Raw genomic sequence first — 52943 nt, forward strand, 5'->3', positions numbered from 1 at the left:
CAGCGTCACAACCGTAAGTATTAGCTCTACCTCTAACTGCCAAGCGCAATAACAACTCATCGGCCGCTTTACTAAAGTGCCAACGTTCTCCTGGCTCAGCCCAATAAGCTAAGGCTTGTAACAAACTTGCACTCTGCTTGTTTTGATAAAGCTGAGTTAGACTCTTAAATACCAAATTAAAATCGTAACTAGCATTCATAGCTGGCAGCAATTTCGGATAAAGTTCAGCTATCTCAGTAACGCTAACTTCGCCACCTGGTACTAAAGCTGAAACAAGCTCGTTTGCTGTCATATGGGCACTCAAGGCACGCATGACTGTCTGCAAATTAGCAGCATCAGCTTGTAAAGCCAAATAGTCTAAAATATATTCCCGCTCTGACTTGGTGTTAGCCGACTTTGCCAGCTCAGCTAAATAGATAAAGTACAGCTGATCAATTCTGCGTGTGACTATACCTATCTCATGTGCATTGTAATAGACCTGCAAAATTGAGATTAATTCACAAGCTAACTTTTTGGGTAAAACTTGGCAATTACTGTTCTTGTTGATTAGCCTCAACACATCTTGCCAAAGTTTCTGCACATCCCAATTACCTGCTGTCAACAAATTAGCTTGCAAGCGAGTTGGAATAGTCTGTTCCTGCAAAATATTAGCTATATTGTTATTCTGCTGTTGCTGTTCAGCTTGATAGAGCAAAACGTTTTTCAGCAACCACTTCAGGTTGTGAAAATCATTGGGTAACGCCATTGCCACTGGCAAGGTGTTGCGATTTGTGACTCGTTTGAGCATCTCTAAATCAGTTGTTCGCTTCAATTCCAGGCGCTCTTCTAATGTATCAGCAGCTGGATAACCTGCATGGTCTAAAGCTTCATGCAAACGTTTCAGCTCAACATGTGGATCAGCAAAGCTCAGCAATGTTTCTTTAGGCAAGCGTAGATTAGCTTTTGCGCGCAAACGACCAGTAGCATGCGCAAAACTTATTTCATTCTTCGCCTTACGCTGCCATGTCTGTCGCAAATTTAAGCCTGTACTTGCTAATAGCTGCTCGACATCTGCTCGACATTTTGCACTTGTCATTTTTCTCCACCTTCCAGCTTATTTAAGCAATTCCTGCTTAATAATTTGCAAAAGATCATATTGGTTAGCACGAACTAACTCTTCGAAGCTATAATCTTCGCAAATCTCAGCCTCCTGTAACATCACGCCACCAACTAATTTATCGCTATGTTCAACCGTTACATTAGCGTAACTAGCTGACCGTTTCTCTAAAGCAGATAATAACTTGGGTGCTAATTCTTTATCATTTTGCGCTAGAATCAACTTGCTATCAGCTTCAGTCGTTTCAGGCAAAACGCTTAGATAGTAATCTAACTTTTCATTCTCAGGCATAGCTGCCAATTTATTAAGCAAGGCAGCCAACAATTCATCAATTATTTCCTGATTTGCTTCAAGTTGAATACGCTTACGCTCCAAATTAACTTTAGCTTGTAGGCGTTGTTCTTCCTGTGCTGCATATTGTTCTTGCCACTTAGCTTCCTTAGTCTGCTCTTTCAAGATTTGTTGAGCATAACTATCTTGTAGCTTCACAATTTCAGCTTGGGTTGCAGCGTTGAGCTCAGCAAGTTCAGCTTGTAAGTCGCTGTCTAAGCGCTGCTTAATTTTGTCAATTCCTTGTATCATTACAAACCTCTTTCACTTTGCTTTAGCATGAACTCAAACTTCTTGTTTGAGCTAACCAACGAGCAAACAAAGGCTTAAATCATAAACATTGTAAAGACGCTGACGAGCAAAGCGAAGATGGCGTATGTTTCAACCATAGCTGCCAAGACGATAGCTTTGGACTGTGTTTCAGGGCGAGCAGAAACGAGTGTAACACCATCAGCAGCAACATTTGCCTGAGAAATAGCTGAATAGTAACCAACAAAGGCTGTTGGCAAGCAAGCTACTAGCATCAAAGCGCCACGCTCTAAGCTAACATTCATACCGCCTGTGAAAACACCGGCTCTAAACAAAGAGATGAACCAAACGATCAAGCCGTAAATACCCTGAGAACCTGGGATAGCTTGCAGAATGATCAACTTACCATAACGGCTAGGATCTTCAGCTAATGAACCGCTTGCGACGGAACCTACAATACCAACACCTTTAGCTGAACCGATACCAGCACCTAAGGCTGCTAATGCACCACCCAAAATAGCTAAAGTATTACCGTTGAGAAGTGTGCTCAAATACTCTGTGAATGTATTCATTTTTTCCTCCTATTTAAGCCTTCGCTTAAAAATTCTATTCCGATTAGGCTTTACCTAATCTGTTTACTTAATTAACTGTTCCTATGTTCATAAGTAAAAGTCGGAACGAAGCTTCTACTTAGAGGTCTTAAGCTCGGCGCAAACGCTCGATCAAAGACGGTTGTTGAATTTTTTCTTCCGTATACTTCGTATGAACTGATAACGGCTTAAACAGCTTACCACCGCCATCATAGAAGTGGCCAAAGAATTCGACGTAGTGCAAACGAGTTGTATGCACATAAGCAGACAGGCCTGACAGCATGATGTTCATCGTATGCCCCAAAAGCAAGATTACAATCGTAACAAAGCAATTTGGGAAGCCAAAGCCAATCATCTTAGCAAACATATTGACAACCATGGCAATAACGCTTGTTGATAAAACTAAGGCCGTGATACGTGTATAGGACAAAATATCACCGACAAAGCCTGTGATGTCATACAACTTCAAAATGCCTGAAATCAGCTGAGAAATAGGGTTCTTGCTGTTCTTCTTCGATAAGAAAACGATAACAAAGATTGCAGCGTAACAGAGCCACTTGCCCCAAGCCAACCCAGCTGCCATGCAACCAATACCGCCAAAGATAAAGAACCACGGTGCTATTTCGGTGAAAGCTGTACGCGGATCGCCATTTCTGCACAATTTGTAGATATTAAGAATCATACCAATTGCAATGTGAGCCATACCGAGTGCAACTGAAGTTGCCATGATCAGCATTGGATCTTTGAACGGGTCAGCAAATAGAGGTTGCAAAGTAAACTTGCCGTAGGTTAAAGCAGTTGGTAAATCGCCAAAGAATGAGCCATATGCCAAGCCCCAAAGGATAGCAAAGAAGCCGCCACCTGCAAATATCCACATAAAGCGGCGAGAATTGCCATGCACTTTGTTGGTCAAAATCAGATAGAGTGCCGCGCAGAAGAAGATCAAGCCATAGCCAATATCTGATAGCATTGCACCAAAGAAGAAGGCATAGCCTGGTGCCAAAATCCAAGTTGGATCAATATCCGTCTTGTAATCTGGCATTGAGAACTCTTCAATCACGCTCTCATAAGGGCGAACTTGTCGGTTGTTATTCAGCAAAACCGGTACATCTTCGTCCTCTGCAATAGCAATATCAGCACAAACAGCACTGTAATTTGCTTCAATTTCTCTATATAAGTCCTTGGTCAAATTCGTTGGCACAAAAGCTTCCAAGACAAAGATTTTATCAGCTGCACTGAGTTGGCAAATAGCTTCAAGGCGCTCTGCCTGAATGCGATAGAAGTCAGCCAAAACACGCCACTTAGCTGTATGTTTGGTTAAGTCTAAGCGCTTAGTGCGTAAATCAGTCAACTGTTGTTCAATAGCTTTAGCCTCAGCTTGAGCTGATTTGTAAGTAGCTAAGAAATCAATGCCTGTTTCAGGTACAACTGTGGTCAAAGTTGGTAGAGCCTTAAAAGCAAAAGTGTTCAATAAGCGCTCTACATCAGCTTGTTCACTACGTAAGCAAGCTAACAATACAAGCACTTCTTCTGTGCCGATATCTATTGTCTGGAACGCAATTATGCACGGGCTATCGTTAGCTACTTGGCAAAAGTCAGCCAACACTTCTTGGTTACGCAAAGTACCAACAAAGCATGCAAAACGGCTCTTAGCTTGTAGCTCTGGGATTTGCAAATTCTGATAAGTTGCAAGTTGTTTAACCAAACCAGTTTGTTTGTTGAGTTCTACTTGTAATTGGTCTATCTGCAAACTTAATTGAGCAAAATCAGAGGCTGTCTTCAGAACTTCTGTCTGCTCTTTGGTCATGCTAATGTATTCTTCGTGTTCAACCTGCTCTTTTTGTTTGAAGAGCGAAGATTTCTCAGGTTTAACCAAGCCTGAAAGGGTGATTTGCTTATCCAAAAAATCGATTCTGCGCTGACATTCAAGGGAAAGTGCGGCAAAATCGACATCTGCAAGCTTAAAAGCTGTTAATTTGTAAGCTTGTGGATTAGCTAAATGATTAATTTCATCTGCAAATACTCGCTCAAAATCAGCATTGTCATTGGCTTTGGCTGTCTTAGCAGCTTGTTCCGTTTGTTCAGTCAAGGCCTGTTCAAGTTCTTCATTGCGCCGAACTTCCAATACTCCCTGCTTACTTAAATAGTTGATAATGGCCGGCAATTCTGTTTTCAAGCCGATCAGCTGCATTTTGGACAGTTTAACGATCGCCATGCTCTAAGCACCTCCCGTAGAGTTTGCTCAATACAGTCGTAAACTCCTTGCGGGCTTGTTCTTGTTGTTGTCTGCAATCGAGCTGTGCCTGTTTGCGAACTTTATTAAGTTGTTCTTCACCTGTTAGCTTAAGCTGTTCTACGAATGCTTGCCGTTTATCACGCAATTCTTCGCGTGTCTTAGCTAGCTTGGACTCAGCTGCCTGTTTGGCAGCTTTGATTTTGGCTTGGGCAGCCTCAGTGGCAGCCTGCAACGATTGATCCATATTTGTTTCAATCTCAGTAATCTGCTTGACTAAATCAAGATTTCCCATGCTAAACCTCTTTCAACAAGTAAATTGTCTAAAGTTACAAATAGCTTTGTAAATTCGTCTTTACCTTGTCCATTTTAACAAAACTTATCATTTTATACAAAGATATGCTCATATTGGCAAGCTAGACAACAAATTTCACAAATTATGCCCTTTAGTTTGTACCATCAACTAAACAAACATCACAACAATTGAAGCAAGTTGAATTTTTGCGCTGTTTTATGCATTCAGGTATTACCCATACCGTAATTATGTCCAAGCAAAAGCCAGCATTGCTTAAATAAATCACATAAGGCTCTGCAAGCGTAATTATGCAGAGCCTCGAAAGATAGCACTAGATTGTTAATTTCCCATCGCATACGACCTATCAAGTCTATAAATAACTTGAAATTAAGCCCTAAATACTCCGTCACTTAACGTCTTCTGCAACCTTTTCACCTCTTTACCAACTTCTCACGCCTTTTAGCTTTTAACCGAAAGTAGCGCTTAGTTTTAAGAACATAACGTCCTATATCACCGAAATTGAAGCTTAGCCCAATTAAGTACAGCCATTTCAATGCAGCCATGTTTCTCTCCGCATTCACGTTATGCCATCTTACAAGCTGAAATGCCAAACCGATTGCGATATGTAAAAAAAGCAGCCTGTAAGCAAAGCCCTATATATGCGCACGCCTAAGCATTGGCCCATCAGCCAAGTTGCGAGCTTTACGACTAAAATAATAAGCTGTGCTAAGGTATAAGCTATGCAAAGCAAATATCAATATCACGGCATACGCCTTACCTTGCCAAACAGCAACATAAAATGCTATAGCTAACGCATTTACAATATTCAGCTCATACAGCGATTGTTTTGCTTCTTGATAATTCAGTTCCGGTTCATCCCAGTAACAAAGTATATGCATAACGTTTAGGCTCCTAAACTTCTCGGACGAATTGGGTCAAACCAATCGCCATCATAAGGACCACAAATTACCCTTTTCCCATTTTCATCAACTGCATAAAATGTTATTCCTAGATTTATTGCTTTATGGTAATAGGAATTAGAATAACTTGAATAATATTCACCTTTACTAGAATACTGCGTATATCCAACATATAATCTAGGACCATATGGGCTGTTAAAATTAAACACCGTACCCAAAGCAGCCATAATAGCCTTTAACGTGCCTGCTTCAATATACAAGCCGCCGAGCCAAAGAGCAACACCTCCAATTTGCTTCCAAGGGATTTCTATGTACTGACGTAATCCCGTTGAATAATCAATATCAGGTATTTCATACGGATTATCCGGTGTAACAGGTCCTCTTAAAGCAATTTCTTGTTGCAACTGTAATAAGCCTTCTCTAGCTTCTTCACTGACAGTAGCATAATTATTACATACAGCATCTGAATCAGCAGCAAAAATGCATTTACTAAAATTAGCAATCACAAAAAGTCCAACAAGACCCAACGATAAAAGTTTTTCATAAAATTATCTCCTTAAGTGATAAAAAGTAAATATCGACAACGTGCACAGGAATTTCACTTAAATTCCTGCCTATATAATGGTCCTGTCTTATATTTCATAGGATAGATCCGTTCCATATGATCTCCCTCCGCATATCTCATTTTCATTATAACACAAGCAAAATCAATGACATTAGATTTTTCTATATGAATAATTCATCCTATGGATTAACAGCCTTCAGCCTAACATCATCTATAAGAACAGTTGTACCTCCAAATTATCAAGTAAACTGCTTACCAATTGCAAGTAACCTCTATTACTTCATCGCTTATGCTACCTATGAACAACTTATGGTTGTTTCCATTTTGCCATATAATATTTTGATTAGCACGTTTCAGTGCTTTCCATACAATATTTTCTCCACCAGGCAAATCCAAGCTCAACTCCCAATTGGGGTAATTAGGACATAACGCTGGACCTGCTGCATAATTAGCTTGCCATTCGCCAAGTTCAGCAATATTGCCAGATATATACACAGACTCTCCCCATATAGTATCAACACCCAAAACGTTAAACCTAACCTTTTGCAATTCCTGTATATCCTCTTTCGACCATACACACTTAAACGCACAATCTCTGTCTTTAATTTGCATAATATGATTATTACAAGTTTCCCAATCAGCCTCTCCATTAGCCCGTTTTTGCACAAACTTAAATTCAATTTCAGAATTAACTGGACAATTAAAGGTTGCTCTGAGTTGGGAAGAATTAAAACGCTCTGTGCATACTGCATTCAAGATATCCCAGTTTCCTAGTTCACCTATATTACCAGTTACAACCGAACTATTATCTACATCTTTTATGTATAAATTAACTGGCACCGTATCAAGTCTTTGGTTTCGGCTAACTTTATATAATTTGTATGAATTAGCTGGTATATCTAAGCAAACTTTTCTGTCTCTGGATACGCTAATTCTATCACTAGAGTTCGCAATATTTTCTAATACGGTCTTTGCCGGCAAATTGCTTTCAGCAACTAATGGTACTAAAACGCTGCGGCGTCTGTTACTCTTGTTGAAAGCACAAATTATCTCTGCGTCTGTTTCGCGCTCAATAGTTCTTGAAAAAGCATAAAAGTCCGGTTCTGACCACATCTCATTCTGTTTACCATAACACAAAGCTTTATTTGTTTCTCTATAATAATTAAGCTTAGCAATAAGCTTATATGTATCTGTGCTGGTATCAAAATAGTCTTTTATAATATTGCCTTGTTCATCACGGCTAACCATTGACCAACGATTCCATATATCAGGCATACCATACATTAAAACTCCATTTGCGTTACCACGATTTTGCTCAGTTCCTTGGAAGACCACAGGATTGCCTCGTACTGAAAATAAAAACGCTAATGCATTTTGCAATTTTACTTTATCTCCACCCGCTTCTGTCAAAAATCTGTTACGGTCATGGTTATCAATAAATGTCACCATTTCATTAGCTGATTTTCCGTAAAGATAGTCTTGGTCTAAAACAGCTTTTATAGTATCTGAAAAGCTTTGATTATGTGCAAACGAATTAACTATCGCTTGAAACATAGGGAAATCAAGCATACCTGTTTCACCATTGTCACCTACCCACTTAGATATAAAGTTTACATCCATATCAAAATTTTCGCCAAAAGTAGGAACATTTAACGCTGCCTGTAGCTCATGTATATCAGAAGGTCTCATACATTTTGCTGCATCAACCCTTGCATAATCGGCATGCAAATAATCAAACCAATATTTATTGGCATCTATAACTGCTTGTTTTACATCTGATAAGTCAAAATTCAAATCGTCAAGTTCACCAAGGTCGTGATTTTCAAGCATCTTTGTACTTTCCTCTGTATGCGGATGCTCATGTGCCCAATCAATTTGTCCTAGATTATGATACCAATCAATTCTATTAAATGGCGCAGCTGGTTGTAATTGTGTTCCAGGTTTATAATTTGTCGCATTTGAATAATGAGCATCTGCACCAATCCCTTTGATATAGTCACCTATGTGGTTAGGAACTACATCAATAATCACTTTCAATCCATGTGCATGACACTCTTCCACAAGTCTTTTCAAAATAGATTTGCTAACTTCTGGATTTTCTGCTCCAAAATAACGATTTGCTCTATAGGCATCATAAATATGATAGCCATGATAAGCCGTTGGTCCCTGCGCACCATTTTCATCTGGTACACTCCACAATTGAACATCCATAATAGGCGAAATCCAAATTGCTGTATATCCCATACCCTTTATGTAAGGTATCTTTTCGATAATGCCCTGCCAATCGCCACCTTTCATATAACGCATATCGTCTTCACTGTTTTCTTGATAACGCAGAGCCTCACCTTGAGCATTATTCGATGGATCACCATCATAAAAACGATCCGTCATAATCTGATAAATTCGTTCACCCTGTAAACTATCATGGCTCGCATCAACATGTATAGATGTCAAATCAACAATCAAGAATGACAATATCAACATGGTAGCGAATAAAAATTTCTTGATACGTTTCATATCACTATTCTTCAACCTCCCAAACAGCATAACCATATGCTGTCATCTTGCGTGTTGACGCATCATAGCCATAGCTTAAAGTTGGTTTAGTTTCTGGCAATCTCATAAACGCGTCACTTTCTTGCTCTGATGCATTAAGTGCAACAACCACGCTCCATTTTCCTAATTCACGCGCAAAAACGAACTTGCCCTTGTCATCGTAATCAAGCACACGCAATCTACCATCAATTAAGCAAGCATTACGCTTACGCAAGCTTATCAACTGACGGAATAGTTCACGCTCATCGCTAACTGCTTGTTGCCACGGCATAGCACCCCGCCACGTATACTCAGTTTCGCCCTGCATCCCAAGTTCATCGCCATAGAACACACACGGCGCACCTATAGATGTAAATAAGCAAATTTCAGCTAAGTAAAAACGTTCAGGGCATAGGCATAAGCTTCTAAAGCGGCTAACATCATGGCTGTCCAGCAAATTCAATTGTCCTTGCACCATTGGAAAAGGATAACGCCAATTCATGCTTATCAGACGACTATTAAACTCACTGCCATTTATCTTCCCACTTGCCAAAAAGTCTCGGCAATTTTTGCGAAAATCATAATTCATAGTCGAATCAAACATATCACCCTGCAGCCAGCGTTCGGCACTTTCCCAAATTTCAGCAATCAACACACTATCTGGCTTTGTTCGCTTAGCCACTTTGCGAAACTCACGCCAAAAATCCTTATCCACTTCATTGGCAACATCTAAACGCCAGCCATCAACATCAAATTCTTCCAACCAATAACGACAAACATCTAAAAAATAAGCTCGCACTTCTGGATTAGAACTATTTAATTTAGGCATTTTGGGTTCATAAGCAAAACACGAATAACTTGGTTTTTCTCCATTCTCTGGGCGAACGACTGGAAACTCCAATTTATAGAACCAATCTTTATACCGTGACTTCTCACCATTTTTAACGACATCATCAAAGGCAAAGAAGTACCAACTACAATGATTAAAGACGCCGTCTATTATCACATGCATGCCAAGCGCATGTGCCGCTTGTACTAGCTCTCTAAAATCGCTATCTGTCCCCAAATTAGGCGATACATGATAGTAATCAAGCAAGTCATAGCGGTGATACTCAGCTGCTGTAAAAATAGGGTTCAAATATAAGCAATTAAAGCCTAAATTAGCAATATAATCCAGATTGGCAATTATCCCTCGCAGCGTTCCACCCAAACGCGTATGCAAAGTTTGCCCGCTTTTCTCGTCAAGCAGCGTTTCTGACTGACCACTTATTTCCCGTTTAGCACTAGCGAAACTATCTGGAAAAATATTGTAGACAACAGCTTCCTTGAGCCAGCGAGGTACATCGCTAAGCTCCTCTCTCCGAATAAAGGGATACTGATAATACTCGCTACGTTCACTTGGCAAATATGTAGCTAAAATACCTGCATATAAATATAACTTTTCATCGCTAGCTTCCAGTTCAAAGTAATAGCAGATACGGTCTAATTCGCTCCTAATAGTTACTTCATAATAATCAAATCTTTCATCACTAGCTACCTTTTCCATGCCCTTTGCACGAAATTTCACTTGAGGCAACGGGTCTACCCGATCGCCATAGTATAAAGTACATTTGCATAAATCTTGCTTAGCTGTTTGCAAACGAATGGTTAAGCAATACTCAGCCGGAGCATAAGCAAATTGCGATAATGGCTGATGATATACAGCCTGTCTATTGATCATTTTTGTTTATTCCTTTCAATCCAACTTTATTCAGCCCTTAACACCGCCACTGGCTAAGCCAGATACAACATGTTTCTGAATATAAAAGAAAACAAATAATACAGGTATTGAAGTTAAAATTGCGGCTGCTGCAAACAAAGGCCAGTTTCTAGAATAATCTGTCGCCTGCAAGGAAAACAAACCAAGGGCCAAAGTATAATTAGTTTCTCCGGTGATAAATACTGTCGCAAAAATATATTCATTCCAAGCTGTAATGAACACCAAAACTGCTGTAACAATGATATTTGGCATAGCTAAAGGCATGATGATTTTCTTAATCAATTGCAAATCATTAGCGCCATCAATACGTGCCGCTTCCTCCATATCAACCGATATACTATCGAAATAGCCTTTCATGCTCCAGAAAGCAAAAATTGCAATCGTGCCGCTATAAATCATGACCAAGCCACCTAGTGTATTTATAAGATGTAAAATTTTCATCATACGATAGATAGCAAACATCGAAAGAATTGTTGGAAAAGCATTCAACAGTAAAAGCAAATTCCCCAAGCGTTCTTTGCCGCTAAATTTATAGCGCGAAAAAGAATAGGCCGCCGGAATTGTAATGCCTAAGGTAAGCACAACTGTCAATAAACTTAAAATAACGGAATTTTTCAACCAGGCTAAAAACGGCTTATCGCGAACAATAGCAAGATAGTTAGCTAAAGTAAGTTGTTTAGGAAATAAGCTTAATTCACTAGAGAACAAACTATTCGAGCCATTTACAGATACGGAAAACGCATAAATAATCGGTATCAGAGTTATAATGCACAATATTATTAAAAACGCATTGACCAAAGCTAGCTTTAAGTGACGATACTTAAACATTTATGCCACCTCTTTCTCTTTAGTTGTGCTTTTTTGCATAGCGAAATACAAAATAATAATCAGCAAGGAAACTAAGCCGGTAATAGCAGCTGAGAAGCCGTAGTTACTTGTTATAAACGCCTTATCATAAACGTAGGTAATTATCGTATTTATATCCGCACCTGTCTTAGAACCAGTTTGCATCGTCATCAAATAAACAATATCAAATTGCTTAAAATTGGTGAATGCAGTCATGATGATGACGGGCGATAAAATAGGCAAAATTACAGGGGCAGTAATTGAAAAATGCATTTTCCAGAAACTAGCTCCATCAATTTTTGCCCCCTCGTATATACTCTTATCAACACTCTGAATAGCCGCATCAATCATCGTAAACATATAAGGCAAACCTAGCCATAAGTTGACAACTAGGCAACTCACAAACGCATTCATGTTAGTTGACAGAAAGTTAATTGGCGCAAATCCCAGTGCTTTAACAAGCTGATTTAAGAAGCCAAACTCTGTGTTAAACATACCCATCCGCCAAAGCAAAATGGAAACGTAACCTGGCATAGCCCAAGGGAAAATCAATAACGTTTTGTAGACGCGTTTCAATCTTAATCCCTGTGCATTCAAGGCTAATGCAATCATAAAGCCAATAAACAACATCAAAAATACATTTAGTGCTGTCCATAGTAACGTTCGTAGAACCGCTGGCGCAAAGCCGGAATCTAACTTAAATAATGCCTTTGCGTAGTTGGCCACACCTACAAAATGAAAATTTTGCCAATGGTACACACTCATATTCGTAAAAGAAATATAAATCGTGTAAGCGAGCGGAAAAACAACTAGCAATAAAATAAAAATGAGAAATGGTAACTGATGCAACCAAGGTTTTAACTTATTCACTCTATGCATATCGCCCTCCACCTATGCATAAAGCCGACAAGTACAAAGGGGTAATACTTGCCGGCTAAGTAGCTATTACTTCATACTTTCAATTTGTTCAATTGCTTGTTTCTGATATTTAGCACAAGCTTCCTTAACATCTTTACCGTTTTTATTAACTTCTGCTAATAATCCGTCTGTTGCTCCCCACATGACATCCATTTCAGGAATATTGGGCATTGGCACAAGTGTTTTAGCCATCTCTTGCAAGATGGAAATCATTTCATTCTTGCTGACCTCAGCATCTTTGTACGCCAAATTATTAGCTGGTGCACAATTAGCAACTTTTGCCAACTCAATACCTACTTCAGGGTTAATTGCTGCTAACAAAACTTCTTTGACAGCATCCTTTTTATTGTCTGCAGCTTGCTTAATGACTTGCAAGCCTTGCACACCAGAAAATGGCTTTAACGGCTCACCGTTAGGCAAAGTAGGCATAGGCGCAATACCATAATTTAATTTAGCTGCTTTCAAACCAGGAATAAGCCATGGCCCACCAATAATACTTGCTGATTTACCTTCAGTAAATAAAGTAGTAACTGTGTTATATTCACCATCAGCTGGCATGTACTGAACAAATTGCTTATGGTATTCCAAAGCTTTCTGTGTTTCTGGTAAATCCAAGCCTGGTTTCTTATCAGTGTTAATCATATATCCGCCAAAGCCATGCAACCAAGGTGCAATACAATAAGACGTAGAATGTTGTTCGACAAGCACATATTTATTATCTTTTGTTTCAGCCTTAGCCTTTGCCAACAGCTCATCTGTTGTCTTGGGTGCTTCTTGCATTAAATCTTTGTTGTAAATAAACAACAGTGATTCAAAGTATAATGGCAACTGATATTTTTCATTCTTATAAGTACCAGCTTGCAAAGTCATAGGAATTAAATCTTTCAAGTCATCATCACTCAAAAGTTTGTTCACTGGTTCAATAATCCCCATCTCGGCAAACACACCGACTTTATCATGTGCCCACAAAAACATATCTGGAGCAGTCTTGGGATCATCGCTGACTAATTTCAATGATTCAGATAAATTTTCCTTGCGTTCCATCTTCACTGTTGCATTCTTCAATAAAGAATTGAGCTTCTTTTCCAAAGCATCGGCAATTGTTGCATCAGCTGAATGCCAAACTGTAATGGTCGTCTTTTCTCCAGAAGTAGATTTCTCACCCGATTTTGTTGCCTCTGCTTCAGTTTTTGCTGTACTTTCTGCTGTTTTTGAGGTAGCACTATCAGTTTTTTCAGTTTTATCCACTTGTTTTGTACAAGCAGTTAAGCTTCCAACTGCTAGAGCTGTTACCATAAATAGACTAAGAAGTTTTTTCATACTCCACCTCTTTCAATTTGGCAAGTTTAAGAAAACGTTTTACTTTTTAAACTCATGCCATATAATTGTTGTTATACTGATACTAGGAAATAAACCACTTTTAATCAAGGGCACATTCTGCACAATTTGAGAAAGCGTTTTACTTAAAAGAGGATCTTAAAATATGACGATAAAAGATATAGCTAAATTAGCTGGTGTATCAATTTCAACTGTTAGTAAAGTTATAAACAACAAATTGTATGTTTCGCCTGATACTAGGAAACACGTGCAAACAATTATCGAACGCTATAATTACCAAGCCAACAGCACTGCTCAAAATCTCGCCCAACGCAAGACTTTACGTATCGCATATCTCGATAAATTTATCCGCAACATACCTTTCGAAAATCCGCATATGTTCAATATTATGCTTGGTGCAGAAGCCAAATTACAAAATAAAGGCTATCAACTATCGCTCATAAATCTAGCGGGTGGTCAAACAATTAAGCAATTATTAGCTAATTTGTTGGCTGCTAGACAATTTGACGGAATCTTGATTAACAGCGCTTGTGTGGACTCAAAATTAGAAAAATGCATACTTAGTTACGATTTACCCACAGTTTGTATTGGCAAAATAGAATTTGACAGTATGCTTTCTTGGATTGACACCAATCATCGGCACAGTTCCGCCATGGCTGTTAATTATTTGAAGCAAAAAGGCTATCATTCTCTTTTATTTATGGGTGGTATGCTCGGTGAAAAAATAAGTGATGAACGTGTCCAAGGTTATAAGCAAGCATTGTTACAATACCCCAACGATGATAGCAAAAATCAAATAATATACAATCGACCTGACGTTAGCAGCATTTACACCGCAACTAGGCAACTGTTAAGCCTAAAAAAAGCTAATGCCATCATCTGCAACAACAGTCTAATTGCTTTCAGCGTAATTCAATGCATAAATGACTTGCAATTAAAGATGCCCGACGATATAGCTGTTCTGACATTTGATGATTATCCATATTCCCAACTAATCGTGCCATCGCCCAGCGTAATTGAAATTGATCTGTATGATTTAGGCAAACAAGCTGCCTCCATCCTACTACACAAAATCAAAAATCCTGCTCTTATTTTGCAAACTTACACCACGCTACCAGCTATCTTGGAGCGTGGTACAACTTAATTGCCCCGCTCAAAATTATATTTAAGAGAGCTCATCCTCCATCAGCACTTCCTCTATCGCCTGTCTTAGCTTAAGCGGTATAGACTCATTGGGCAAGGCAGGCCAATGCTTAAAACCACACTTCTCTAAAGCCGAATATATTTTCTCCTGCAAATTGGAGCTAATTTGCGCCCGCATGATGAGCTTAAGAACTTCTGCTTGCACGATTTCCGCTTGCATAAGCTTAACAAAGACAAAATCGATCGTTATAGCTTGGCTCAGTGCAACGGCTGGCAAACAGACGACACTCGCCCGTAATTCCGGCTCATAGCTAGCTTCTAAATTGACTGTCTGACCGTTAAAGCTAACTTTAATCGCCTCGACCAATGCGCTACAAAAGCACAAACGATACATACGCTTACGCGGCAGGTAACTCGCATCGTCTGTTTTAGAAATTGTAAGCTGACGCTTAGCCCAATCAAGCTTAAATTCCGTCTTACTATACAATCCATTAGCACTTCCATCATCAGCATAGATAGCTGCATAGCCGTCAGCTTCCGGATAAATCCGTAATGTCACATATTCAGTTTCTGCACACTCTGCATCAACGACTAAAGACTGAACGCACTCGGTTTTAAGGGGAATTAGACTGCCTGCTTTGGCAAGAACTGGTATTTCATTAAGTGGTCTAAACATCTCTAACTTTTTCTCACCTATATAGCGGACACCTGTGAAGAAGTCATAGTACACAGCTTTTGGCAGCCAAACTTCGCTACTAGCTAACTCGCAAATTGAATCACTAGCGCTTATAATTGGTGCAACAAGCAAGCTCGTCCCAAATTCATACTGATTAGGGCAATTATAGGCATCCTCCGCCTGTGGGAAGGCATGATACATCGGGCGAACAAGCGGTATACCCTCCAAATGACTGCGATAATTCATCGCATACAGATAAGGCAAAAGCTCAGCTCGCAAGCGCAAAAACTCCCTCATAATGTCGGCAATATCCGCCCGATAATTCCACGGCTCCTTACCCGCAAAGCGATTACAGGTGCTATGCAGACGATTGATTGGCGAAAATACGCCAAACTGTAGCCAACGTAAGGCTAATTCATCATCTTTAGAACCTTTCATATGTCCGCCGATATCATGGCTCCACCAGCTATAGCCAACATTGGCAGCTGTGGCGGTAAAATACGGTTGGAAAGCCAAGCTCGCCCACGACGCAATCGTATCGCCAGAGAATCCGACTGGGAAGCGATGTGAACCAATACCAGCATAACGTGATAAAATTAGCGGTCTTGTTTTGCGTAAATCCGCTTCCTTGATATTGCAAGTTTCTTTTGCTAGTGCATCTTTACTAACAGCCATAGCTTCCTCAGCTGTCGCTTTTTTCTCTCCGTTTGCAACCTGCGTCGCTACCTTAAAATGATAATAATTAAGCAACCAGAGCGGATCTAAATTAGAAATTTTAGAGTCTGTGCCTTGCTGCCAATCAATCCACCAAAAATCCACGCCATCTGCTTCTAGCGGCTGCAAAATGCACTTAAAATAAGCCTGGCGAAATTCTGCGCTTGTAAAGTCAAAGGGAATTAGACATTTTTCATCGGCATTTAAGCCAAGTTCTCTACAAGCAGCTCCATAATTCTCCTCAAAAAATTGTATACCGCCAGCTGGATGCAAATTCAAAGTTACATGTAGATCCTGCTTATGTAAAAATGCCAGCAATTTTCTCGGTTCTGGTATTAGCTCCCTGTTCCAGCTAAAACCCGTCCAACTATCACAGCCATCTGGCACCTTCGTTAAATGCCAATCCATGTCCAAGACAGCTACGGAAAAAGGTATATTCTCGTTAGAAAAGCGTGTCATCAACTCTATGTATTCTTGCTGCGTATAGGGCCAATAGCGGCTCCACCAATTGCCCAAGTCATAGCTCGGCAATAAAGGAACAGCCCCGCACAACTTATAGAAATCCTGTATGCCTCGTGTAAACTCACGCCCGTACAGAAATAAATACAAGTCCCTGCTAGCTGTTCCCCGCGCGCATATGGTGCCATCTACATTAAACAAACAAGTGTCATCCTCTAAGACAGCTAAACCCTCTCTGGAGAAAATACCATCCTCTAGCGGCACTGCGCCATCTACGTTATCTAGCGTTCTAAGCGTGCCACCTAGATTGTGCAGCTCATCACCTAAATGCCAAATTTGGCCATCATTAGGTCGTTTAGCTGAAACAGTATTCTGCTTAAGATCCAGCCAAATTTCTGCTTTGGCTGTCTGAATCGTCAGAACGTCATCGGCTAACTGGTAATACCAACGAGAAAGGGGAAACTCACGATTACTAACCATCTGACTTAGACGATTTTCAAACTGCTTATTAGCATCGTACTCCAAACGAATTAGCTGTTCTGTCAGAACACTAACTCGCCAGTTACCAAAGATCTTACTTGTTTGCAGCGCTAACTCCATAATTATTGCCTCAAAATTTATACTTGTACTTTTCGCACGCTAATTGATTTAATCATGCGATTTATAATATATAACATAGTAGAAGTCTACGAAGGGAAAAGCAAAATGACGATTAGCGCTACGGAATTAAAAAGTAACCTTGGCAAATATCTGCTACTGGCAGCTTCGGAAGCTATTTTCATCACCAAAAGCGGCCGAGTTGTCGCCAAGCTTACAAGTCCATATCAGGATAATGTCAAAACTGCCAAATCATTGTTTGGCATTCTACCCAAAGATGTAACTTTAGAGGAAGCACGGGCGGAAAGGTTAAATCAAATATGAGAGTTATCATTGATACTTGTGTAATTATCGATGTATTACAAAGCTGACAAGCATTTTGTAATTCCGCTCAGTCTATTTTCCTTTTAGCTAATAAGCAATTTACCGGTTTAGTTACAGCCAAAGCAATGACCGATATTTACTATCTAGTACATTGCCATACTCATAGTGATAAAGAAACACGTAATATTCTAAATAAGCCCCTTCTCCACTTCTTCTAGTGTATATGTTTTAGGATCGACCTTAAATTCTTGCATTGCTTCTTCGTACGCCTGTATGTCATACTCATCCTCAATCCGTTCAATTACTGAGCGTCTAACTAACTCTGAAACACTTATGCCATTTAGCGCCGCATATTTCTTAAAAAGCGATGCATCTGCTTCATTTAGACGCAATGATATAGCCATACTGTTTCACCTCCTAGTGCCTAGTTTGCCACCTACTACTATTGACAATCTTAATTCTTCCTTTTGTAATACGTTGTATTGCAAATGCTTCTACAAAGCAAGCGCTTTCGTAGCAAAAAGCGCCCTCTTCAATTCACCAAGAATCGACAATAGGGCGCTTATCTTTGCTTAAAATCAAAAGCTATTTAACGACAAAGTTCACCAAACGTTTCGGCACATAAATCTCCTTAACAAGCTGCTTGCCTGCTAGATAAGATTGCACATGTTCATCTTGCTTAGCTAAAGCCTTGATTGCGTCAGCTTCCGCCGTCTGTGCCACTTTAATCGTGCCACGCATCTTGCCGTTCACCTGAATAGCAATCTCAATTTCATCTTCCACGCACTTTGCTTCATCATAAGTCGGCCAAGTTTCTGTTGCCAACAAGCTGCCGTTCACGCTAAAGCCAGCTTGCTCCCATAATTCTTCAGTTAAATGCGGTGCAAATGGATTTAAGAGAATTAAGAATGTTCTTAACTCCGCTCTTGTAATAGCCTTACGCTCATAGAAAGCATTAGTTAAAGTCATTAGCTGAGCAATTGCAGTATTATGCTTCAAGTTCATAACATCACTACCGACTTTTTTAATGCTCTGGTGCATCTTCGTCTGAATATCTAAGCCGTAACCGTCAGCATCAACTTTAACATTTTGACCAGCTTCTAAGAAGTCTGGCAAGCTATACACACGTTCCAAGAAACGATGACAGCCACGCACACCACGGGTATTCCAAGGCGCAACTTTTTCAAAGTCACCGACAAACATCTCATACAAGCGTAATGTATCAGCACCGTAATCGTTCACAATGTCATCAGGATTTACGACATTGCCACGTGATTTACTCATCTTCTCGCCATCTTCACCTAGAATCATGCCATGGGCTGTGCGCTTAGCATATGGTTCATCTGTCGGTACAGCACCAATATCACGCAAGAACAAATACCAGAAGCGGCTATACAGTAAGTGCAATGTTGTATGTTCCATACCACCGTTATACCAATCAACAGGCATCCAATAATTAAGCGCTTCTTTGGAAGCAAATTCCTTATCATTGTGCGGGTCAAGATAACGCAAGAAATACCAAGATGAACCTGCCCATTGTGGCATGGTATCTGTTTCTCGCGAAGCAGCTCCGCCACATTCTGGGCAAGTTGTATTGACCCAAGCTGTCTGCTTAGCTAGTGGTGACTCACCGTTATCTGTTGTTTCGTAGCGTTCCAGTTCTGGTAAAACAAGTGGCAACTCACTTTCAGGCAAAGCTACATAGCCACATTTAGGGCAATTAACAACTGGAATTGGTTCGCCCCAATAACGTTGACGTGAGAAAACCCAGTCACGCAATTTGTAATTAACTTTTTTGCGTCCATAGCCTTGTTCTTCCAAGTAAGCAATCATGCGCTCTTTGGCTTCTTCAACTGTTAAGCCATTCAAAATGTCTGAGTTAATCAAAACGCCCTCGTAATCAACGAATGGTAACTCGGTTGTCTCAGAATTTGCAGCCTTGATAACTTGTTGAATTGGCAAATTAAACTTTTTAGCAAATTCAAAGTCACGGCTATCATGTGCAGGCACTGCCATTACAGCCCCTGTACCATAGGTAGCTAATACGTAATCGGAGAGGAAAATTGGAATTTCCTTGCCATTAACAGGATTAATTGCTGTAACGCCATCCAACTTAACGCCTGTTTTGTCTTTGGCTAGCTCTGTACGTTCAAAATCGGATTTTTTCTGAGCTTGTGCTTGATAATCCTTGACTTCTTCAACGTTAGTAATGAGCTTATTCTGTAACCACTGTTCTACGTAAGGATGTTCCGGTGCTAAAACGACGTATGATACGCCATAAACTGTATCTGGGCGCGTTGTAAAGACGGTAATCACTTCGGAATTAGTAGATTTAGCATTCAAAGTTTTGAAATCTATCTCTGCCCCGACTGAACGCCCGATCCAGTTGCGTTGTTGCATTTTAATCTGGGGAATGTAATCGACATGTTCCAAACCTTCCAGCAACTTATCAGCATAGGCTGTAATTTTCAGCATCCATTGTGATTTTAGTTTTTGCACCACTTCGCTATGGCAGCGTTCACACGTACCGCCAACTACTTCTTCATTGGCAAGCACGCATTTACATGATGTACACCAGTTGACGGCCATTTCTTTCTTATAAGCTAAGCCGTGTTTGAACATTTGGAGGAAAATCCACTGTGTCCATTTGTAATATTCTGGATCGCTCGTTCTAATCTCTCGTTCCCAGTCAAAGCTCAGGCCCAAACGCTTAAGCTGTTTAGTGAAGCGTTCGACATTCTCAGCTGTTATGACAGCCGGATGGACTTGATGCTGGATAGCGTAGTTCTCAGCTGGTAAGCCAAATGAGTCGAAGCCCATGGGATAAAGGACATTGTAGCCACGCATACGTTGCATACGAGCAATAACGTCTAAGGCTGTGTAAGGACGTGGATGTCCAACGTGTAAGCCCTGTCCAGACGGATAGGGAAATTCAACCAAGCAATAAAATTTCGGCTTAGCTGAGCCAGTTACTGCTGCAAAACAATTCGCCTGCTCCCACTTCTTCTGCCACTTCGCTTCTATTTCTGAATGCTTAAATTGTGCCATGTTGCCTCCAAATGAACAATTTACTAATAAATTACTAATAAATACAGAGTATAGCACAATGTATCGTAAATAGGGTGCTGCTGTATGTTCTTTAATATGCACTAAGCATATCGGCAATGTAATTTTTAATTCCCTCTGACCGAGAGAAATCATATTGGTCATTTTGCTCAGCGTAATAATCTTTTATGCTTTTGAGTGTGTGAATAAATCTCTGTAAATAAGATTTCCTGTGATATAATTTCCTGATAATTAGCCCAGATGCTTGCTATTCCAACTACTTAGCAGTTATTCATTATATAATTCATGTGAAATTGCATGTCAGGAGCAGGCAGGTGTTTCCTGTCTGCTCTTTTGCTTGGTATTTTCAAGTTATTCAGGTAGCCTATCCTCATACATGAGCGTCAATTCGCCATAAACTTGGCCCCAGTTTCTAAGTGGCATAGTCCATTTCTTCGTAGCTTCAAAAGTAGATAGATACAAAGCCTTCAATAACGCTTGTGAGCTTGGAAAAACGCTCCTTTGGCGATTTAATTTGCGATCTGATACTTCAAATCCATAAATATCCATCAATGTATCTGAAATTTGCCTTGTTGTCATCCCTTTGGCGTACATTGAGATGATTTTTTGATCAATTTCTGATATGTCTTTTTGGCGTTTCTTTACTATCTGTGGCTCAAATGTGGATTTACGATCCTGCGGAACTTCTATGCTCATGGAACCATAGCTTGTGTTTACTGTCTTTTCTTTGTAGCCGTTTCGATAATTTTCTGAGTTGCTACGCTCCGATTTCTCGTATCCTAGATGATTATCCATTTCAGCTTCCAGCATCTCTTTGATTGTTCCGCCTAATAGATCTTTTAGTGCCTCTTGAATATCTTTTGCCGTTTGAATGTCGTATTCTTGGAGAAGTCCTTGGATGATTTTCCGCTTCCCTTCAGTCATTTTCACTTTGTGGATGTTTTCTTTTTTTGCTTCTTGCCATTTTTTCGGCCTCCTTTAATTAGTTTATATCGCAGGAGTACCTATTGGAATCTTTCATCTGCTTTTTACAGAAATTATTTCATACTCTCCTAAATTCAGGTCTTTCCTTAACAACAATACTGTGCTTACCATCCATTGTGTCCTCCAGCCAAACTGATAAAGCAAATTTTTCCTTCTCTTTCATAAACATTCAAATCCTGATTTCTTATATCAGTTGTTTTATATTCTCTTTCAATAAGAAAAAGTATTTACTTCCATGGCAATAATAAGTTTATATTTTTCAATACTATTGCAAAACTATATCTTATTTAAGAAAATATTTTAATTTTAAATATAAAGAAATCTTCATCCTGCAGTGCTTCATATTCTATATTGTAATTATTCAGAATATTACTTACAATATATAAACCTAAGCCATTACTATTTTCTTTATTTATATCAAAATTAACATCGAATATCTTATTCATGTTCAAAATTTTATTATTAGCGTTTGAATTTTCTATATACAACCAATCATTAACCACCCTAATATTAATCGCCCCACTTAAATCCGTATATTTTACAGCATTGCTAATCAAATTAGACAGAACAATTCTTAAAGCTGTTTTCCCTATATAAATATTCTCGTCTAATATATAATTATTGACAGTTATTTTCTTTTGTTTGGCTAATACTTCATACTTTTTTAGCACATCTTCTAATGTATCATTTATTCTTAAATATTCTTCATCATTATTCAAATTTTCTATAGAATGAATAGATAATATTTGATAAACATTTTTTGTTAAACTATCAACGATTTCAATGCATTCATTAATATAAACATCTCTTTCTTTGTATTTCCCAATATTATATTTCATATTTTCCAATATTATTTTAAGACTGGCAAGTGGAGTTTTAAGTTCATGGGATGCACCCTTAAAAAAATCGTATTTTAACTTTTCTAATTTTAAAATCTCTTTGTTTTTAAATTCTAAATCGTTAATATTTCTTAATAAAGCAGAATACAAATCATTAATTTGTTGTTTTAGTTGTCCAATCTCATCGTTTGAGCCAACCTTTAAACGTATTTTTTTATCAAGTTTCATCATTTTATCAGTCACAGTTTTTATTTCTTGTATGTTGTTTTTTATCAATTTTGCATAAAGCAAAGAAATAACGGCAGAAAATAAAATTGATATCAATAAAGAATATGGTAAAAATTTAAGGCTTAAATTTTTTGCGTCTTTTTGCATGTCAGCTGTAGAAACAAATTGCAGATTTATTTTTTTACCATCATTAAGATTTATTTCTCTTTCTTCAATTATCAAAGAATTACTATCACTTTCTGGATTAAAATTTATATTATCTTTGATTTGTAATTCATTATTATATTTTTTTTCTTTTATAAACGCCTTTATTTCACTACTTTTAGAATAAAGCTCTAATGCTTGTTCTATATATCTTATTTCTTTTCCATTCATATTTCCGGAAATTTTATTTGCCATATTATGAATCTTTTCTTTTCTAGTTTCCAAATATGTTTTAGGAAAGATAAAAAAAACCAACAAATGAACCGATATAATTATTATCCCAATGACAGAAAATATTTGTATAAACATTTTGGGGAATATCTTTAATTCTTTCATTTTCTCTCCAATTTATATCCCACATTTCTTATAGTAGTTATACAGTCTAATTGTAATTTTTTTCTAAGTTCTTTTATATATACATCTATTACTCGATCATAAGGAATTTCTTCGCTATCCTTCCATACATAATCAATGATTTGCATTCTTGTTAACACTTGTCCATCACGGTCCAATAAGCATTTTAAAATTTCTAATTCTTTTGCATTCACATCTATTTCTTTATCATTTATTTTAGCCGTATAGCTATTAAAATTAACCGATAAATCCTTATATTCAAATTTCTCTAAATGCCCATAAGTCTTCTTAATTAATGCATCTATTCTGGCCTTTAAAACCGGTAATGAAAATGGCTTTTCCACATATCCGTCTACCAAATTAGTAAATGCATCAATTTTATATTCTTCATCACTAAATGCAGTCAAGATTATAATTGGTAAATCGCTTTTCTTTCTAATTTCCTTCAATACTTCTAAGCCATTTATAAAAGGTATCTGAATATCTAAGATAACCAAATCTATATCGCTATTAAATTTTGATAGGGCTTCCCTGCCATCTTTAGCTTGAATAACAGTATATCCGAATTCCGAAAGATATTCACTTATACCCTCTCTTATAACACTATCATCTTCAACAGTTAATATTCTCATAGATGCCTCATTTAAAATATACATACTATATTATACAGTATATTATTTAATCTTTAAAATCTGAAAATTTTCGGTGCTTTTTAGCACCGAAAATCTTAATTATTGTCAATTAATAGTTCTTTGGGATTCTTTCTTAGTATATTATATGAAGAAAGAATCAATGATACAAGAAGTACCAAACTCACAAATATAACTACATAAATTATAAATTTAGGTAACATATTTATATCTAAACTTGATAAAGTCTTGTTAAAGCCTTCAGCTTCTGCCCCACCGCCTAATTGGCTAGACGCAGATTGTCTGGCTATTTGTTTAGCTATCTCACCGGTAACCTTATTCAATATATTGTTCCCAAGCTTATCAGCTGTATATTGAGCTAAGAAATAAGAACCGAAAAGTGCGGGAAAGGATATGAATACCATCTCAATTATAAATTGTCCGAAAATTTCTAATTTTGATATGCCTAATGACAGTAATACCGCTATCTCTTTCTTTCTTGCATTCATCCATAAGAACAGCAACAATGAAACTACAACGCCTGCAAATATTAATGAACCGGCAAACAGTTTGTTTGATATTGAATAGATGCCCGATATGGATTGCTGTAATGCTGGATAATTTGATGTGCTCTTAATCAAATTATATTCTCTCCAATTTATATCCAATTTCCCAAGATCCCTTATTACGCTATCAAGACTTTTATCACCTTTTACGAAGAATGTTGCATCTTGATATACAGCTGTATTTTCTGTGTTTCCATAAACTTTAGCAGCAGTGTGAACATCGGTAATCAACGTGTTTTCATAAAGCTCTTGTGCAGCACTCACTCCTCCACTGTTATGTCCATCAAACAAACCTTTAATTTCTACTTCTACGGTTTCATTTGCTCCCTTTTCATTATCGGCATCAAATAAATTGGATTTTAATTTAATTTTATCTCCGACTTTCAGATTGTTTTTTGCTGCTAAATCCTTATGCATCAAAACTTTATTTTTATCATCGTTTTTTAAATGATTTCCTTCAACTAATTTATATGCTTCTGATACAAATTTTGTTTCTTTTGACGAGTCGTTAACACCTGTCAACATAACCGTTCTTTTAAAATTCTTAGCTCTCTCCGGTGATTGATTTGCAAGTGTCTCTTCAGTTTCAATAATATCATAATCAACTAGATCCGCGACGCTGTTTATTCTTTTTACATAGGAGTCTATACTGTCTGCTTGAGATATCTTTTTAATGTCTTCACCTTTTACATTTCCTCCGCCCCTAGGTGTTCCCGGATTTACTTGTCTATTGATCTCCATAGAAAAACTGTTTGTTATGTTGGCAAAGGTTTCTTTTGAGGCTCTGTCTGTGGCATCTTTGATAGATAAACTAATGAGACACAAAGTTGCCATTGATAAAATAACCAATATAAGAATCAATGATTTTAAGCTTTTTCTGGTTACATAAGCAAATGCATTTTTTATCATTATTCAACCTCCACTTTTTTCAATTTTTTACCACTTAATTCTAAAATTATATCTGCAGAATCCGCCACTTCCTTACTGTGTGTTACAACTATTACGCATTTATTTCTATTTTTAGCTAATTTCTTTAATATATCAATTATTTCTCCGGCTGTAACACTGTCTAAATTACCGGTAGGTTCATCAGCCAGTATTATCGGAGCCTCCGATACCAATGCTCTGCCAATAGCTACCCTTTGTTGCTGTCCACCGGATAACTTCATAACATTTCTTTTTATTTGTTTCTGATCTAGTCCCAGTTCAAATAGTATACTTTCATCAGCTGACTTATTAACCAATCTAATATTTTCAAGTGGTGACAAATAGTCAATTAAATTATAGTTTTGAAATACCAAAGATATATTATTTTTTCTATGATTACTATATCCCTTTTCTTCTATATCTTCATTCTTAAATAATATTTTTCCTATTTGAGGTTTATCAAGACCGGCAAGCAATGAAAGAAGTGTGGATTTTCCTGTTCCTGACTTTCCTACTATCGCATAAAACTTCCCAGGTTCAAATTTTTGATTTACTCCTGACAAAACTTTTTCTTTAGAATTTGCATAACTATATGCTACATTCTTTATTTCTAATATATCCATTATTTTCTCCTAACTTATTTTTGATAATATTTCTTTAGGCTTCTTGATTAATATTAATGAAGAAGCAAATAAAACTGATAAAACAATAATACTTATTAATATTAAATAGCTTTGTCCAAGTGTTGCTATATTTAGCATAAAACTACTATTATTTATTAAGCTTCCACCGAAAACCATTGATTCGTCTGATTTAATGAATCCATCAACAATTATTTTTAACAATACATTCCCTAAAAATAAGGAAGTTATTACGCCTAGGACAGATATGAATACTAACTCTAATATAAATTGCATTATAATCTTTATCTTAGAGGTACCGATTGATAATAATATACCTATCTCATAAATTCTTTCTCTTAACCATAGAATCAAGATTAATGAAAGAACAACCATACCACCTAACATAATAGAATAAGTCATTATTTTTATTATATGTTTTATTCCACTCACTGACTCCAGAGACTCTTCAAACGCACTATTATCTTTCTCAATAGAATAATTTGATTCATCAATTTTAAGCTCTTTCAATTTGTTAAGAGCTGAATGTGTAGATTCTGCACTATTAGAATACATCAAGATTTTATTTGCAATTTGATTATTTCCGGTCTTATTTAATATCTCTTGACTAGTTGAATAATCCACGAACACCATATTTTCACTGAAATCAGAAGATAATCCCGTGTATTTTTCTTGTTTTTTGCCGGAAAAAATCCCTATAATTTTGAATTTATGATTTCCAAATTGTCCGTTGCTCTCTGTATCCAGTAATTCAAGATTAACCTCATCACCTAATTTTAGATGATTTTGTTTGGCAAATTCTTCATGTACAAGAATTGAATTCTTATCATTTTCTCCTATACTCTTACCTTCTTTAACGGTAAATACTCCACTGCTAAATAAAATATTTCTTTTAGTATTATTTGTAGCTTCGAATGAAACAACATTCTTTAATTCGCCAGATATATCTTCCCTGTTTATTTTTTGTTCTCCGCTAACTACTTTCGCATCTTTTAGTTTTGCCAATCCATCAAATTGAATTATTTTTTCTTCAATTTCTTTTATTTTTTCAATATCTTTAAATTGATTTACATTAAAATGTTTACCGTCTTTTTTTGTTATTGATATTGAAGCATTAGAATTTTTATATAAAGTCTTTTCTATCTTATTACTTGATTTCATTATTGTTAGACAAGAATACAAACAAGAAAGAACTATTGTTAAAATAATAAAAATAATAAATGTTCTATTCTTTTTTCTTGTAATATATGCTATTGCATTTTTTATCACTATCATAATACGCTCCTCTCTATTTTTTTATCCACAAACTAATTGCATCCACGGGACAAGCATTTTTACATCGTCCACATCTGATACACTCTAGATGATTACAATTTTCAACTGGAATTTATATTCATTTGGCAAACTTTTTTACATCTACCTCAACTAGTACAAAAAACTACAGCTCCTCTCATACTTTTATTCAAATGATATGAAGCCTTTGTCTTTTCATGTATCAACTTTAACCTTTCAATTGCTTCCTTGTTTTCACCGTTATCATCAACAGTATCTGTTACAACTCTAACGACATTTACACCCTTGCTTTTCATTTCATTCTGAACCTCAATCAAATCAGGAATTTCCTTTACACAAGCTGTACACCAACTTGCAAATACGTTTACCGTAGTAATATCATACTTTTCAAAATACTTACTTGAAAAATCCTTGCCATTTATATCCTTTGTTGATAGGTTACGTAAATCTTTAACGGACTCTTTGCTAAATGCCTCTGTATTTTCTAAATCAGTTTTTTCTGATAGCACAAAACCATTTTCAGGACGCTCTTTTTTATCTGTAATTTCAATCTCAGTATTTTTAAATTCTTCCACAAGATTGCTTTCCGCTCCGCTATTTGTGCTTAAATAGCAATCGTATTTTCCATCACTTGAAACTCCTATTTTAGTACGAGTATTGCAGCTTGTAATTTCAGATATTTTTTCTTCTGACATATTTTTTTCAAATATACCAATAGTCCCAATTCTTTCAATACCATTCTTCCACTTTTTCATAACCATCGCCCATTTTTTCTATAACTGCATTTTTTTGTTTTTCCATCATTTTTTTCAAATGTCAAAAATGTATAATCTGACGGTTTAAAAGTTTCATTTTTGCCATTTGCATTATTTGACATGCCTGCTTCTTCAGAAATTATGGATTGTCCTTCTCTAATTTTATTGTTTTCATTACTTTTTTTGACGGCCAACTGCACTTAAACCTAAACATAACGTAAGTAATAGGCATGCTCCTCTTGATACTTTTTTTCATAAATTTTTCCTCCTTTATTTTTTACACAATAGAATTTTTTAGCTTTTAATGACATTCTACGCACCTTTTATGAAACGTTGATGAAATATAACGCAATACATCAAATAAAAATGCCTGCGAAAAATATTTTAACTAAGCATAAGTAAAAGAGCCAGTAAGGTCAGAATAGACATGGTCAATAACGACCTTGTATATTAATGTCTGTCAGATTTATAGGAGACTGACGCCTCGGCTTTGTAGGTTGGATTGAATGAGCCGGATGGGATTTATTGACTTTTTATAGCTGGTCTTCTTTTAATTTTAATAAAATTACGATATTATCTTGATAAAAAGGAGGATGATATCATGATCAATATTCGTCCAGTTTCTGATTTGAGGAATAAATTCCCTGAGATAGAAGAAACGGTTGTTAATTCCAATGCGCCGGTATTTCTTACAAAAAATGGTTATGGAACAATGGTTCTCATGAGCCTTGAGCAATATTCTTCCCTTACTGATGACATAGAAAGAAAGCTTGATGAAGCAGATGCTTTTGCAGCAAACACCTCTGTTCGCCTTTCTCAAGCTGATGTCTTTGATAGTGTAAGGAGCAGGATCAATGAGCAAGAACACCTATAAATTAGCCTTTCTTCCACTCTTCAAAGAAGATTTGCTCGAGGTCGTTGACTATATAAGCGTTACTTTGCAAAATCCTGATGTAACCCATCGTCTCGTTGACGATATTGAATTAGCCATTGTTAAGAGACTCGAAATGCCACTTGCTTTTGCTCCTTACCAATCGGCAAAATTACGAGAACATCCTTACTACAGGATCAACGTCCGTAATTTTGACGTTTTTTACGTCGTTATCGACAACACCATGGAAGTACGTAGACTTCTATATGCAAAACGAAATATTGATGCACTACCCAAATAGTGATATGTACCCCTTTTACTGGACACAACCAGTGAAAGGGGTTTTGTATGAAATACGATTATGCTTTTAAACTTAATGCTGTAGAACTATATCGCTCTGGTCAGTGGATTGAGACACCAGAAGGTATAAGTCAAAAGAATTTTAGAAAAAGAATTGTACAATGGTCAAGAATTGCAGATATATATGGTCTTGATTCTCTTCGGCATCCAACTACATGTAAAGAACGTTCGGCTGAATGTAGATATCAGTTAGTAGCTCGTGTACTTGCTGGTGAATCACAAAAATCTGTTGCTATTAGTGCAGGAATTGATAGTGGATTATTGTCTAAATGGGTTCAGACATATAAAGTTAAAGGGTATGAAGGATTAAATCTCAAAAAAGGCAGAAAAAGTAAGAAGGAAGCAAACGTGAGCAAGAAATCCAAACCCACTGATTTAACCCCATCAGAACGTGAAGAATTAATTCGTCTTAGAGCAGAAACTGAATACTTAAAAACGGAGAATGAAGCAATAAAAAAATTAATCGCCTTGAGACACGAAAAATGGGCTGCGGAACTCAAGGCGAAAAAGCAGCAATCATCAAAGAACTCCGTGAAAAAGGATACCAATTAAAATATCTCTTAAAAGCTATTGGCATGTCTAAATCAACTTATTATTTTGAGATTAACAAATCAGATGTAGTTGCTGATCGCAATGAAGAATTACTGATTGTTATTAGAGAAATATTTGAAAAAAACAAGCATAGATATGGTGTTCGTAGAATTTATCATGAATTACTAAATCGTGGATATCATATAAATCATAAGCGAGTTCAACGCCTTATGCATAAAGCAGGATTAGCTGGTAAGCGTCCAAAGGAAAAATATCATTCTTATAAGGGCGAAGTAGGTAAGATTGCTGATAATGTAATAAATAGGGATTTCAGTACAACAGCACCATTGCAGAAATGGACAACAGATGTCTCTCAGTTTAATTTTTCATGGGGGAAATGCTATATCTCTCCAGTACTGGATATGAATACGAATGAAATCATTTCATATAATTTATCAACAAGCCCGAATCTTGAGCAGGTATCAAGAATGCTGGATAGAGCTTTTGAAAAATTCCCATCTGTTGAAGGGCTTATATTTCATTCAGACCAAGGTTGGCAGTATATGCATGCCTATTTTAGAAATACCTTACAGAAACACGGTATTGTACAGTCTATGTCGCGAAAAGGTAATTGTTATGACAACTGTATAATGGAAACCTTCTTCGGAAGACTAAAGAATGAGATGTATTACGGCTATGAGAAAGATTATTCCTCCTTCGAAGAATTCTCAAAAGCAGTTGAAGAATATATAGATTACTATAATAATAAAAGAATTCAGGCAAAAACAAAATGGATGCCTCCTGTACAATACAGGATAGCATCCATGTGTCCAGCCTAGTTCATAAATATGTGTCCAGTATTCTGGGTACATATCATAGCCACTTTTTATTAGTGGGTATTCTTATACCAGCAATCTCCACGCTTAGCATGAATCGTTGAATGGCAGGATTTACAAAGAGAGAGCAGATTCTCTCTTACGTGCGTTCCACCTTCTGAAATTGGTTTAATACGGTGGACTTCCTCCACTGTCTATATACAGCTCTAAGAGCTGCCATCTCAAGCTCAACCGATTCAAACGTTTCTTTAGAAATAATGCCAGCATGATGAGTTGTGTGCAAAAGCTGTCTATTAGAATTATTTGGATCTGCGATTGTAAGCTCTCCCTATTTTTAGACTAATAAAGCCTAGATTTTCTCATCATGATAATTAGCCTAAACCATATTTTCCCACTTCACAGGGTGGATGCAACTGGATGTTCTTTTTAGCGATAGCAGGCGTAAATCGTTAAAAGTATAAGACTACAAAGTTAATTTGTACTCTAATCAAAATAAAAAGTATCTGCCAATTAAACAGATACTTTTAGTCATAAGCTTTTCTAGGCAAAAACTATTCACAATAGTATTCAATTGCTTTGTTTACAAAATCTGCCGTTCCTTCACCTGCAAAGCGATCAATATTTTTAGTGAAGTCGCCACCTCCAGTATACATTTTACCAAGTACTGATAATATTTCATTCGAACACTTATAGAAATTAGTTGTAATAAATTCTTGCAGTTTCTTAACCAAGGCTTGTGCTTCTTCTGCATCGAACTCCGTTGATTTTAATTTACCAAATTCAGCAAAAATCAGCATTAGTTGCTGATGCAACACTTTTGTCTCCTCATTACTTCTGCTCTTATCCTTATGTTCAAACTCCTTCCATTCAGCTGTATTACCCCAAGCCTCCTTTGCTTGTTTTGCATACACATCAATCTTTGCAGTATCGAACGCTGTAAAGTCCATAATATTACCTCCTAACGCTTTAAGCCCTTTCGCAAAAAGAATTAAATTTTCTAAATGTTCCTTTTTCAAAGTAAGTAAATTAATTTGCTGCTCCAGTGCTAAATTCTTGTCAAAGTTTTCACTATAGATGATTTCTTTAATTTCTTTTAGCGGAAATTCCAATTCTCTAAATAGTAAAACTGACTGTAGCATCTTCAAATCATCGTCATTGTATAACCTATAGCCGCTTTCTGAATAAGCCGTTGCTTTTAATAAACCGATTTTGTCATAGTAATGCAAGGTTCTAATACTGATTCCTGCTATTTTACTTACCTCATTAACAGTTTTCACAATCTCACCTCCTGTTATCTTAAATCTAAAGTATGACGCTACGTTGTAGTCAAACGGTTTTGTAAAAAATAATTTAATGATTTAAGTTGAGTATATAAAGCTTAAGTAGCGCTGCCCTTCAAAACATATTGCATTTGTTTCACATTTGAAACACAACAGCGGTAATAGGAGGTGTAAAACTATGGCTAAAACCGCAAACATCAATATCAGTATCTAACCAGAATTAAAGCAAAATGCTGAAGAACTCTTTGATAACTTTGGTATCTCGGTTACCGATGCCATTAATATTTTTTGCATACGTCCATCACGGAAGGCGGTTTTCCTTTTACGATCAAACAACCAAGGTTTAACGCTGAAACACCGGCAGCTATGCAAGAAGCTAGAAGAATTTCTAGAGACCCTGACGCACCGTCTTATTCTTCCATTGAAGAGTTAAAGAAGGCGTTACTGTCTGACTGATGTACAAGATAAAGTTCACGAACGCTTATAAGAATAGTTATAAGCGTATGATTAAGCGTGATATCGATGTTTCTCTTTTAGATGAAGTGGTTGATAGTTTAAGACAAGGCATTGCACTTGATCCTAAACACAAAAACCACATGCTAAAAGAAAGATTCTCCGGTTATTTTGAGTGTCACATCAAGCCTGACTGCTTACTCGTTTATCTGAGAGAGGATGATATTCTTACTCTCACACTTATCGATACCAGTAGCCATGCAGACCTGTTCAACATGTAAATATTTGAACATATCATTCTTTCACAGGTAGTTAGTACTGCAAGATTCTAACCCGAATAATAAGCTAATCCATTATTGCTTTCATTTGCTTGCATACGCTTGCTTATTTTTTTGTAAAATATAGACGGAAAGGAGTGTTAATATTATGACAAATACAAATGCTGTCTACGCACGAATCGACACTACCCTCAAAGAAAATGCTGAACATATTTTAAGCCAACTTGGCATAACCCCCTCCTCAGCAATCCAAATGCTTTATAGCCAAATCGTTTTACAAAAAGGCATGCCCTTTGAACTCCGCCTGCCAACCAATAAGCCCATTACTTTAGGTGCTCTTACTCAAGATGAGCTAGATAAGGAATTGCAGGAAGGCTTAGATTCATTAAGAGTTGGCAAATCTTATAATGCAGATGAAGTAGATCAGTTCTTTGCAAAGGAATATGGTGTGTAACTACCGCCTATAACATCATTTATTCTCCTAAGGCACTACAAGATCTCAGCGAATTATACGAATATATTCGCTTTACTTTGCAGGTCCCGAAAGCCGCTGAAAAAGCAGGTCAACAGCATAAGAAAAACAATTCGTTCCCTTGACACTATGCCTATGCGCCATCCTCTTGTAGAGTGGGAGCCTTGGCATTCTATGGGAATACGCAAAGTTCCCATTAATAATTACACAGTTTTTTACCTAGTAGATGAAGATAAATGTGCTGTAACGGTTGTTCGTATCTTTTATGCAGGCAGAAACATCGAAAATATTATCAACAACAAATAATGAACTTTTTTGACGCATAGGTCGAATAATTTCAGTAGACTGGCTGGATGCAAAGAAGATGCATTTTTATATGTGTGCAAAAATCGAATTTTATTTCTTATGATCAACTATCATGTAAAGACACTAAAAGCATGTACAAAACGCGGAAAATAAAAATCAGGAGAATGCGGAAATCAAAACTGAAAACCACATTCTTCTGACCAATTCCCAACCAACTACCGGTTCTTACTTATCACGTAACTTACCAACTTGCGTAAATTCCTTATCCCCAACACACATCTTCTTATCAGTGAACTTTACTCGCATCATTCTGCTAATAATATGCTCATCCGTTATCAGCACAAAAAATTGCTTTTCTTTTTTATTCACCAAGTAATACTGTTCACTGCCAATACTCTCTACCGCTTTACCGAATGCAAACGTATCAAACAAAGGAATACCACCGAACAAAGTAGTAATAAACCCGATAAAATTATCCATAAACTTTTCAGACGAATTTGGAATAAACTTCGTCACCGTGAGCATAATAATTTCAGCGTCCGGATATTCATCGCGAATAATTTGATCCTTCATCTTGTTTTTTTTACGAACACCCAATTTTGCATTAAGACCATACTTCGCTAAATCAATAGGCTTCTTAATGATTGACAAATCAATAGCATTGTCTTTATCCAATAAATAGTCGACAGTAACACCAAGCGCATCCGCAATCACCTTCAAATTTGCAACATCCGGCAGGCCGCGACCACCTTCCCACTTCGCTATCGCAGCACGCGAAACCATAATCATTTCAGCAAGTTCTTCCTGAGTTAAACCCGCTTCCACGCGCGCATTTCTGATTTTTTCTCCTAACAACATCGTATAACTCCTTTCATTGGCTATGAGTTTTCGTTCTTAACGATTATTTGGTTTGTTCGTAATGCAATTAATAATCGCACTGCGTAATTACATGCTAACGAGCAACATATGAATAGAAAAGGAACGAACGAGAACACAAGCGTTACGAAGCGTAACATGCGCACATAATTATGTGAAAATAGCTGTTTCAAAAGAAATTTATACAAAACTAACAGAGAGCGTACAAAATCCAAGGTGCACGAGGGAAACACCTGTCTGCTCTTGACATGCAATTTCACATGAATTATATGATGAATAACTGCTAAGTAGTTGGAATAGCAAGCATCTGGACTCATTAGCAGGAAATTATATCACAGGAAATCTTATTTACACACTCTTTCAATATTTTAATTCAAGTCTTGTCTTATATTGCTTCATTCATCCTCTTCCGGCTCATCTGCTTTTTTCGGAAGTTCTTTAGCCACATCGCTTATCAGTTGGCCGAAGTCGATGGTGTTTTTAGGGGTTATTACCGGCTCACCTGTTTCCTTTTCAAGTGTTTCCCTTGCTACCTTCGCTACATTTCCGCCACGCTTTGCCGCTTTTTTATTTTCTTCTAAACCTTGTGGATTGGAAGATTCGGTTATATCTTTTGTAGCTGTTTCCGCCAGCATATTGAGGATAAGCTCCGTGGTGGACATATTGTCTCTGAGGTTCTGCTTTTTCAGGCCCTTGAAGTCTTTATATTCTCTCGTCGTCATGCCCGACCAGGCTTTAGAGATTTCATTGGTAAGTATGGCATATTCCATACCTTCTTTTACACCGTGGTCTTGCCAAGCATCAGTCAGTTCTTTTCTCACCTGAATCGCCTGAAGGAGCTGGTTTATCCATTCTCTTGAATAGCCTTTTCTTAAATAGGTTTCCAGGGCTCTTTCGATGGTAAGCTCAGGATCTACGATTTCATCTAGCCTTTCCTTTCCAACTTCCGCCAGCCATATCTTAAATGGTTCTGCCTTAGGGGATGGAACGGACTGAATAATACGGAATATCCCCTGCATATCAGCGGCATCGGTTTCTCGCATTTTGCCATCTGCTGCGAGCATTTTTAACCCGTGACAAAATTTCACGACTTCGCTGCCTTCCTCTTTTAATCTCTGCTTCAACTTTCTCCAGTAAGCACCTGCATCCTTACTGTCAGTTAATGTCCCCACAACATCAACTACGCTAAAATACCATTCTTCCTTTTCCGCATCCCACGCAGAACGGATTTTATTACCTTCAAATATTTTGATCTCGTTATTCATCTTACCTGCTCCTAAAATGACGATCGTTTTATTCCTTGCTGAACTCTACAATGTCATCCATCTACTGCCCGTATTCAATTTATGAAAAGACGAAAAATGGTAATGATTTATTTATGATTTTCTTTTAAGAAAGCATCAATAGTTTTTCTTGATTCACTTCTTGCTTTATCATTGCCTTCAATTGTTCCACCTGTCGCAATTCTAATTCTTCCTAGATTTAAAACACCATTGCCTGCAAATATATGTCCTGCTCCTTTATAAGAATAAATCTTTGCATTAGGGTTTTGGTCTTTTATTTTTTTTGCCATGGCAAAGCTATCCCACATCAAATCATCTTCGCCTGCTATCATTAATATATTTGCTTTAACATTTTTGACCGGTATTAGTTTTTCTTGGCTTGAGGAGTCTTGTTCTATTGCACTTTCATAAGTTTCTTTATAACTAATAGGACTTTTAATTATAGTTGGAACAATAATATTTTTTAGAAATGAGTTAAATGATGATTGTTTTATATCTATATATGGAAGTTCCTTTCCTTTATATGTCCATGATGAACCATAATCTTTAAAATCTAGACCGGCGAAATTATAAGATGAAGGTGCTATTAAAATCAGATTATCTATTTCAGAATATTTGCTAGCTAAATTAAGGGCATATTCTGCACCTTTTGACGCTCCCAAAACACTTATTGGCTTATTGTCTTTTATATTTTTATTTATATAATTGATGATATCTTCAAATTGTTCTAAAGGGATTTTTCTCAGAGTTTGTTCTTGGTTTTTCATGCCGAACATAAATAGTGCAAAGGTTTCATATCCCTCTTCAGCCAATCTTTTAGCAGTTTCAAAATTTGGACTTCCCTCAGAACCTCCAAAACAAATTACAAGACCCTTATGTGATTTTTCCTTAGGTATAAATCTAAAGCCTTGCATCCTACCCTCATCTACATAAGTTACATCAACTCCGTCAATATCTGTAGGGTATAGACTTATATTAGTAACATCATTATAATATTCAGGAGATTTCAAAGCATTGGTATCTTTATACCTATGGTCGTTATATATCCTAAGACTAAAAACTAAAACTACTAAAATAATAACAACTGAAAATATTCCAAAAAACATTTTCTTCATTTTATTCATTTCCTTTAAAATAGTATGCAGAGATCTATGGGAGCTTGATGAGATTTCTTCACGCTATTACTCCTTATAATCAAAAGACCCAACTTGGTCCGCATTATTAAGAGGCGTGTCGGGTACTGTTAATTGCTATGATATGCCATTGGCGGTTATTTGTCAATTTTAATGTATTAGTTCTATCAATACCCAATCAAAATTTCACCCCCGGGAAGTAAAAAATAACCAATTAAAATTTCACCCCCCCGGTAACGAACAATTGCCGGGAAGAATTAGGAACAAATTAGTTATTTAGATTAAAATACAAGGGTGGAAAGATTATCTATGTCTCAAAAAGAATTAAATCGTTTGCATGTCCTTAAATCCTGCCTGCCGGGGTACCTTGAAGTTCTTAGACAGCCACTCACCACTTTCGGTATTCCGCAAGCTCTCTATCCTGACAGATACAGTGTATTCTTCGTCAATCCCAAAAAAGAACAAGATCTTTTCCATATCGAGTTGCAGTAAACTGATAATGAAGAATATCCTTATTTTCATCAGAGCTTTGAATTTTTCTGTTTCCTTACAAAGTGCATTCAACATATCATAGTGTTTTTTTAACTTTAAAATATACTCTTGTAATCCTGACTCATGTTTTTCTTTTGTTGAAAAGCCCATAAAGTATAATTTAGCCAATTCAGGATTTTTGCTGTTCTGTATTTCCATTGGAGCGGATACCCACTCAATGAAATTTTGTTTTCCACTATCCGTTATTGAATAAAATTTTTTATAGCAGCTTGTATACTTCCCATACTGCTACTATACATCAAATTAAATGGAGCTTCATACCAGATATATCCTATAAGGGCTGTATAGTAGAGCTTTTCAGCTTTGCTTATTCCTCGCTTCCTAAATCGTTCTTTGTATCTCCACACACCATATCAATACAAACATAAACATCAATATAATTTTTCAGGACTTTTTTTCGTCCTCCATCGCCATCTTCATTAAAGACATAATGCTTGTAAAACTGCTTAAAATGCAGGATTCTTACTATTTCACTCTTTGTATCAAGACTGCCTGATGATAACCCAGCATCAAGAAAAGAGCCTTAACTCTCGTTGCAGGATGGAAGCGGGCAACGAGAATGCCGTATAATGGTGCAGGTCAAATATCAAAGATTACAGCTATTGTCATTCTGACTGGAGCGGCTCGTATGATATCCATAAATCACTCTCACAATGGTTGTTGGTCAAAATAGAGTCAATAAATACCCGTCAAGCACAGCGACAAAAAAATATAAAACCAGCGCTCTTAAAAAAGCTTCAATGTGTTTTTTAGGATTTTGGTAGAGTTCCTTTTGCGGTATTTTTAATAACCTGATCCTTTTTGTGTTTCTCCACCATAGTAGATCAATAACGATAAGGTCAAAAGCATTTAACGTCTCGCCTGAAATCAGCAAGCATATAAAATTATGCATAAAGCTCGTCTGACGGATTACTATTCCAAAAAATAAAAACAAAACGGTAAACAGTAAAAAATTCGCGATCCATGCGACGAATCTGCCTGTTTCCTTATATTTCCCCTGATACTCTTCAATCTCTTTGATTTGCTTTTGAACTTCGTCAGGATAGGACATGTAATTTCTCAAATTTTTCTCATCCGTGCCGGTACCCAAAAAACAGAGCGCAAAAAATGCAGAGCATAAAATGACGGTTTCAATTACAAGCATAGATTTTCAAATCTCTTCTTTCCATACGTTTCACCGATGACCTATTATCCATAACAGGCTATTTGTCTTGAGTTATCCTTCTATAAATAAGAACTCTGACTTCTCGCATCTCCAAATTCCTCTTCTTCGTCTTTAGATTAAGATTTCAATAATTCAACAATTTGATCCTGCGCCTCTCTTCCCTCTCTAAAAAACCTCGCCATAGGATAGCAGTGACACATTCCTTTACCTACAACGATTTCATAGGGGATATGGTATTTTTCCATTGCTTTTCTAAATTCTCCCGCAAAGGCGTAGAGGCATTCATTTTCGCCGTAATAAAAATATGTTTTCGGAAAGCCGGTAAAATCTCCTACCGTTCCGTCTAACATATATTCCGGTAAATCTTCATCTCCCTTTAAAATTTCTCTTGCAGTTTTAATATATGTAGGTTCAATCATTATGTCTTTATGGTTAAGTTCATTTAATCTCTCCCATATTCCCTTATTTTTGTCAAGACTTACAGCGGGAATTCCGCCCGGAGAAACTGAAATAATTTTACCGGGCATTTTAAGAGGTCTGCCTAAAGCATTATTATGTAAAAAAATTCCGATAGATAGGCAGGCACCCGATGAAAATCCAAGTACGCTGATATTTTCCGCCTTATAAGTTTCTGTCATTAACTTATAGGTTTCAAAACAAACTTCATAGGTTTTATTCACCTTTATATCCTCTGAACAAAGAGGATAAAATAAAAACCAAACATCTTTACCCGTCTTTTCCATGATTCTTTCTGCCAAAGGAAAATCCAACTTGTTCGGTTGTGTAATCATTCCTCCGCCGAAGAGATAGAGAACCGCCCCATCGGCATAATTTTCATTTTTCTGATATGAAATCAGCCTGTATCCCATAACATCTCTGTCGTAAAGATAATAATTTTTTCTCTTTGCCCGCTTCATTGCCTTATCTAAATCAAATACTTCTTTTACATTTTCTCCCTTTGCATACTCAAGCATCTCTTCTTTGTTCTTTAAAAACATTTTTTTGACATTTAATAGTCTCACTATTCCTGACGCAATTTTATAATTCAAGCTCATTTTATTTACTCCTTTAAGCATGAAGGCTTTACAGTTTTGATAGACGCAAACGCAAGCTCATCGTCTTTTTCCCCCGTCGGCATTCTTCATTGAAAGTCGGCTGATGAAGTTTGCGCGCTTACCAAGTATTTCACAAATTCCGAAAAATGAGTTTTTTAATTTTATTTCTTCTCAAACGGATTATATTCCCCATCTTTATGAAACGGTGTTCTCTTGCCAAATACTGCACTTTGGTCAATATGTGCAAATATTTGTTCTGAATAAGCATGCATGCCGCTGTGACCTGTACAAACATATAACAGCTTACGCCCCTCCAATTTATGCTTAAGCTTGCGTAAAGACTCTTTATTTCTGCGTGGATTTTGTGTGAAAAAATCAAAAAAGGCATAGCCCCCATCTTCATTGATGGCGAGACAGTCCCCCGATACCATAATTTTATCATCCACAATATAAACGGTATGTCCTATCGTATGACCCGGTACGGAGATAGCCTCCACTTTTATTCCCTCAACTTCGAATATCGTATTGCCTTTAATCGGTATCCAGCCTTCAGCAATCTGCACACAATTAAAAAAGATGGCCTTTCTGCGAATTTCTCGCGTCATATACTTGTTTTCTTCCTCGCCCATATAAACTTTGGCATTTGGAAAAATATTGCGCCCGCTTTTATCAATGCCGCCCGCATGATCGGTATCTAAATGAGTCAAAAACAAGTGATTAATGTCTTCCGGCATGATATCTATTTTCTGAAATTCTTCGTCCATACCCTTATAGTTGATATGACCGCTGTCAAAAGTAACCGTTTTTCCATTTTTAGAATAAAACCAGAAATTTACATCATATTCTCGGATGCAGCTTATTCCTTCTTGTAGTACACCTGTTTCTTCCGGCTTACAATAATATTTACCACGCATGGTAAGGGGTTTTATCTTATCATCGAAAAAATATAACAATCTCATAATCTTACATATCCTTTTTTGAACACTATTATTTCAAACAAGAAAAGATTACTCCAGAATGGAGAATTATAAAACCTCACTACACAAGCCGGGTGCAAAGTGGGTGCATCTTTTAACGTTAACATCCTGTGCACTCAACCTCAGAGCGTCGACATGTTCCCTCAAACAGCCAAACCGCACTCAAAAACCGTAAGAACCCAGCCTAAAGCCGCTTCGCATTAAACCTTTTAACGATAGTCCTCACTAAGCCTTGCTACACAAGGGCAAATTTGCACCCACCTAATCAGCCCTTGACATCAATACAACACTCTCAACGTGGATTGAGAGAACTCCTAGTATAGCTACACTTTTTTGAGTGCACACTATGGATATTGGGTGCACTTTTTAACGATAGGAAAAGCTATCGTTAAAAGGTTTAAGATTGGCTTGGCAGCGCATTACATTACAACTGTTCCAGTTGCTTAGCCCGGTCTCTTCTCACGTAAATAACCGCGAGTATTTGAACTTCTTTTCTATTCTCATCAACCCAAAAGTAAATGTAATAATTTTTTACGCGTATTTTTCTAAAACCAAGCTCACCCCACGGCTGCTCATCTATACACTTCACACGATAAGGCACCGTCTGTAAAGACATCATCTCCGACTTCAACAGCTCAAGTATTCTTTTAGCTATTATCGGCTCTTTTAGCTCCGTTGCGATATATTCTCGAATAAGTGCAAGATGCTCTTTCGCCTGACGGGTAACTTTTATCTTATACTCATCCATTAAAGACCTCGTTCAAGCTCTTCAAAAACATCATCTATCGGATAACTATCACCACGAACTGCCTGATCATAACTTTTAGCCATCAACGCGTTAAACGTTTTCTCACCCATATCATCTTGCGCCGGAAGTGACTTTGGAATAGTAAGCGAAAACGGAATACCATTATTAAGAATGATTTGACGATAAAACATGTCAATAGCAGTAGCTCTAGGAATTCCAATTGTTTCCAGAATCTGCTCCGCCTGCTGCTTAATATTTTCTTGTATTCTTACATTCACATTCGCTGTCTTAGTAACTGCCATATCAATCAACCTCCATACACACATCATAAAATACTGTATCGCATATTGCAACACAATTTACATGAATAAGATTCCTCGACTGTCATACACGATTTTTATGTTCGCATTACTGCATCAGATAGCACGATCAAGCGCCATGATGGTGGAGAAGCTCTGCTTATTTTCTCGTTTGAGCCTGAACGTAAAAATATCGGATAAAGGGAAGGAAATGAATTTACACCAAAGTGAGGGCTTGACCCTTATCCTTTGTCTTAGTTAAGGAGCTATGGTAGTAATAACAGCTTCGACTTAGACTGAGCCTTTTGCAGATAAAAGACAGTGAGTAGACATCTTTAAGGGCGCCAACGATCACTGTCTTTTCTCTGTTCTTGAGAGTTTTTAGGTTGGCGCCTTGGTCTTTTTTTATTACGTTAAGAGTTTCTCTTAGAAGATCGACTTCAAACTGCAAGTCTTTTACCTGGGCCTTAAGCTCATCTAACTGGCTTGTTTGGTCGTTTTTGTCTTCAGGAGAACTCAACATAGGCTTGTTGTTAGAGGTTTCCATAAGTCTATATGAGCCTTCTTGTTGGTTACGGTTACACCACCTTATTATAGTTGGTTGACTGTAACCTATCTCTTGGGAAATATCGTGAAGCGTTCTTTTGTGTATCAGACGTTGTCTTACAGCATATTGCCTGGTTTGCCAAGATGCATGCTTAAACGTTCTCCGATGTAGGTGCAGATTAGGTTCTTGAGCTACATATTTATCAATCCATTTTGCAAGCGTAACAAAGGTTGGATACCCCAGGCACTTACGCACGTTAGTGATGGATTTAAGTTGTTGGTAAAGTGCTATAGCAGTTTCAATTTGTTGTGTCGAATACATGACATGTATCGAGTGTCAAACTGTCCAAGTTTTTGTCCGCACCCCCTTTCCTTTAATAGGTCTGAAATATACAAATAGACTATTAACTTGTGATTAGTGATATTAAATAATTAATAGTTCCATTTTCAATCAATATATAGAGACCGAGTCCAATAAACACGACAGGTACAATTACTTTTTCGTACTTTTCCACAGTCTCTCCGATAGCAGAAATTGAGGCGAGATTTTGAGATAATTTGCATAGAATCAAAATCCCTAAGGCAAATATTACTAAACTTATACTAATCTCAATCAAACTCTTTCCTGTAAAATAGGGGATATAAATTCCTAAATTATCTCCACCCATTGCTACTGTTAAACTTGTAAATGCTAAGATTTTTGATCCATCTCCGGTAATTTTTCCCTCGATATCTTCTTCATCAATATCTTCATCCACAAAAATTGCTCTTATACCAAGACCTAGCGGAATTAGGCCAAGGAGTCCGATAATCCAATCTTGTGGAATAAAATTTAAAAAGTAAGCGGCAATAAGACTAGCCAGTACAAGCAGTCCTGTACCTAAATACTGCCCTACATAAATTGATTTCAAACCTTTCTTTCCTTGACTAGCGAATAAAATAGTCAAAACAACTAAGTAGTCAATGGATGTAGAAACAAAAACTAATAAAGCGGATACTATTGTTTCCATTATTTCTCCTCGTATTATTAGATTTGTAGTTTTTATAGACCCTCAGCAAGGTCTTATAATCTCTAACAGACGCTGTGGATTAGTATTTATCTCCTAACGCATAGACGTTTTAAGAAAGGCAATAACCACAGCCGTTTGTTTAAGCGGTAATTAGTTAGATAACGCATGACGTTTTATGTAGCACGAGGTTACGTGAGAACAAACAAGTCTGTGGGGCAATACAGTGTCTAATTTTTTACTGGAGGTCTGCTATGTTTTACGCAGGAATTGATGTAGCCATGGATAAACACGACTGTGTTATCCTAGATGCTAATGGCAAGTGTTTCATTGAAGTATTTACCTTCAAGAACAGTCGTGACGGTTTTGAACAGCTCATGAAGGTGCTCCATTCCTGTTCTAAGAAACCAACCAACATAAAAGTAGGGCTTGAATCGACAGGTCACTACAGCGATAATCTTCTGGCTTTCTTGAACAGTGTCGGTTACAAGCCCATTCTGCTCAACCCGTTACATACCAATCTTTTCAGAAAAGGTCAGAACCTTAGAAAGACGAAAACTGATCACGTCGATGCGCATACCATTGCCACTATGCTGAGAATCGAAGATCTCAAGTCCTACTCACAGCCATTTTACCATTTATCCGAACTAAAATCACTAACCCGTTATCGAGCGACCCTTGTTGCCGATTGCTCTAGTAAGAAAGTTTCTCTCGTCAGACTTTGCCAAATTCTCTTTCCCGAACTGAAGAGCCTCGTTCCCAGTCTTCACATGAATTCTGTATACCAACTTCTCTCAGAGTTACCCTCTGCTGACAAAATTGCCAACTGTAATCTCACACATCTCATTCATCTTCTTGCATCAGCTTCAAAGGGACATTACGGCCGCGTTAAGGCTCTTTCCATAAGAGATGCTGCTTGTTCTTCCATCGGTATAAAAAGCTGAGTAAAAGAATTGGAACTCCAACAAACTATAGCTCTTATTCAAGTCTATCAACAGCAAATTGAAGAGATAGAGTCAGAGATCAATGAGCTCATGAGTAAGATCGACAGTCCCATTACTTCTGTCCCTGGTATCGCCAACAAAATGGCTGCCGTCATTATCAGTGAGACCAACAACTTCAAGGATTTCAATTCTGCTGAGCAGGTTCTTGCTTATGCAGGACTGGATCCCTCTGTTTACCAGTCGGGACAGCTTACTTCTACGCATTCTAAAATGGTGAAAAGAGGTTCAAAATACCTGCGCTATGCCATCTTTAATGCTACTAAATACGTATGTCATTGGGACTCAACGTTCAATGCGTATTTAGCAAAGAAACGGGCAGAAGGTAAACCCTACAATGTTGCTGTCTCCCATGCTGCCAAGAAACTCACTCGCGTTCTCTTTCATTTGGTGAAAGCAAACGTTGCCTTTATTCCTCTGGCTTAAACCGCTACCTTATACGACTTATTTGCCAAGCACCTCGTGGTGCTTATTTCGTTATGCAATTATCAAGGTTCTTTTTATCCGATTTGCATTTCTGCATTTTCATGCTTTTTCTTCTTGACTTTTAATAGTTAGTCTTTCTTTGTTCTATTTTATGCTATCTTCCAGCTGACAGCACTGCGTCTGCCGGAAACAAAGTTCCTATAAATTCCATCTTCCCGAATCAGTGATTCATGCGTGCCCTGCTGCACGATCCTGCCTTTATCGATCACGATGATCTGATCCGCATGACGAACGGTCTTCAATCTGTGTGCGATCATAATGATCGTCTTTTCTCTGGTCAAATTTTCAATGGCCTGCGTAAGCTCCTTTTCGTTTTCTGGATCAACATTGGCAGTTGCTTCGTCCAGAATAATGATCGGAGCATCTTTCATGATCGCTCTGGCTATGGCGATCCGCTGTTTTTCACCGCCGGAAAGCGTTGCGCCACCTTCTCCGATCATAGTTTCATACCCATCAGGAAGTCCCATGATAAAGTCGTGCGCGGAAGCTTTCTTTGCAGCTTCGATTACATCTTTCATCGGTGCATCCGGCCTTCCAAATCGGATATTGTTCGCAATGGTATCCTCAAACAGATAGACCCTCTGGAAGACAAAGCTGAAATTCTCCATCAAAGAATCGAAGCTGTAATCCTTGACATCTTTTCCTCCAAGCGTCACCTTTCCGTCCTGTACATCCCAGAATCTGGCAATCAGAGATGTAACCGTGGTTTTGCCGCCTCCGGAGGGTCCGACAATTGCTGTCGTTGTCTTTTCCTTGATGTCAAGTGTGAGATCATCGATAATCTTTCTGTTCTCATAGGCAAAGCTTACATGGTCAAGATGGATATCGTGATTTTCCGGCTTAATATCCTCACCGTTAATGTCCATCTGCTGTACGGAAAGAATCTCATTGGCAAGGTCAACACACCTTCCGATCACTCTCAGAAGTGCTGTGTATACGCCTGCCAGATCCAGCATTTCAAACAGGATAAAGGAACAAAGCAGCATTGTGATCGTGTAATTCAGTGCCATCGTTCCGTTTATGCAGAAGTAAACGGATGCTCCTGCAATCACCACACCCGTCAGCTTGCACACAAGCTGCTGAAGGCCTACCATGGGGATCGCCGCAGTCTCGGCGCTGATATCCGCTTTTCTTTTTCGATCGATTGCTTTTTCCAGTCTGCTGTTGTTCGCGCTCACCAGATTGTAATTACGGATTTCGGCAATCCCCTGAATATATTCAAGCACTACGCCGACCATATCCTTATCTGCCTGAAGCTTCTCCTCCGCAACTCTCGCTACGTTTCTGTTGGTGAATATATTGACCACGCAGAAAACGACAATGCCAATCAATCCGATCACTGCGATACGCACATCAAACGCAAACAGCCCGATACCGATGATGACCGTAGTTATGGAGCCTTGTAAAATCATCATGACGGCACGTGTCGCGATATCCCCCAGCTGCTCCATAGAATTTGTAGTGACAGATGTGATGTGACCGAGACTGGTGTCGTTGAAGTACCCCATCGGGAGGTATCTCAAATGCTCCCCGATCTCGATTCGCTTACCGGCCGCCGTATTATATCCGGCCTCCGTCTGCATCATCTGTGAATAGCGGTTGATGATCATCTTTCCCACTGTGGAGATCAGCATGAGACCAATAACGACCAGGATCTCCTTTGTCCCTATGTCCCTGTTCAGAACCGCCGTCACAGTAAAGAACGCAGCAGGGATCTTCATAGCGGTAAAGACAGCGTCCAACACACCCAGCGCTAGGGCCTTATAAAACTTATTCCTGTTCTCCGTATTGCAGAAATCGAAGAACTTCTTCAGCATTTTAAGCATGGGCAACCTCCTCTCTGACAGCGGATGCCGTATAATCCGTGTCCGCGTCTCTTGCCTCGCTGTGGGCCTCCCACATCTTCTGATAAAGCGGACAGCCTGCAATAAGCTCGTTGTGCGTTCCTGCCGCCTCTATATTTCCCTCATTTACGACAAAGATCTTATCGGCACTTGTGATGGTAGACAGTCTGTGAGCAATGACGATCAGCGTTTTTCCCTGAACGAGCTTAGCCACGCTCATTTGAACAAGGGTTTCGTTTTCGGGATCCGTATAGGCAGTAGCCTCGTCCAGAATCACCACCGGCGCGTCTTTCAGCATGGCTCTTGCGATGCAGATACGCTGTCTTTCGCCTCCGGAAAGGTGTCCTCCAGCGCCGCCGACAACCGTATCGTATCCATGCTCCAGTCCCAGAATGAACTCATGGCAGCCAGTAGCCTTTGCTGCATTTATAATGTCTTCTTCAGATGCACCCTTGCGGCCGAGCCTGATATTTTCCAGAACGCTCATGTCAAACAGGTAGTTGTCCTGTGCTACATAAGAAATCTGACTCGCATAGTAATCCAGCGGCAGATTTCGGATATCCACACCACCATAGGTGATGCTTCCGCTGTCTACATCCCACAGGGAGTCGATGAGCCTTGCGATGGTGCTCTTTCCTGAGCCGGAGGGTCCCACGATCGCTGTAACGTCACCCTGTTTGATCTCCATATTCACGCCATGGAGCACTTCCTTTTCCTTGTATGTAAAGCGGACGTCACTCAGTTTGATATCAGAGCCCTCCGGCTGCTCTGTCAATGCGGCGGGTCTTTCCATGTCCTTTCTTTCCAGTATCTCCGTCACTTCTCCGAATATCGCACTCATCTTTGAGATGTCATCGGTGTAGGAGAAAGCCACTACAAGCGGAGTGACAAGTCCGGCCGAAAGGATGACCCCAGTGATAAAATCCGAAGCAGTAAGGCTCCCGCCTCTGACCAGCAGAAGTCCGACCGGAAGCACGCCAAGAAGCGTTGCGGGCGTGAATGAAAGGCTTCCCGACGACCACCAGATGCAGCGCCTCATCCAGTCGATAAAGCAGCTTGCGCCTTCTTTGGCGGCAGTAACGAATTTTTCATAAGAGCTCTTGGATTTACCGAAAGCCTTGATCACTTCGATCCCGTTGATGTATTCCACTGCCGTATCATTCAGTTTTTTTGTTTTTTCCAGCGTCAGCTGAAAGCTTTCGCCGCTGCCTTTCATCATGCCGGCAACAAAAAAAAGTCCGATCACGACAGGGATCAGATTTGCCAGTCCCATTCGCCAGTCAATCGTAAGAAGATAAATGAACATAATGAGCGGGAGCAAAAGATTTGCCGTGAATTCCGGGATGATGTGTGCCATGGTTGTTTCCATGGCATCCACTCGTTCCACGATGATATTTTTATAAGTTCCGCTGTGATCATCCAGAATGGAGCCGAGCGGTATCCTCGAAAGCTTTGCGGTCAGTTGTTTGCGGATCCCGCCAAGCACGGTAAAGGTTGCCACATGAGACAGCGTAGTGGATGATGAGTGAAGTGCGACTCTTATGATCCAGCAAACAACCATCAGTGTTACCTGTCTAAGGTAATATGACCAGTCCGCGCCGCCTGTTATCAATTTCTCCACAACGTCTGCGATCAGCAGATAGGGTATGAAGGATGCCACGACACCAAGGATCGCGAGCAGCACGCTGCCTACGAAGAATCCTCCTCGCCGTCCGGCAAACTCCATTACCCAAGAGATCGTGCTTTTTTTCTTCATTCAGATTGCCTCCTGTTTTTATGAATATGAATTATTGATGTCAGAATCCGAGAAACTTACGCCAACCCTCAGTAAAGAACATGGCGACGGTATAGGCATAGTGTCTCGCCTCATCATACGAAAAATCGTGTTTTAGCATTTCAAGAATGCATGAATACTCTGAGGTTAAAAGAAGATGCATTTCTCTGCCATCCACATGCTCTACATGAACTCCGGGCTTTTCCAGCCCGCTCATAAACAGCAGCGTATATTTTTGGACTTTCGTAACAAGGTCATGCAGGAAGTTTTCATACTTTGTTCCTTCGCTTCCGCAGAAGAGGAGCCTCTGTTCATCGATGTCTTCGTAGATCATATCCACTATCATTCCAAGCTGCCGGTCGTCTTCCCACATGGCTTCCAGCCCATGATCCCATGCGGTCGATGTCTGCCTGATTCTCTCCGTGTCGCAAAATCGATTCCACTTCTCTACAACAGGACCGACTACTGCTTCAAATATCTCTTCTTTATTCGAATAATGCCTGTATAACGCCGTAGCGGAAATCCCGACTTGTGAGGCAATGCTCCGCATCGACGCGTCCTCGAATCCTCTTTTTATAAACTCTTTTTTTGCGACCTCAAGGATCTTGTCTTTCGTGTCCATTTGCTTTCCCCCTAAAGATATGTTAACGTCGTAAACGTTGACAACGTTAACATTATAGTTAGGTATCGCTGACTTGTCAAGAAGATTCTTGATCCTATATCCCAACATAAGTATTAGACACTCCGTCGCAGCGAAGTGTCTCTGCATCCTTATTCTCTTATGCCTCCACATCGATTGTAAAACCCGACTTGAACTCCACTGTCAGCTTTTCATCGTGGACTGTGATCTTCTCAATCAGCCGTCTGACCAGCGTTTCGGAGTGTTCCGTGACCGCCGCATTCTGCCCATCAAGGAAGGCAGAAAGGTCATCGATGCGTTCCTTCAGCTCCGTGTTCTTCGCCGCCTTCGTCAGGATATCCTGCCGCTCCTGCCGGAGGCTGATAATGGCATCTCCGATCTCATCGATCATCGTCTGGTTTTTCCCGGCTTTCAGCAGTTCCTCCTGTTTTGCCTTTACGGCTACATCGATCTCGGCAAGTTGCTCTTCCGTGTCCTCATTCAAGACCGAGCGGATGTTTTCCTGCAAGACGGGGAGGAGGTAATCCCTTCTCGACCAGGCATCGTTGATTGCCATGACCACCGCCTCCTGCAGGTCTTCTTCGTGAATCGTCCTTGCCGGGCAGTCAATACCGCTGCTTTTCTTCAGTACCCGGCTCACGCACCGCCAGACCGTGGACTTGCATCCCCGGTTGTTCCATTTAATCCTGCGGAAGATGTCCCCACAGTGTCCGCAGAACACCAAGCTCGAAAGAGCGTACCGTGAACTGTAGATCCGCTTCTTTCCATCCGTCAGGATGTTAGCCCTTCGTGCGATTTCTGCCTGCACCCGGAGATAAACATCCTTTGCGATGATCGCCTCATGGCTGCCTTCCACATAGTACTTCGGCGCAAGGCCGTTATTGGCCACTCGTTTCTTATCGAGTGTATTTACCGTATAGGTCTTTTGCAGGAGTGCATCCCCGATGTATTTTTCATTGATGAGGATCTGCCGGATATTACTTTCATGCCACTTAGCGTTCCCCGCACCGTTCAGGATGCCATCCGCCTCCAGCCCCCTTTGATTTGGAGAAAACTGGCTCCATCCATGTATTCAGCATAAATGCGCCGAACGATATCCGCCTCTTCCGGAACGATGATAAGTTTTCCTTCATCATCTTTTGTGTATCCAAGAAACCGATTATGGTTGACCTGCACCTTGCCTGCCTGATTTCGGAACTGAATGCCGAGCCGGACGTTTGCCGACAGGGATTCCGATTCCTGTTGGGCAAGCGCCGCCATAATAGTCATAAGGACCTCTCCCTTGGCGTCAAGGGAATTGATATTCTCCTTCTCGAACAGGATTGCAATATTAAGATCCTTCAATTCTCTTGTATATTTCAGGCAGTCTACCGTATTTCGGGAGAAGCGACTGATGGACTTAGTCAGTATCATATCGACTTTTCCATCCCGGCAGTCCTGTATCATGAGGTTGAAGGATTCCCTTTTTGCTGTATTCGTTGCACTGATCAAGTCGTCCGCGTACACCTCAACCAGTTCCCATTCCAGATTGCTTTTGATATAGGAAGTGTAATGCTCGACTTGCATCTCATAACTGGATTCCTGCTCCTCAAATTCCGTAGAAACGCGGCAGTAGGCTGCTACCCTGGTTTTCTGCACCTTCTCCGTTTTCTTCTGCGCCCCGATGGTGCGCTTTGGCGGGATAACTGTGACATTTCCTGCAATCTGCATTATCCGTTCACCCCATTTCTTATCAGGCTGTAGGCGTACTCCGCCTGCCTGACTGGATCTTCATATTTCAGCGTGATTTTTGGAGCGGAAAACTTTGTATAAACCGTTCCTTTCGGCGCGCCTTTCCCTTTGTTCCTGTTACGCCCCAGCGCCTTCTCCCGGCGTATTCGTTCCGCTTCGACCCTGTCGGCCATTTCCTTCGTCAGCATCGGCGGGTAAAAGCCATCGCCGAGATACCGCTCATTCTGTATCAGACGTTTGACCCCGCAGTGGCTCATGGTCAGCCCCACCGATGCCGCCGCCTTTATAAAAGACATCCCGGACAGGTAATTTTCACATATCCGCCGGATAACGGCGGCCTGTTTTTCATTGACCACAGCCCTGCCACCGATGATGTCATAGCCGTATGGTGTATGTTCCATGTCATATCCTTTCCCGGAAAACGGCTCCGCACTTCATGGCAAATCCAATCTCCGTTCTTTTATAAACCACGATGTGATCAACTTGCTCCGTAAAGAGCGCGTCATCAAATTCCGTAAGGGTTCTGCCCTTCGCCGTGTACTTCAGAAGCTGCTCGAGAGTCTCCTGCCTTTCATGCGATCCGCTTACCTGCGCGGTCAGGAGATTCTGCTCGTTTGTGAGCCTCTGCGCTTCTTCCACAAGAGTATCGCTTTCTTCCGCATACACCGCCGGATCGAGAAGCCCCTTCGTGAAGAACTGCGTGATCTGCGCCCTGCGCTCAGCGTTCTTTTCCAGAAGGGATTCCAGTTTGGAAAGCCTGTCCAGTGTATCGGTTTTCATGCCTTCTTTCAGCATTTCCACGTATGGGAGGAGGACTCTGCTCCTGCCCCATGTCAGCTTGTTCATCATCGTGGCGCATGCCGCCTTCACTGGTTCCTCTGGTATGGACTTCATAACGCAGGCGTTCTTATCATCCACATGGCTCGATTGCTCCAGATTGATGTCAGATTTTCGCGGTCGTTCGCGGGAATTTATCAAAGCGTGTTTTTGCCTCGAAACACACCGATTTTTACCCTTGGTATGGATAAGATTGCAGACGGGCTTATGGCTGACGGTATCCTCACCGGCGCTGGCAAGACAAAATGTCACACCAGCACTATCAACAAGATCCTCCTCAACGAGAAGTACATCGGTGACGCGCTCCTGCAAAAGACTTACATCACAGATTTTCTGACGAAGAAGCGCATCAAAAACAACGACACCGTCCCGCAGTACTATGTGAAAGGCGACCACGAGGCCATCATCCCGAAGGACATCTTCCTTCGGGTGCAAGAGGAGCTGGTCCGCAGGCGCGTGGTCCATACCAGCGACAACGGCAAACGGCGCTGCTACTCCTGCAAGCACTGTTTCGCGCAGATCGTTTTCTGTGGCGAGTGCGGCGAATTTTACCGGCGTGTCCACTGGAACAACCGAGGCTGCAAGTCCATCGTCTGGCGGTGCTGCAGCCGCTTGGAGGCCACCGGCCACGCTTGCCACAACCGGACAGTCAATGAAACGCTTCTGGAACAGGTGGTAATCGATGCCATTAACCGGGTGCTCTGCCAGAAGGACGATTTCCTGCAAACGCTACGGGCGAACATAGCTACGGTAGTCCTGCAGGGTGATGCCCTCTCACCGGATGTCATAGACGAGCGGCTGAACAAGCTGCAAAAAGAGCTCCTGAAGAAGGTTAACCAGAAGGACGATTACGACGCCATCGCGGATGAGATTCTCCGCCTCCGGGATCAGCGCAGGCAGGCCGAGGTGGACAGCGTCATCAAGGATGAACAGATGAAGCAAATCCGGGACCTGCAGGATTTCGTCAAGAGCCAGCCTGCCACCATCACAGAGTTTGATGAGACACTGGTCAGCCGCCTAATTGAAAAGATCACCGTCTTCGATGACCACTTTACCGTAGACTTCAAATCCGGCATCACAATCGACATAGAGGCATAAAACAAGGCTCCCATACTACCGTTGATGGCAGTGTGGGAGCCTTGGCCTGTCTCTGTTATCCCATTTTCTTCTTGAAGAAGATGGCCAAAATAACACATACAATGATTCCAATAGCATATGGGATTGCAGTAAAAAAAGCAGCAGATGCAGGGGCACTATAACCGGCATATTGAATACCCCACTTCATGTCGGAGTAGTTATATGCAACAACGGCGCACATAACATCAGACAGAAGAACTGCCATAACCAAAAATACAGTAGATAAAGCCTTCATAAAGATCCTCCTTATTTGTTAGATGTACTCTTAAGGAGCAAAACTGCGCCGGCAATTATGGCCGCAAGGCAGATAATCAGAAATATTCCATCTCCGTCTATGGTAATCATTGATGAATCACTGATTTGGCTTGACGTTGATGGCATAAAAATTGAAA

53 protein-coding genes and 2 pseudogenes (1 of these 55 cut by a window edge) are annotated in these 52943 nt (G+C 39.2%); 11 read left to right on the forward strand and 44 right to left on the reverse strand.

All coding sequences use genetic code 11. The features are described 5' to 3' along the window. The 12 genes from PYS62_RS06985 to PYS62_RS07040 all read right to left on the reverse strand — a co-directional run. Positions 1-1075, reverse strand: the 5' portion of a protein-coding gene (locus PYS62_RS06985) for a V-type ATPase subunit (RefSeq protein WP_066713175.1). It extends 116 nt beyond the left edge of the window; 1075 of the gene's 1191 nt are visible here — the first part of the coding sequence; the start codon lies at positions 1073-1075; its stop codon lies off the left edge, out of view. A gap of 18 nt (positions 1076-1093) precedes the next feature. Next, positions 1094-1678, reverse strand: coding sequence for a V-type ATP synthase subunit E family protein (locus tag PYS62_RS06990; protein ID WP_066713171.1), 585 nt, complete (start codon positions 1676-1678; stop codon positions 1094-1096). A gap of 74 nt (positions 1679-1752) precedes the next feature. Continuing rightward, positions 1753-2247 (reverse strand): V-type ATP synthase subunit K, encoded by a 495-nt coding sequence (locus PYS62_RS06995; protein WP_066713169.1) that lies wholly within the window; start codon positions 2245-2247, stop codon positions 1753-1755. Between the two features lie 127 nt (positions 2248-2374). Then, positions 2375-4480, reverse strand: coding sequence for a V-type ATP synthase subunit I (locus PYS62_RS07000; RefSeq protein ID WP_066713166.1), 2106 nt, complete (start codon positions 4478-4480; stop codon positions 2375-2377). Beyond that, complete coding sequence (locus PYS62_RS07005; RefSeq protein ID WP_066713163.1) at positions 4467-4793, reverse strand: hypothetical protein; 327 nt, start codon at positions 4791-4793, stop codon at positions 4467-4469. The genes PYS62_RS07000 and PYS62_RS07005 overlap by 14 nt, the downstream gene beginning before the upstream one ends. Before the next feature lie 653 nt (positions 4794-5446). Further along, on the reverse strand, positions 5447-5692 hold the full coding sequence (locus PYS62_RS07010; protein ID WP_066713160.1) for a hypothetical protein: 246 nt from the start codon (positions 5690-5692) through the stop codon (positions 5447-5449). Positions 5693-5697: 5 nt separating this feature from the next. Beyond that, positions 5698-6219, reverse strand: a complete 522-nt coding sequence (locus PYS62_RS07015; protein ID WP_156422939.1) for a hypothetical protein — start codon at positions 6217-6219, stop codon at positions 5698-5700. 311 nt (positions 6220-6530) lie between these two features. Next, complete coding sequence (locus tag PYS62_RS07020) at positions 6531-8795, reverse strand: alpha-amylase family glycosyl hydrolase (protein ID WP_066713156.1); 2265 nt, start codon at positions 8793-8795, stop codon at positions 6531-6533. Between the two features lie 4 nt (positions 8796-8799). Then, on the reverse strand, positions 8800-10533 hold the full coding sequence (locus tag PYS62_RS07025) for a glycoside hydrolase family 13 protein (RefSeq protein WP_066713153.1): 1734 nt from the start codon (positions 10531-10533) through the stop codon (positions 8800-8802). Between the two features lie 30 nt (positions 10534-10563). Further along, positions 10564-11400: a sugar ABC transporter permease gene (locus PYS62_RS07030; RefSeq protein WP_066713150.1), complete on the reverse strand. Its 837-nt coding sequence runs from the start codon at positions 11398-11400 to the stop codon at positions 10564-10566. Next, the gene (locus tag PYS62_RS07035; RefSeq protein ID WP_066713148.1) at positions 11401-12297 is read right to left on the reverse strand and encodes a carbohydrate ABC transporter permease; all 897 of its coding nucleotides are present in this window, start codon (positions 12295-12297) and stop codon (positions 11401-11403) included. It lies immediately after the preceding gene. A gap of 66 nt (positions 12298-12363) precedes the next feature. Beyond that, the gene (locus PYS62_RS07040; protein ID WP_066713139.1) at positions 12364-13656 is read right to left on the reverse strand and encodes an extracellular solute-binding protein; all 1293 of its coding nucleotides are present in this window, start codon (positions 13654-13656) and stop codon (positions 12364-12366) included. A 163-nt stretch (positions 13657-13819) separates the two neighbouring features. On the opposite strand from PYS62_RS07040, the gene PYS62_RS07045 reads away from it, so the two are divergent. Beyond that, the gene (locus PYS62_RS07045) at positions 13820-14818 is read left to right on the forward strand and encodes a LacI family DNA-binding transcriptional regulator (RefSeq protein ID WP_066713137.1); all 999 of its coding nucleotides are present in this window, start codon (positions 13820-13822) and stop codon (positions 14816-14818) included. Between the two features lie 21 nt (positions 14819-14839). Here the strand turns inward: PYS62_RS07045 and PYS62_RS07050 are convergent, their stop codons facing one another. Then, positions 14840-17266 carry a glycoside hydrolase family 31 protein gene (locus PYS62_RS07050; protein WP_066713132.1) on the reverse strand — a complete coding sequence of 809 codons (2427 nt, stop codon included), beginning with the start codon at positions 17264-17266 and terminating at the stop codon, positions 14840-14842. A 105-nt stretch (positions 17267-17371) separates the two neighbouring features. Between PYS62_RS07050 and PYS62_RS07055 the strand changes: the two genes are divergently transcribed. Beyond that, positions 17372-17587: a type II toxin-antitoxin system Phd/YefM family antitoxin gene (locus tag PYS62_RS07055; protein ID WP_066713131.1), complete on the forward strand. Its 216-nt coding sequence runs from the start codon at positions 17372-17374 to the stop codon at positions 17585-17587. A 188-nt stretch (positions 17588-17775) separates the two neighbouring features. On the opposite strand, the gene relB is transcribed toward PYS62_RS07055, so the two are convergent. From relB to PYS62_RS07505, 11 genes are all read right to left on the reverse strand, one after another. Then, positions 17776-17991, reverse strand: coding sequence for a type II toxin-antitoxin system RelB family antitoxin (gene relB, locus PYS62_RS07060; protein WP_066713130.1), 216 nt, complete (start codon positions 17989-17991; stop codon positions 17776-17778). Positions 17992-18172: 181 nt separating this feature from the next. Beyond that, positions 18173-20635 carry a leucine--tRNA ligase gene (gene leuS / locus PYS62_RS07065; protein ID WP_066713128.1) on the reverse strand — a complete coding sequence of 821 codons (2463 nt, stop codon included), beginning with the start codon at positions 20633-20635 and terminating at the stop codon, positions 18173-18175. A gap of 369 nt (positions 20636-21004) precedes the next feature. Further along, positions 21005-21577, reverse strand: coding sequence for a transposase (locus tag PYS62_RS07070; RefSeq protein ID WP_315574202.1), 573 nt, complete (start codon positions 21575-21577; stop codon positions 21005-21007). Between the two features lie 347 nt (positions 21578-21924). Then, entirely contained in the window at positions 21925-23244 is a 1320-nt protein-coding gene (locus PYS62_RS07075; protein WP_066713111.1) for an ATP-binding protein, read from the reverse strand. Then, positions 23241-23894 carry a response regulator transcription factor gene (locus PYS62_RS07080; protein WP_066713114.1) on the reverse strand — a complete coding sequence of 218 codons (654 nt, stop codon included), beginning with the start codon at positions 23892-23894 and terminating at the stop codon, positions 23241-23243. Before PYS62_RS07080 ends, PYS62_RS07075 begins: the two co-directional genes overlap by 4 nt. A 95-nt stretch (positions 23895-23989) precedes the next feature. Then, positions 23990-25366, reverse strand: a complete 1377-nt coding sequence (locus PYS62_RS07085; protein WP_066713117.1) for an ABC transporter permease — start codon at positions 25364-25366, stop codon at positions 23990-23992. Further along, the gene (locus tag PYS62_RS07090; protein ID WP_066713119.1) at positions 25366-26007 is read right to left on the reverse strand and encodes an ABC transporter ATP-binding protein; all 642 of its coding nucleotides are present in this window, start codon (positions 26005-26007) and stop codon (positions 25366-25368) included. The genes PYS62_RS07085 and PYS62_RS07090 overlap by 1 nt, the downstream gene beginning before the upstream one ends. Positions 26008-26016: 9 nt before the next feature. Further along, entirely contained in the window at positions 26017-27300 is a 1284-nt protein-coding gene (locus PYS62_RS07095; RefSeq protein ID WP_449224109.1) for an ABC transporter permease, read from the reverse strand. Between the two features lie 13 nt (positions 27301-27313). Continuing rightward, a complete protein-coding gene (locus tag PYS62_RS07100) occupies positions 27314-27412 on the reverse strand; it encodes a 4Fe-4S binding protein (RefSeq protein ID WP_452038991.1) in 99 nt (32 codons plus the stop codon). A 34-nt stretch (positions 27413-27446) separates the two neighbouring features. After that, a complete protein-coding gene (locus PYS62_RS07105; RefSeq protein ID WP_390085740.1) occupies positions 27447-28073 on the reverse strand; it encodes a redoxin domain-containing protein in 627 nt (208 codons plus the stop codon). Continuing rightward, entirely contained in the window at positions 28070-28273 is a 204-nt protein-coding gene (locus PYS62_RS07505) for a hypothetical protein (protein ID WP_390085743.1), read from the reverse strand. The genes PYS62_RS07105 and PYS62_RS07505 overlap by 4 nt, the downstream gene beginning before the upstream one ends. A 401-nt stretch (positions 28274-28674) precedes the next feature. Between PYS62_RS07505 and PYS62_RS07110 the strand changes: the two genes are divergently transcribed. From PYS62_RS07110 to PYS62_RS07125, 4 genes are read left to right on the forward strand one after another with little or no spacing between them, the layout of a single operon-like run. Further along, positions 28675-28947 (forward strand): type II toxin-antitoxin system Phd/YefM family antitoxin, encoded by a 273-nt coding sequence (locus tag PYS62_RS07110; RefSeq protein WP_066713121.1) that lies wholly within the window; start codon positions 28675-28677, stop codon positions 28945-28947. After that, positions 28928-29245: a type II toxin-antitoxin system RelE/ParE family toxin gene (locus tag PYS62_RS07115; RefSeq protein ID WP_066713123.1), complete on the forward strand. Its 318-nt coding sequence runs from the start codon at positions 28928-28930 to the stop codon at positions 29243-29245. The genes PYS62_RS07110 and PYS62_RS07115 overlap by 20 nt, the downstream gene beginning before the upstream one ends. 47 nt (positions 29246-29292) lie before the next feature. Continuing rightward, positions 29293-29856: a helix-turn-helix domain-containing protein gene (locus PYS62_RS07120; RefSeq protein ID WP_066713357.1), complete on the forward strand. Its 564-nt coding sequence runs from the start codon at positions 29293-29295 to the stop codon at positions 29854-29856. Next, complete coding sequence (locus tag PYS62_RS07125) at positions 29787-30674, forward strand: IS3 family transposase (protein WP_082714282.1); 888 nt, start codon at positions 29787-29789, stop codon at positions 30672-30674. The genes PYS62_RS07120 and PYS62_RS07125 overlap by 70 nt, the downstream gene beginning before the upstream one ends. A 50-nt stretch (positions 30675-30724) precedes the next feature. Here the strand turns inward: PYS62_RS07125 and PYS62_RS07130 are convergent, their stop codons facing one another. Beyond that, positions 30725-30862 (reverse strand): HNH endonuclease, encoded by a 138-nt coding sequence (locus tag PYS62_RS07130; RefSeq protein ID WP_082714281.1) that lies wholly within the window; start codon positions 30860-30862, stop codon positions 30725-30727. Between the two features lie 360 nt (positions 30863-31222). After that, on the reverse strand, positions 31223-31948 hold the full coding sequence (locus PYS62_RS07135; RefSeq protein WP_066713345.1) for a MerR family transcriptional regulator: 726 nt from the start codon (positions 31946-31948) through the stop codon (positions 31223-31225). Positions 31949-32406: 458 nt separating this feature from the next. Here PYS62_RS07135 and PYS62_RS07140 point away from each other — a divergent pair, with 458 nt between their 5' ends. The 3 genes from PYS62_RS07140 (at position 32407) to PYS62_RS07150 (ending at position 33460) form a co-directional block, all read left to right on the forward strand. Then, positions 32407-32685, forward strand: coding sequence for a type II toxin-antitoxin system RelE/ParE family toxin (locus PYS62_RS07140; RefSeq protein WP_066713348.1), 279 nt, complete (start codon positions 32407-32409; stop codon positions 32683-32685). 145 nt (positions 32686-32830) lie between these two features. Continuing rightward, a complete protein-coding gene (locus PYS62_RS07145; RefSeq protein ID WP_066713351.1) occupies positions 32831-33136 on the forward strand; it encodes a type II toxin-antitoxin system RelB/DinJ family antitoxin in 306 nt (101 codons plus the stop codon). Between the two features lie 153 nt (positions 33137-33289). Further along, positions 33290-33460 carry a type II toxin-antitoxin system RelE/ParE family toxin gene (locus PYS62_RS07150; RefSeq protein WP_315574203.1) on the forward strand — a complete coding sequence of 57 codons (171 nt, stop codon included), beginning with the start codon at positions 33290-33292 and terminating at the stop codon, positions 33458-33460. Between the two features lie 225 nt (positions 33461-33685). On the opposite strand, the gene PYS62_RS07155 is transcribed toward PYS62_RS07150, so the two are convergent. From PYS62_RS07155 to PYS62_RS07205, 11 genes are all read right to left on the reverse strand, one after another. Next, positions 33686-34318 carry a helix-turn-helix domain-containing protein gene (locus tag PYS62_RS07155; RefSeq protein ID WP_066713354.1) on the reverse strand — a complete coding sequence of 211 codons (633 nt, stop codon included), beginning with the start codon at positions 34316-34318 and terminating at the stop codon, positions 33686-33688. Between the two features lie 413 nt (positions 34319-34731). Next, positions 34732-35601: a BRO family protein gene (locus PYS62_RS07160; RefSeq protein ID WP_066713861.1), complete on the reverse strand. Its 870-nt coding sequence runs from the start codon at positions 35599-35601 to the stop codon at positions 34732-34734. A 107-nt stretch (positions 35602-35708) separates the two neighbouring features. Further along, on the reverse strand, positions 35709-36734 hold the full coding sequence (locus tag PYS62_RS07165) for an alpha/beta fold hydrolase (protein ID WP_066713864.1): 1026 nt from the start codon (positions 36732-36734) through the stop codon (positions 35709-35711). Positions 36735-37076: 342 nt separating this feature from the next. Continuing rightward, a complete protein-coding gene (locus PYS62_RS07170) occupies positions 37077-37442 on the reverse strand; it encodes a hypothetical protein (protein WP_082714310.1) in 366 nt (121 codons plus the stop codon). Between the two features lie 526 nt (positions 37443-37968). Beyond that, positions 37969-38448: an ABC transporter permease gene (locus PYS62_RS07175; RefSeq protein WP_066713869.1), complete on the reverse strand. Its 480-nt coding sequence runs from the start codon at positions 38446-38448 to the stop codon at positions 37969-37971. Positions 38449-38585: 137 nt separating this feature from the next. Then, positions 38586-39524: an alpha/beta hydrolase gene (locus tag PYS62_RS07180; RefSeq protein ID WP_066713872.1), complete on the reverse strand. Its 939-nt coding sequence runs from the start codon at positions 39522-39524 to the stop codon at positions 38586-38588. 161 nt (positions 39525-39685) lie between these two features. Continuing rightward, positions 39686-40483, reverse strand: a complete 798-nt coding sequence (locus PYS62_RS07185) for an MBL fold metallo-hydrolase (RefSeq protein ID WP_066713875.1) — start codon at positions 40481-40483, stop codon at positions 39686-39688. 442 nt (positions 40484-40925) lie between these two features. Then, positions 40926-41249 carry a type II toxin-antitoxin system RelE/ParE family toxin gene (locus PYS62_RS07190; protein ID WP_066713877.1) on the reverse strand — a complete coding sequence of 108 codons (324 nt, stop codon included), beginning with the start codon at positions 41247-41249 and terminating at the stop codon, positions 40926-40928. Further along, on the reverse strand, positions 41249-41551 hold the full coding sequence (locus PYS62_RS07195; RefSeq protein WP_315574204.1) for a type II toxin-antitoxin system RelB/DinJ family antitoxin: 303 nt from the start codon (positions 41549-41551) through the stop codon (positions 41249-41251). Before PYS62_RS07195 ends, PYS62_RS07190 begins: the two co-directional genes overlap by 1 nt. A 214-nt stretch (positions 41552-41765) precedes the next feature. Beyond that, positions 41766-42416 (reverse strand): hypothetical protein, encoded by a 651-nt coding sequence (locus tag PYS62_RS07200; protein WP_066713881.1) that lies wholly within the window; start codon positions 42414-42416, stop codon positions 41766-41768. An 82-nt stretch (positions 42417-42498) separates the two neighbouring features. Further along, positions 42499-43104: a CadD family cadmium resistance transporter gene (locus PYS62_RS07205; protein WP_315573393.1), complete on the reverse strand. Its 606-nt coding sequence runs from the start codon at positions 43102-43104 to the stop codon at positions 42499-42501. Between the two features lie 251 nt (positions 43105-43355). Between PYS62_RS07205 and PYS62_RS07545 the strand changes: the two are divergent. Further along, positions 43356-44528 (forward strand): annotated as a pseudogene (locus PYS62_RS07545) (IS110 family transposase). Positions 44529-44677: 149 nt separating this feature from the next. Here the strand turns inward: PYS62_RS07545 and PYS62_RS07220 are convergent. From PYS62_RS07220 to PYS62_RS07245, 6 genes and pseudogenes are all read right to left on the reverse strand, one after another. Then, positions 44678-46414: an ABC transporter ATP-binding protein gene (locus PYS62_RS07220; RefSeq protein WP_066713995.1), complete on the reverse strand. Its 1737-nt coding sequence runs from the start codon at positions 46412-46414 to the stop codon at positions 44678-44680. Further along, the gene (locus PYS62_RS07225) at positions 46407-48188 is read right to left on the reverse strand and encodes an ABC transporter ATP-binding protein (protein ID WP_066713991.1); all 1782 of its coding nucleotides are present in this window, start codon (positions 48186-48188) and stop codon (positions 46407-46409) included. Before PYS62_RS07225 ends, PYS62_RS07220 begins: the two co-directional genes overlap by 8 nt. Before the next feature lie 40 nt (positions 48189-48228). Next, positions 48229-48936, reverse strand: a complete 708-nt coding sequence (locus PYS62_RS07230) for a TetR/AcrR family transcriptional regulator (protein WP_315574096.1) — start codon at positions 48934-48936, stop codon at positions 48229-48231. Positions 48937-48985: 49 nt separating this feature from the next. Beyond that, positions 48986-50556 (reverse strand): annotated as a pseudogene (locus PYS62_RS07235) (recombinase family protein). Further along, positions 50556-50978 (reverse strand): serine integrase family protein, encoded by a 423-nt coding sequence (locus PYS62_RS07240; protein WP_066713985.1) that lies wholly within the window; start codon positions 50976-50978, stop codon positions 50556-50558. Before PYS62_RS07240 ends, PYS62_RS07235 begins: the two are co-directional and overlap by 1 nt. Position 50979: 1 nt before the next feature. Beyond that, entirely contained in the window at positions 50980-51471 is a 492-nt protein-coding gene (locus PYS62_RS07245) for a hypothetical protein (RefSeq protein WP_315574097.1), read from the reverse strand. A gap of 126 nt (positions 51472-51597) precedes the next feature. On the opposite strand from PYS62_RS07245, the gene PYS62_RS07250 reads away from it, so the two are divergent. Then, on the forward strand, positions 51598-52512 hold the full coding sequence (locus tag PYS62_RS07250; protein WP_315574206.1) for a recombinase family protein: 915 nt from the start codon (positions 51598-51600) through the stop codon (positions 52510-52512). A gap of 55 nt (positions 52513-52567) precedes the next feature. On the opposite strand, the gene PYS62_RS07255 is transcribed toward PYS62_RS07250, so the two are convergent. Next, positions 52568-52786: a hypothetical protein gene (locus PYS62_RS07255; protein WP_156422960.1), complete on the reverse strand. Its 219-nt coding sequence runs from the start codon at positions 52784-52786 to the stop codon at positions 52568-52570. Between the last annotated feature and the right edge of the window lie 157 nt (positions 52787-52943).

The sequence above is a fragment of the Amygdalobacter nucleatus genome (assembly GCF_029167365.1).
GTDB classification, from domain to species: Bacteria; Bacillota; Clostridia; order Saccharofermentanales; family Fastidiosipilaceae; genus Amygdalobacter; species Amygdalobacter nucleatus.

Excerpts from the sequence above, each read along its gene's own strand:
- PYS62_RS06990 (WP_066713171.1), bottom strand. The coding sequence starts at position 1,678 with ATGATACAAGGAATTGACAAAATTAAGCAGCGCTTAGACAGCGACTTA.
- PYS62_RS06995 (WP_066713169.1), bottom strand. The coding sequence starts at position 2,247 with ATGAATACATTCACAGAGTATTTGAGCACACTTCTCAACGGTAATACT.
- PYS62_RS07000 (WP_066713166.1), bottom strand. The coding sequence starts at position 4,480 with ATGGCGATCGTTAAACTGTCCAAAATGCAGCTGATCGGCTTGAAAACA.
- PYS62_RS07005 (WP_066713163.1), bottom strand. The coding sequence starts at position 4,793 with ATGGGAAATCTTGATTTAGTCAAGCAGATTACTGAGATTGAAACAAAT.
- PYS62_RS07010 (WP_066713160.1), bottom strand. The coding sequence starts at position 5,692 with ATGCATATACTTTGTTACTGGGATGAACCGGAACTGAATTATCAAGAA.
- PYS62_RS07020 (WP_066713156.1), bottom strand. The coding sequence starts at position 8,795 with ATGAAACGTATCAAGAAATTTTTATTCGCTACCATGTTGATATTGTCA.
- PYS62_RS07025 (WP_066713153.1), bottom strand. The coding sequence starts at position 10,533 with ATGATCAATAGACAGGCTGTATATCATCAGCCATTATCGCAATTTGCT.
- PYS62_RS07030 (WP_066713150.1), bottom strand. The coding sequence starts at position 11,400 with ATGTTTAAGTATCGTCACTTAAAGCTAGCTTTGGTCAATGCGTTTTTA.
- PYS62_RS07035 (WP_066713148.1), bottom strand. The coding sequence starts at position 12,297 with ATGCATAGAGTGAATAAGTTAAAACCTTGGTTGCATCAGTTACCATTT.
- PYS62_RS07040 (WP_066713139.1), bottom strand. The coding sequence starts at position 13,656 with ATGAAAAAACTTCTTAGTCTATTTATGGTAACAGCTCTAGCAGTTGGA.
- PYS62_RS07045 (WP_066713137.1), top strand. The coding sequence starts at position 13,820 with ATGACGATAAAAGATATAGCTAAATTAGCTGGTGTATCAATTTCAACT.
- PYS62_RS07050 (WP_066713132.1), bottom strand. The coding sequence starts at position 17,266 with ATGGAGTTAGCGCTGCAAACAAGTAAGATCTTTGGTAACTGGCGAGTT.
- PYS62_RS07055 (WP_066713131.1), top strand. The coding sequence starts at position 17,372 with ATGACGATTAGCGCTACGGAATTAAAAAGTAACCTTGGCAAATATCTG.
- relB (WP_066713130.1), bottom strand. The coding sequence starts at position 17,991 with ATGGCTATATCATTGCGTCTAAATGAAGCAGATGCATCGCTTTTTAAG.
- leuS (WP_066713128.1), bottom strand. The coding sequence starts at position 20,635 with ATGGCACAATTTAAGCATTCAGAAATAGAAGCGAAGTGGCAGAAGAAG.
- PYS62_RS07070 (WP_315574202.1), bottom strand. The coding sequence starts at position 21,577 with ATGACTGAAGGGAAGCGGAAAATCATCCAAGGACTTCTCCAAGAATAC.
- PYS62_RS07075 (WP_066713111.1), bottom strand. The coding sequence starts at position 23,244 with ATGAAAGAATTAAAGATATTCCCCAAAATGTTTATACAAATATTTTCT.
- PYS62_RS07080 (WP_066713114.1), bottom strand. The coding sequence starts at position 23,894 with ATGAGAATATTAACTGTTGAAGATGATAGTGTTATAAGAGAGGGTATA.
- PYS62_RS07085 (WP_066713117.1), bottom strand. The coding sequence starts at position 25,366 with ATGATAAAAAATGCATTTGCTTATGTAACCAGAAAAAGCTTAAAATCA.
- PYS62_RS07090 (WP_066713119.1), bottom strand. The coding sequence starts at position 26,007 with ATGGATATATTAGAAATAAAGAATGTAGCATATAGTTATGCAAATTCT.
- PYS62_RS07095 (WP_449224109.1), bottom strand. The coding sequence starts at position 27,300 with ATGATAGTGATAAAAAATGCAATAGCATATATTACAAGAAAAAAGAAT.
- PYS62_RS07105 (WP_390085740.1), bottom strand. The coding sequence starts at position 28,073 with ATGAAAAAGTGGAAGAATGGTATTGAAAGAATTGGGACTATTGGTATA.
- PYS62_RS07110 (WP_066713121.1), top strand. The coding sequence starts at position 28,675 with ATGATCAATATTCGTCCAGTTTCTGATTTGAGGAATAAATTCCCTGAG.
- PYS62_RS07115 (WP_066713123.1), top strand. The coding sequence starts at position 28,928 with ATGAGCAAGAACACCTATAAATTAGCCTTTCTTCCACTCTTCAAAGAA.
- PYS62_RS07120 (WP_066713357.1), top strand. The coding sequence starts at position 29,293 with ATGAAATACGATTATGCTTTTAAACTTAATGCTGTAGAACTATATCGC.
- PYS62_RS07125 (WP_082714282.1), top strand. The coding sequence starts at position 29,787 with ATGGGCTGCGGAACTCAAGGCGAAAAAGCAGCAATCATCAAAGAACTC.
- PYS62_RS07140 (WP_066713348.1), top strand. The coding sequence starts at position 32,407 with ATGTACAAGATAAAGTTCACGAACGCTTATAAGAATAGTTATAAGCGT.
- PYS62_RS07145 (WP_066713351.1), top strand. The coding sequence starts at position 32,831 with ATGACAAATACAAATGCTGTCTACGCACGAATCGACACTACCCTCAAA.
- PYS62_RS07150 (WP_315574203.1), top strand. The coding sequence starts at position 33,290 with ATGCGCCATCCTCTTGTAGAGTGGGAGCCTTGGCATTCTATGGGAATA.
- PYS62_RS07155 (WP_066713354.1), bottom strand. The coding sequence starts at position 34,318 with ATGTTGTTAGGAGAAAAAATCAGAAATGCGCGCGTGGAAGCGGGTTTA.
- PYS62_RS07160 (WP_066713861.1), bottom strand. The coding sequence starts at position 35,601 with ATGAATAACGAGATCAAAATATTTGAAGGTAATAAAATCCGTTCTGCG.
- PYS62_RS07165 (WP_066713864.1), bottom strand. The coding sequence starts at position 36,734 with ATGAAGAAAATGTTTTTTGGAATATTTTCAGTTGTTATTATTTTAGTA.
- PYS62_RS07170 (WP_082714310.1), bottom strand. The coding sequence starts at position 37,442 with ATGGAAATACAGAACAGCAAAAATCCTGAATTGGCTAAATTATACTTT.
- PYS62_RS07175 (WP_066713869.1), bottom strand. The coding sequence starts at position 38,448 with ATGCTTGTAATTGAAACCGTCATTTTATGCTCTGCATTTTTTGCGCTC.
- PYS62_RS07180 (WP_066713872.1), bottom strand. The coding sequence starts at position 39,524 with ATGAGCTTGAATTATAAAATTGCGTCAGGAATAGTGAGACTATTAAAT.
- PYS62_RS07185 (WP_066713875.1), bottom strand. The coding sequence starts at position 40,483 with ATGAGATTGTTATATTTTTTCGATGATAAGATAAAACCCCTTACCATG.
- PYS62_RS07190 (WP_066713877.1), bottom strand. The coding sequence starts at position 41,249 with ATGGATGAGTATAAGATAAAAGTTACCCGTCAGGCGAAAGAGCATCTT.
- PYS62_RS07195 (WP_315574204.1), bottom strand. The coding sequence starts at position 41,551 with ATGGCAGTTACTAAGACAGCGAATGTGAATGTAAGAATACAAGAAAAT.
- PYS62_RS07200 (WP_066713881.1), bottom strand. The coding sequence starts at position 42,416 with ATGTATTCGACACAACAAATTGAAACTGCTATAGCACTTTACCAACAA.
- PYS62_RS07205 (WP_315573393.1), bottom strand. The coding sequence starts at position 43,104 with ATGGAAACAATAGTATCCGCTTTATTAGTTTTTGTTTCTACATCCATT.
- PYS62_RS07220 (WP_066713995.1), bottom strand. The coding sequence starts at position 46,414 with ATGCTTAAAATGCTGAAGAAGTTCTTCGATTTCTGCAATACGGAGAAC.
- PYS62_RS07225 (WP_066713991.1), bottom strand. The coding sequence starts at position 48,188 with ATGAAGAAAAAAAGCACGATCTCTTGGGTAATGGAGTTTGCCGGACGG.
- PYS62_RS07230 (WP_315574096.1), bottom strand. The coding sequence starts at position 48,936 with ATGTTGGGATATAGGATCAAGAATCTTCTTGACAAGTCAGCGATACCT.
- PYS62_RS07240 (WP_066713985.1), bottom strand. The coding sequence starts at position 50,978 with ATGGAACATACACCATACGGCTATGACATCATCGGTGGCAGGGCTGTG.
- PYS62_RS07245 (WP_315574097.1), bottom strand. The coding sequence starts at position 51,471 with ATGAAGTCCATACCAGAGGAACCAGTGAAGGCGGCATGCGCCACGATG.
- PYS62_RS07250 (WP_315574206.1), top strand. The coding sequence starts at position 51,598 with ATGGATAAGATTGCAGACGGGCTTATGGCTGACGGTATCCTCACCGGC.
- PYS62_RS07255 (WP_156422960.1), bottom strand. The coding sequence starts at position 52,786 with ATGAAGGCTTTATCTACTGTATTTTTGGTTATGGCAGTTCTTCTGTCT.